The sequence below is a fragment of the Jiangella endophytica genome (assembly GCF_003427025.1).
Lineage (GTDB): Bacteria > Actinomycetota > Actinomycetes > Jiangellales > Jiangellaceae > Jiangella > Jiangella endophytica.
This window is the reverse complement of sequence record NZ_QVAI01000014.1, coordinates 113,570-171,240: the sequence shown is the minus strand read 5'-3', so window position 1 is coordinate 171,240 and position 57,671 is coordinate 113,570. Positions and strand designations below refer to the sequence as shown.

The following is a 57,671-nucleotide window of genomic DNA, read 5'->3' as shown; positions in this document are numbered from 1 at the left end:
GGACGACCCGGAGGTGCGCGCCGTCGTCGACCGCTACGCCCGCGCCTTCGAGGCCGCCGACGTCGATGGGCTGGTCGCGCTGCTCACCGAGGACGCCGTCCTCGAGATGCCGCCGGTCCCGCTGTGGTACCGCGGCCGCGCCGACTACGGCCGGTTCATGGCGCGGCTGTTCGTCCTGCGCGGCGCGGACTGGGGGACGGTGCCGCTGTGGGCGAACGGGCAGCCGGCGTTCGCGGCCTACAGCGCCGGCCGGTTGCACACGCTGCAGGTGTTCGAGGTCGACGGCGGCCGGGTCGCGCGCACCGTCGTGTTCCAGGACCCGCGCGTGTTCGAGCTGTTCGGCCTGGCGCCCGCTCTGCCGCGCTAGGGACGTCCGACCGATGTTCCGGCCGCCATCCCCCACTCGCCCGCGGGCCCGGCGCAGGCCGCGACCCGGAGGCCGGGAGGCCACCGCACAGCCCTGTGCGGGCACCGTCAGCACCCCGAGCGCCAGGCAGCGAGCGGCTCGCCGGGGCGGGAGCGAACCCGGCGAGCGGAACGACGAGGTCAGGGCGTGACGGGGACGATCTGCGCCGAGACGACCCGGCCGTCGGCCAGTTCCAGCAGGCCGATGGTGCCGTGCGGCTGGCGGCGCTTGTCGGTCGGCGAGCCGGGGTTGAAGACGCGGAAGCCGCCGGACTCCTCGTTCCACGGGATGTGGGAGTGACCGAACACCACGAGGTCGGCGTCGGGGAACCGGGCCCGCAGCCGCGGCAGCCGTCCCGATGCCGGCCCACTGTCGTGCAGCATCGCGATGCGTACGCCGGCGACGGTGAGCCGCAGTTCCTCCGGCGCACCCCACGCGGCGACGTCGGCGCCGTCGTTGTTGCCGAGCACGGCGTGCACCGGCGCGAACGCCGCCAGCTCGTCCAGCACCGACGGCACGCACACGTCGCCGGCGTGCAGGATGAGGTCGGCCTCGCCGAGCCGGGCCGCGACCGCCGGCGGGCAGGTCTTCCAGAACCGCGGCGCGTGCGTATCGGACAGCACGGCCACCCGCACGACGTCAGCCATCGACGGCTCGGGCGACGGTGATGATCAGGCGGCTGTCCGGTGCGAGCGGCCGCCGGTCCCACCAGCCGTACCGCTCCTCGACCTCGAACCCGGCGGCCGCCAGCAGCGCGTCCAGCGTGGCGGCGTCGGTGAACCGGAGAGTGGCGCGGTCGACCCGCAGCGGCGTGCCGTCACGCGTCCCGGTGGTCTCGGTCAGCGTGACCAGGCCGTTCGCCACCGCCTCGACGTCGTGCCAGACGCGCAGCTCGCGGCCGGCGGCGTCGACGACGTCCATGGCGTTCTCGGGCCGCCACGACTCCCACTCCCGCGCGCCGGGGTTGCGCGTCTCGAACGCGAACCGGCCACCGCTCACCAGTGCCCGGCGGATCGCCGCGAGCGACGCCGCCAGGTCGTGGTCACCGCGGAGCTCCTGGAAGGCGTTGCCGGTCATGACGGCCAGCTCGAACTCGCCCGTCGCGGTGAGGTCCTCGGCGCGGCCGCCGACCCACTCGACGTCGGTGCGCGCCCGGGCCCGGGCCAGCGCGGCGGGGTCGGGGTCGAGACCACACAACCGGCCGGTGTGCCCCTCGTCGCGGGCGCGGCGCAGCAGCCCGCCCGGTCCGCAGCCGACGTCGAGGACGGACGTGGCCGCCATGACGCGGTCGAGAGAGAAGGCGTCGCCGGGACCCCAGGGGTTCAGCACTTCGTACAGCGCCGCCACGTCCTCGTCGGTGTACATCCGGTCAGCCTAGGCACGCCGGGTCCATCGTCAATCGAATTTACCGGCGGACAAAAGTCGGGCCGATCGCCGAATTGCGGGCCGTGCCCTTTTGGGGCGTGACGGCGATCACCAGGGTGTCATGTCACCGACCACAGGAGCCCGCATGCGCCGACGCACGTTCCTCACTGGGGTCGCCGGACTGGGGGTGGGCGCGGCACTGGCGCCCGCCGCCCACGCGGACCCGCAGTCCAAGCCGAACGGGCCGTGGCTGCAGCCGGACCAGACCGTCCAGAAGGCGGCCCTGACCGCGAACAGCGACCTCGGGCCGAAGCTCACGTCGATCGCCGCCCGGTCGAAGGGCCGCATGGCCGTGGAGATCGCCGGCCACTCCGCCGGCTGCTGGCCGATCCACCTGGCCCGCTTCGGCGAGCCGGCAACGGGCAAGCTGCCGGTGCTCATCCAGACCCAGATCCACGGCGGCGAGCCGCTCGGCACCGAGGTCGTCCTCCACCTCATGCAGACGCTCGCGACCAGCTCGCACCCGGCCGTCCGGGACATCCTGGACCGCCTGACGATCTGGTTCATCCCGCGGCTCAACATGGACGGCGCCGACTTCCGCGACGCGACCGGCTTCCTCGTCCAGCGGCGGCAGAACACCCAGCTGTGGACGCCGCAGGACTGGGGCCTCGATCCCGCCGCCCCGCCGCCGTGGTACCTCCCGCGGTCGCTGCTGCAGCCGGGTCGCGTCTCCGGCTACGACATCAACCGCGACTTCCACCCCGACCTCACGTTCCGCTTGAAGCCCGGCGACGAGGCGCTGCTGCCGGGCGCGTCCGAGCTGCCCGGGTTCTTCGTCACGCCCGAGGCGCGGACGTCGGCGGCGGTGTTCCAGCGGCTGCGGCCGGCGGTCTTCATCGACCATCACCACCGTGGCAGCAACGTCGAGTCCGAGACCGAGAACAAGCTCACGACGCTGCAGGTGATCGGCCTGGTCACCGAGGGCACGCCGGAGTTCCCGCTCGACCCGGCCGTGCGCGACCTGAGCTTCCAGGTCAACGTGCTGGTCTGGGACGCGCTGCGCTCGATCGGCCAATCGCCGTTCGGCGGCATCACCCGTTACCCCGACGTCGAGCTGCCGGGCACCGCGCTCGGCTCGTACGCGCTCAATGGCGCCGGGATCATGCTCTACGAGACCCGTTCGGTCGCCCAGAAGTCGATGGGCATGCTCATCCGCCAGTCGCTCACCGGGATGGGCGTGACGCTCGAGGCGCTCGCCGCCGGCACGATCGGCGCCGTCGACCCGGCCCGGTACTTCGACATCCCGCCGGCCGGTCCCTCCATCGGCAACCCCCGCGACGACCTGTAGAGGAGGCATCCATGCGCAGAATCATCACCGGGCTCGCCGGTCTCGGCGTGCTCGCCACCGTCCTGACCGGGGCCGGGACGGCGGCGTCGGAACCGCCGCACCTGCCAGGCGGCCCCTGCCTGCAGGAGGACCAGAACGTCAGCCTGTCGAGCGTCGCCGGCTACGACGACGTCGTCCAGGCACTGGACAGGATCGAGCGGACCAGCCAGGGCCGCGTCAGCGTGCAGTCGGCCGGCACGTCCGGCGAGGGGCGCGAGCTGTACTACGCCACCGTCGGCACCGGCCCGACGACGTTCTGGCTGCAGGCCCGCATTCACGGCAACGAGCTGCACAGCACCGAGGCCGTCCTGCAGGTCCTGGACCACCTGGCCAGCGGCTCGCCGGACGCGCGGTTGATCCGCGAGAACCTCACCGTCGTCGTCATCCCCATGTACAACCCCGACGGCGCCGAGGCGAACATCCGGCAGAGCACGACGCCGACCCGCATCGACCTCAACCGCGACTGGGAGAACTTCGCCCAGCCCGAGACGGCCGCGTTCTGGCGGCTGTGGCGCGACGTCGCGCCCGAGCTGGCGCTGGACCTGCACCACATGGGCCAGGCGCCGGTCGTCGAGGGCACCAACGACCTCAACCAGTTCCAGATCGGCGCCCGCTCCATCGATCCGAGCCGCATGACGGCCGAGCAGTGGCTGACCAACCGTCAGATGGCGATGGCCGGCGTCGACGCGCTCGCGCGGTACGGGCTGGCGAACGTCGCGCACTACCCGCTGATCGACATCACCAACGCCGGGCTCAGCCGCATGCTCATGGGTGGCACGGCGCCGGCCGGTGAGCAGCCGGTGCTGCGGAGCCCGACGAAGGGCGCGATCTTCTACGAGGTCCGCTCCGTGGGGCAGAAGAGCAACGGGCAGCTGGAGAACCTCTTCCGCATCCCGACGCTGGCGGTGCTGCGGGCCGCGGCCGACGGGTCGCTGGCCACGCAGGACGTGTCCGGATACGCGGACCTGCCGTTCGCGAGCCAGGAGCAGTGCGGCCGCTTCTGACCCACCGGCCCCGGGGCCGGCCCGTACGTGCGCGGGCCGGCCCCGGTCCTGTTCAGCCGCCCAGCAGCGCGTCGCCCAGCGCCGGCCGGGCATAGAGCACGACCCGGTCGGTGCGGTGCGACGTCACCAGCCCGGCCGCGCGCAGGCGCCGAGATGCTGGGAGAGGCCGCCGGCGGTGAGCTCGGTGCGACGGGCCGGCTCGCCGGTCGACGCGGGGGTCCAGCGCGGCCAGCAGCAGGGGCCGCGACCGGCCAGCGCGTCCCGCGCCGCCTGCTCGCCTCGGCCGGGTCGGGCTGGTCGACAAGGTCTGTGCCGACATCGTCATGCTGGTCAGCTTCCGGCAGAAGGTCATCCGGACCATCTGCTCGGCCGGCAGAACGCGGCCATGCGGTTCCTGCTGGCCGGGTCGGTAGCGATCGGCGGTGAGGTCCACAGGCCGGGCGGCTGGGCGAAGTCGTCCACAGATCGCTCATCGCGGCTATCCGGGATCACCCGGCTCGAGGAGGGTTGGTCGCATGTCCGCCCGGTTGCGCTTCTTCCCGCCCGACGTGGCCGAGTTGCTCGAGCGGTGCTGCGGGATCGTTCCCCTCGCCGTGGCCGCGGGCCGGCGTCGACGAGAGCCGGTTGCGTCGATTGGTCGTCGCCGGGCTGCTGGTCCGGCTCGCGCCCGGCTGCTACGCGGCGGCGGCCGTTCTGGCGGCCGCGTCGCCCTGGCTGCTGCACCGACTCCGGGCGCGGGCGTTCGCGCTGTACAGCGGTCGTTCGACCTGCCTGACGGGTTGGTCGTCGGTGGCGACGTGGCAACTGCCGACGGTCGGGCCGGCGCCGGCGCGCGTCACGGCGATCCGGCCGAACGACGCCGGGCACAAGGTCCGGAACGGCGCATACGGCGACATCAGGATCGCGGCGATCCCGCCGGGCCAGGCGCGTCGGGTCCGGGGCATCGGCGTCATGAGTCCCGCCTGGGCCGTCGCCGACGCGGCCAGATCCGGGCCGATCCTGCCGGCGCTCGTGGCCGCCGATGCCGCGGCGTCGGCGGGCCAGGACCTGGAGGCCGCGGTTCGCGCCATGTCCGGCTGGCCCGGAGTGGCGCGGGCGCGGTGGGTGGCCGAGTACGCCGACCCGCGGGCGGAGTCTCCGCTGGAGACGCTGGGCCGGTTCACGTGTCTGCAGTTCGATCTGCCTTCGCCGGTTCCGAACGCGTGGGTGGGTGAGGGCGAGCCGGAGTACCGGGTGGACGCGTTGTGGCCGTGGCACGGTGTGGTGTTCGAGGCCGACGGTGCGGTGAAGTACGACGATCGGCCTGATGCGGCGCGGATCGTGGCGCGTCAGGGTGAGCGTGAGTGGCGGCTGCGGCGTCTGGGTCTCGAGGTGGTGCGGTTCGGGTGGGACCTGGCCTGGCGTGACCGCGACGAACTGGCGGCCCGGTTCGCCGCTGTGCTGCGGGACAACGCTCGGCGAGACCGGCCGGTGCGCTGGTGGAAGCATGTGCCCGGGGTGGGCGCGGTGGAGCCCGAGCCGGCGGACTGGCCACCGCTTGGGAGGGCGGGGGTCGTGTTGCCGGCGGGCTGGGATGGCTGATGCCCGCCGAACCGGCGGATACTCCCGATACCGGCGCGTCCGGGCCGGGATCGAGCGCCAAGCGCCGGTTTCGGGAGTACCCGCCGGATCCGCGGGCGGGTGGGCGATGTGCCGCGGGCGATGCCGCCATCGGGTTCACGACGGTGTCCGGCTGCGCGTCGCGGCCAGAGCGGACGCCGCCAGAAGCACGGCGAACGCGCCGTAGGCGACTGCGGTGCCGTCGTCGACGCTGGCCAGCGCACCTCCGCCGGCCCGGCCGAGCAGCCCGCCGACCGCCTCGGCCGTGATCACCGCCGTCGCCAGTTCGGCCGCCAGCGCCTCGCGTCGGCCCCGTATCGGTGAGCGAGGGTCAGACGACGGTGTCGGGCGTTCGTTCTGGTTCGGTGGTTGGGGCTGAGTCGCCGGCGCATCACGGTGAGTCGGCTCGGGTGGTGGTGGTTCGGCGGCCGGTGTCCGGTGTCGGTTCAGGACCGGTGTCTGGGGTTCGGCCGTCAGCGCGTCGCGTCGGGTCGGTTCCGCTGATGGGGCTTCGGACGGCTCGGATGCCGGCGCTGACGTGGCGGCCGGGCGGACGTCGCCGGCGGGCCTTTCCACCGTCGCTGGATTCGGCGGCCGAGCCCCAGCGAGCAGCAGCGTTGGCCGTGCCGAGGCGGCTGGCTGGGGTGGCGGCGTGGTCGAGCGGAGGTAGAGGCCCGGGTACGCCAGCCCGACCCCGGCGCCACCGAGGGCCCAGGCGACCAGCGCGACGGCGAACTCGCGCGGCCCGGCGGCGAGGACGGCCGCCGCTGCCGCCGTCAGCGCGAGCCCTGCCGCCGGGACCTGTCGCTCGGGCGCCACCCGGGCGACCACCAGGCTGGTCACGCCCCAGGCGAGCGGCGCGGCACCGAGCACCACCGCCGCCCGCGCGAGGCTCACGCCGTACTCGTCGGTCAGCAGGACGGTGATGAGGCTGTCGGCGCCGACGTACCCGGCGCCGAACAACGTCATGGCGGCCAGCGCCGCCGGTGCGCCGCGGCGCAGCCGCGCCGTCCCCGCGGGCAGCAGCACGACCGTCCCGGCGACGGCGGCGAGCGCACCCGCCACGGCGACGAACCAGACACCGTCCGACAGCACGACGGCGGCCGCTCCGGCGGGCACGAGCAGTCCGGCCGGCCGCAGGCGCTGCCCGTCCGCCGGCGCCGCCTCGCCGCGGACCGCGCTCACCACCAGCAGCCGCCCGGCCAGCACGACCGGCACCGGGGCGAGCAGCGCCCACCGCCAGCCGGCCACGTGCTCGAGCGCGAGCGTCGCGGCCGGGCCGACCATCGCGGGCAGGATCCACATGGCCGACGACGCGGCGATCACCTTCAGCCGCAGCCGCTCGTCCAGCCGCCGGATCGCCGCGCTGATGCCGAAGACGGCGAGCAGTCCGCCCGCCGCGCCGGCGGTGAACTGGCCGAGCGCGAACGGCCACGCCACCCGTGCCGTCGCCGCGACGACCAGCCCGCCGACGTAGAACACGGTCCCGAGCGCCAGCGTCCGCCCGGCGCCGAGCCGGCGCAGCACCGTCCCGGCCAGCGGCATCGCGACGAACAGTCCGAGGGTGCCGCCGGCGATCAGCAGCCCGAGCCGGTGACGGGCACCGAGGTCGGCCGCGACGATCGGCAGCAGTGTCGACGCGACGAAGGTGCTGACGGCGGCGGCGAACTCGAGCGCGACGATGCCCACGGCGAGCCGGAGGTCACCGGCCCGCCGCGGGTCGTCCGTCCGCGCATCCATGCAAGCATGCTAGCAACCTAGCGGTTGGCTCACCCGCCGAAGGCGGCCCGGTTCGCCGCGACCCACTGCGCGAACGTCCGCGCCGGGCGCCCGGTCACCTGCTCGACCGTCGGCAGCACGGTGGAGCCGGCCTCCGGCGGGTCGGTCCGCAAGTGCAGGAAGAACTCGACGTCCTCGTCGGAGAAGCCCTGCTCGCGCCACTGGCCGACGATCTGGTCACGGGTCAGCTCCTCGAACCGGATCGGCCGGCCGAGCACCTCGCTGAGCACGGCGACCTTCTCCGGCGCGGTCAGCGCCTCCGGCCCGGTGAGCCAGTACTCCTGCCGGGCGTGTCCCTCGCTGGTCAGCGCCGTGGCCGCGACGGAGGCGACGTCGGCGTCGTGCACCATCGCGCTCCTGAGGTCCGGGAACCCGTGGCGTACGACGCCCTCGGCGCGGATGCAGTCGGCCCACTCCAGCACGTTCGACATGAACTCGACCGGCGCGAGGTAGGTCCAGGCCAGCTCGCTCGCCTCGACGGCCCGCTCCAAGCCGGTCTTCCCCGGGTCGCCCCTGAGCAGCGTCACCCGGCGCACGCCCTTGCGCACGGCGGTCTCGACGAGCTGCTCGCCGCGGTCCAGCGGGGAGTGGCCGGCGCCGTCGAACCCGATGACGTGCGCCGCGTCCATCCCCCCGAACGCGACGTCCAGGCTGCGGGCGTCCTCGAGGTTCCCCGCGATGACGTCGGTCTCGGCCGGCAGGGCGGCGCGCTCGGGGTCGCGGGTCAGAGCGCGGACCCGGTGCCCGGCGCTGAGCAACTGCTCGACCAGCGGCCGGCCGACGTTGCCCGTTGCCCCGGTGACCAGGACGGATGCGGGTGCGTTGTTCGTGGCCCGGTGTGCTACCAACGTCGGCGCACCGTGCCCTTGGACCCGGCGACCAGGCTCGCCGGTGGGACGTCGTCGGCCACGACCGTGCCGGCCGCGACCACGGCGTCGCGGCCGATGCTGACGCCGGGCAGGATCGTCGCGCCGGCTCCGATCCACACGTTCTCCGCCACGTCGATCGGCGCACCGCTGAGGAACCGGCGCCGCTCGTCAGGGTCCACCGGGTGGCCCATAGTGATGAAGGTGGCCTTCGGGCCGACCATCACGCCCCCGCCCAGCCTGATGCCGGCGTAGTCGAGGAACGTGCAGCCCTGGTTGATGAAGACCCGCTCCGCCAGCTCCAGCCGAAGGCCGTGATCGGTGTAGAACGGCGGGTAGATCGTGACCCTCGCCGGGAGCGGACGGCCCAGGATCTGCTCGAACAGCGCCGCCCTGCCCGCCTCGTCGTCGAACGGGAGGACGTTGAGACGGGAGGTCAACTCCGTCGCCCGCACCACCCTCTCGCTCATCGCCCTGAACTCGGCGCCCAGAACCCGCTCGCCCCTGGCCTGGAGTTCTGGATCGTGGATCAGCATGAAGCGGTCGTTGGTCATTCGACGATTCTCACGCAGCGTCCACCGGCCGCGGTGGCACCTCAGACCGGGTCGAAGTACGCGTCGTGGGCGAAGGCGGCGAACGCCTGCTGGGCCGGCCCGCCGTCGGGGACGGTGACCCGCCAGTCGTCGCCGTCGGGGGCGTCGCCGTCGCGGTGGAAGTAGAGGAACGCCTTGAGGTGCGGGTAGGAGCTCTTCACCACCGACCGCGTCGTGGTGAGCCACGCGGCCTGCACGGGGTCCACCGCGGCTCGGTGCACGCCGGTCTCACCGACCATGAACGGCTTCCCGTGGTCGGCCGCGAAGGCGTGCGCCGCGTCGAACATCAGGTCGAACGCCCGGTAGTGGTACATCGGGTCGGTGTGCGGGCGGGCGTAGCCGTCGGCGGCGATCCAGTCGACGTGCGAGTCGCCGGGGTAGAAGCCGTCCGCCTTGAACGTCTCGCGGTACGCGCGCCACGTCGGGCACCACACGAACGCGACGTTCGGGGCGCCGGCGAACTTCCAGTGCACGTACCGCCAGACGTCGGTGAACAGGCCGGTGTCGGTGTAGCGCAGGTCGAACTCCCAGGTGAACCGCAGGAACAGCGGCGCACCGAGCGACGCCAGCAGCGTCGCCTGGCCCTCGATCTCGTCGTCGTGCACGCCGGTGAGGATCTCCGCCAGCCGCGACTGCGGCCCGGCGCCCCACGAGATCATCGGGATGCGGCCCGCCGCGATGTCGTTCTGCCAGCGCGTCGTGTGCGGCGGCGTCCCGTAGTGGTGGAAGCAGTGGTTGACGCCGAGCTGGTGGCCGATCTTCGTCTCCAGCGCCTCCGGCTGCGAGACCCCGGCGTCGTTCCCGGCGTAGACGTACGCGCCGAAGTGGGCACCGGCCGACGGGATCAGCTCGCTCCGGTCGCGGGGCGCGGCGGCCGCCGACGGGGCCAGGGCACCGCCCGCGGCCACCCCGGCCGCCACGCCGCCGGCCAGCTTCAGGAAGTCGCGTCGCTCCATCGTCGTCACCCCGCGATCTCGATCAGCGCGAACTCGATCTCCGGCACCGTCCGCCCGGTGTCGTGGTCGACGACCGCGGCGCCCCACTGGGTGAACTCCGGCGCGATGTTGCGGTAGCCGCGGTTGCCGCGCAGCACGATGCCGCTCGAGTCCCGCACGCTGACGGCGTACGGGTGCGGACCGAGGACGGTCGCGACCCGGAAGAACACCGAGTTGGCGAAGAGCACGTCGGAGCTGGACTCCACCTCGACCGCCTGCGAGCGCCAGCCGTAGAGATGGTCCTCCGTCTGCAGCCCGAGGAACCGCCAGCCGGACACCCCGCGCAGTACCACCTCGCGGGTCTCGTGGTGCTCGACGGAGACCTCGTAGACGCGGGCCGGCACGTCGGTCCGCTCGACCAGCAGCCCGTTGTCGGCCCACCCCGCCGCGGCCCACACGTTGGCGATCGTCCCGCCGCCCCCGCGCACCCACACGTTGTACTTGTGCCGGCCGCGGTAGGTGTAGCCCGGGTCGCCGGACGACACCTCCTCCGGATGCCACTTGATGAACTGCGTCGTCACGTCGGCCAGGTACGACCCGTCGCCGGACTGCCACAGCACGTTCGCGGCGCCCGGTGTCTGCTCGGCGGTGTCCAGGCCCAGCCCGACGACGATGTTCCGGCCCCCGCGCGGGGTCTGGACCAGCGCCCGCGGCGCGTCCGGGTCGCTGAAGTGCGGATGGGCGTCGACGGCGCGCAGCCAGGTCTGCCGGGGGTGCAGCCCGATGAGGTTCGACGTGCGCCGCAGCCGCAGCGTGTCGCTGAGCAGGTACTGCCCGATCGGGACGTAGACGGTGTCGTGCCGGTCGACGGCGGCCTGGAACACCGCGAGGTCGTCGTCGCCGGTACCGATGGTCCGCCCGAGCGACGCGGCGACGTCGGCCACGTTCACCCAGTCGCGCACAGCGGGCAGCGCCGGCACGTCCGTGCGCAGGATCCGTTTCGTCCACGCCGTTCCGGCGGTCCCGACGACGTCCGCGTGGACGCCGTCGCGGCGCGCCTCCCGGGCCGTCAGCGCCCGCTCGACCCGCAGCCCGTACGTCAGCTCCCTGATCCGCGACGGAGCGCTGCGGGCGCGCGTCCGCGAGCCGGTCTGCGCGAGCAGCAGCAGATCGCGGAACCCCGACGCGGTGCAGTTCAGCAGGGTGAGCTGGTTGCTGCCCCGGATCAGCGGATCGGCCGCCCCGGGGATGGTGGAGCTCTCGTTCAGCACCACGGCGACGTCGCCGACGTCCTGGAAGTGCGAGTCCTCGATGTAAAGGTGCTGCCACTGGTCGACGGCGGACTCGAACGCCCGCGGCGCGCCGGCGAACACCGACCGCACGACCACCAGCTTGGCGTCGTTGAACATCCGGACGTTCATACCGCGCTGGCCCTCGAACCGGCAGTCCAGCACCGTCGTCTGCCAGCCGGCCGACGCTGCGTAGGCGTGGAAGCCGATCTCGCCGCCGAACACCCGCACGCGCTGGATGAGGTTCGCGTTGTGGTCGATGCCGGTGTGGCCCTCGCCGAGGTGGATGTCGAGATCCTGCAGGATGCACAGCTGGGCGCCGGCGAACCGGACGGCGAACGTGTCCGGGTTGCCCGGCTCGACGACGAGGTCGAGGTTCACCAGGCCGGAGCCGAACGTGTCGTTGTTGGCGTACGTGACCGGGCCGCCGACGGGCCGGCGCCGGAACGAGAAGACGTCTCGTGGCGTGCCGGTCGCATAGCCGGGGGTCGCCGCGCCGAGCACGAACACGGGCCGCCGCGCGCCGTAGCCGACGACGCGGACCGAGTCCCACACGTTGATCGGCGCGGACAGCCGGTACGTCCCCTCGGGCACCAGGACGACGCCGCCGCCGTCGCCGTGCGGGAAGTCGCGGGCGCCGCCGAGGATGTCGCCGAGCTTGTTGGCGATGCCACGCCGCGACGCCTCGTCGACGGCGGCCTGCACAGCGGCGGTGTCGTCGCCGATGCCGTCGCCGTGCGCGGCGAACCCGGGGGAGCCGAGCACGACCGTGGTCGGGTCGGCCGGCAGCCCGGTCAGGGTGGACCCGAACACCGTCGGGTCCACCCCGGACGCGGACCAGGAGGCCGGACCCGCGGCCAGGCCGGTGGACGGACCGGCGGCCCGGGCGACGGAGACGGGCAGGAACGGTGCGGCCGCGAGGCCGGCACTGATGGCCAGCAGCGAGCGGCGGGAGAGCGATGGTGCGTCGGACGGGTGGTTCGGCGACATCGACGAACTCCTCTCGCAAGGAACGGACGGGGTCAGCCCTTCAGGCCGGTGTTGGCCAGGCCCTCGACGAACTGCCGCTGGGCCAGCAGGAACACCCCGAGCACCGGCAGCACCGTGAGCGTGGTGGCGGCCAGCTGGACGTTCCACATCGGCCCGCCGTACGCGTCGACGTACTGCGTGAGCGCCAGCGGCAGGGTGAAGTTCTCGCGGCTGGACAGGAAGACCAGCGGCTCCAGGAACAGGTTCCACGAGTGCAGGAAGGTGAAGATCGCGACCGCCGCGACGGCCGGTCGGGCCAGCGGGAACGCGATCCGGCGGAAGATGCCGGCCCGGCTGAGGCCGTCCATGCGGGCGGCCTCCTCCAGCTCGGTCGGCAGGGTCAGGAAGTACTGCCGCATGATGAACGTCGCCAGCACGCTGGGCGCACCGATGATCGGGATCACGATCAGCGGCCAGTGGGTGTCGATCAGCCCGGCCCAGTTGACCAGCCGGAACAGCGGCACGATGGTGACCTCCGCGGGCACCAGCAGCCCGATCAGCACGACGCCGAACAGCAGGTTCGCCCCGGGAAAGCGAATGCGGGCGAACGCGTAGCCGGCCATCGACGACACCGCGATGGTGCCCACGGTGACCAGTGCCGCGATGTACATGCTGTTCCAGTACTGCTGCGCGAACGGCTGCAGGTCGAACACCTGGCCGTAGGCCTCGGTGGTCGGCGCCGACGGCCACAGCGTCGGCGGGATCCGCAGGATCTCGCTCATCGGCTTGAAGCTGGCCGTCACCATCCACCAGGTGGGGAAGACGAACGGCACGGCCAGCACACCGAGAACGGCGAGCAGTAGCACCGCTGCCGGACGGACCCGGCGGCGCCGCGACGGCGACGGCTCCGGTGCTGCGGACCCCGGGCCGGCGGCCGCGGACACCGGGGCCTCGACGACGTCAGACCTCATGGAACACCCACCGCTTCCGTGTCTGCCACTGGACGAACGTCAGGATCGCCACGATCACGAACAGCACCACCGACACGGCGCTGGCGTAGCCGAACTCCTGGAACTGGAAGGCCTGCTGGTACAGGTAGTAGACGATCACCGTGGTCGACGTGCCCGGCCCGCCCTGCGTGAGCACGGCGATCTGCGCGAACACCTGCAGCGACCCGACCACGGTCAGGATCGACACCAGCAGGATGGTCCCGCTGATCAGCGGCACCGTCACCGACCAGAACGAGCGCCACGGTGACGCGCCGTCCATGGTCGCGGCCTCGCGGACCTCCTTCGGCACGCCCTGCAGGGCGGCCAGGAACAGCACCATGTTCAGACCGACGTTCTTGAACACCTGGACGACGATCACCGAGAGCATCGCCGTCGGGCCCTCGCGCAGCCAGTTGGGCCCGTCGACGCCCAGTTGCGACAGGAACCCGTTGATGCCGCCGTCGGCCTGCAGCAGGAACCCCCACACGATGGTCCACGCGACCAGCGACACGACGACCGGGGAGAAGAAGAACGCCCGGAACGTCGCCGTGCCCGGCAGCCGCTGGTTGAGCATGACGGCCAGTGCGAGCGCCAGGCTCACGTTCAGCAGCACCAGTCCGGCGGAGAAGATCCCGCTGGCCCGCATCGCGTCGTGGAAGCCCGGGTCGGACGCCAGCCGCTCGTAGTTGTCCGCGCCGGAGTAGGTGAAGCTGTTCGCCAGCACGTTCCAGTCGTGCAGGCTGTACCAGACGACGGCGACCAGCGGCCCGATCACGAACAGCAGGCTGCCGACGAGCTGGGGCAGGACGAACGCGAAGCCGGTGAGGACGTCCTCGCGCCGGTTCAGCCGCCGCTGGGGCGGGCTCATGGTCGCCGTCGCCATGACCGTTCTCAGCCGCCCAGCAGCGGGTCGGCGGCCGCGCAGACCGACTCGGCGACGGCGGTGACGTCGGCGTCCGCGGTCCACAGCGCGTCCAGCTCGGCCCGGACGGCCTGCTGCAGTTGCGCGAAGTTCGCGTGCGCCGGCTTGGTCACCGCGCCGGGGATCCCGTCGATGACGACGGCCTGCAGTTGCTCGGCCGTGAGCTTCGCATTGGCCCCCTGCAGGGTCTGCGCGGTGAGCAGCGACGTGCGCGGCGGCGGGAAGTACGCGGCCAGCCGCTCGGCGTTCTCCGGGCTGGTGAAGTAGGCCAGGAAGTCCGCGGCGACCTCGGCGTTCGGGCCGTCGGCGAACACCCCGATGCCGGCCTGCCCGATCACGTTGACGTGCCCCGCCGGGCCGTCCGGCAGCGGCACCAGATCCCAGCCGAAGCTCTCGTCCAGTGCCGACGCGCGGCTGATCTGCGTGACCGTCATCGCGGCGTCGCCGGCGAAGAAGTCGGCCGTCGTGCCCGGGCCGGGCATGGCGCCGGTGGTGAAGATCTGGTCGTGGATCCAGGTCAGCGCGTCGATCATCTCCGGCGACGTGAACTCGCAGGTGGAGCCGTCCGCCGACCACGGCTGCGCGCCGAAGCTCGACCAGATGGTGCCGAGGTTCTCCCAGAGGGCGAAGTCGAAGTCGCGGACGACCAGCCCGGCCTTGCCGCCGGCCTGCGCGGTCGCGGCCGCGATCTCGGCCGCGCGGTCCCACGTCCACTCGCCGGACGCGATCAGGTCGGCGGGCAGCGGCTGGCCGGCCGCCGTCAGCTGGTCGGTGTTGACGAAGACGCCGAACGGGCTGTTCGAGAACGGGTAGGCGTAGAGGCCGCCGTCGCTCTCCCACAGCCGCAGCGCGTCGGGCTCCAGGTCGTCGACGTCGTAGCCGTCGGTCTCCTCCAGCACCGGGCGCAGGTCCAGCAGTGCGCCGCTGGCGACGAACTCGGGCGCCGACGACTCGAAGATCCACGCGAGGTCCGGTGGGTTGCCGCCGGCGATCTGCGTGGTGATGCCGGTGGTGTAGTCCTCGAACGGCAGCGTCTCGAAGCCGATCTCGGAGACCGTGTCCGGGTGCTCGGCGACGTAGGCGTCGGCGATCTCCTGGAACAGCGCCAGTTGCGCCTCGTCGGCGGTCCACACGGTCATCCGCAGCGCGGCCGGGCCGTCCGACGTCGAGTCGCCGTCGTCGTCGCCGCCTCCGCAGGCGGTCAGGGTCAGGGCGGCGGCCGTGATGCCGGCGACGCCCACCAGTGTGCGGTGCTTCATCGTCCCTCCTTGGACGTGTGCAGCAGCGGGTCAGTAACCGGACACGCCGGCCGGCCAGCGCAGTTCGACGCCGTCCCGGGTCAGCAGTGCCTGGAAGTCCTCGAGCAGCGGCTGCTTGGCCTGGATCTCGTGCGGCTGCCGGTCGTCGTCGAGGCAGCTCGCGGCCAGGTGGCCGGCGGCCTCGCCGATGTTCCACTCGACCGGGTGCAGCCGGTAGCAGCCGTTGGTGATGTGGGTGGTGCCGATGTTCTTGCCCGCGGGGAGCAGGTTGCGCATCCGCTGGGGCAGCAGGGCGCCGAGCGGGATCTCGAACGGCTCGGCCGCGACGTCGAGGTAGTTGTCGCCGCCGGTGGAGGGGTGCAGGTCGATGCGGTACATGCCGATGCCGATGGTGTCCGCGTAGCGCCGGGCGCCGTGCGCGCCGCGGACCGCCTGGGACAGGTCGTGCTCGACGATCGTGGTGACGGCCCGTATGCGCCGGCCCTCGCGGACGTAGGGCGCCTGCGCCAGTCCGTCGGTGCTCCCGACGACGTCGGCGCGCAGCCGCAGCCCGGGCCAGCCGGTGCCGCCGTCGGGGCGCGGCGCCTCGGTCTGCATCCAATAGAGCATCGAGAGGCTGAGCTGCTTGGCGTCGTCCAGCCGGGCCCGCCGCGTCGCGTCGTCGACGTCGACCACCGGCGCCTCGAAGTAGTCGATGTTCGGCCAGTTCACCAGCGTGATGTCGCTGGCGTAGTGCCCGGGTGCGAAGAGGTCGCGGGCGGCGATGCGGCGGAACGTCCAGAGGTTGCCGTCGCCCTGCTCGCGGCTCTGGTCGGCGTCGACGGCGAGCGCGTCGTCGCCCGGGTTCGGGTCGAAGACGCGCGGCTTGGGCCGCAGGGTGCGCGGGTCCGGCGCGCCGAAGCTGAGCAGCGGCGACCCCCAGAACTCCGGTTCCACCGAACGCCAGTGGCCGTAGCGGGCCGGCCGGTCGATGGTGTGGTCGCCGTCGAGGTGGTCGAGTGCGAAGCAGTAGCTGATCGCCTGCTGGTTGTGCGGCTGTGCGGCGTCCGGCGCACTCGGCTCGCCGGTCTCCGCCCGCGACTCGAAGCCGGTGACGTACTCGGCACCGGTGAGCGGCAGCAAGTCGCCGGTCTCGGTGGCGTCGAGGACGTAGTCGGCCGCGATCGTCGTCGTGGCGCCCGTGCCGAGACGCTCGACGGTCACGGCTCGGACGGTGTCGCCGTCGACGTCCGCGCGGGTCGGGCGGGCCGGCTGCAGGACGGTGAGCCGGCCGGCCGCGCGCCACGGCGCCAGCAACTCGTCGATGACGGCGACCGCGACCCGCGGCTCGTGGCACAGCTTGCTGACCCAGCCGGCGCCCGGGTTCAGCGCCGGGTGCACGCGGGCCGCGTCGGTGAGCGGGTAGGCGCGGCGGTAGTGGTCGCGGATGCCGTCGCGCAGCGCCCGGTAGGTGCGGGTCGCGCCGAACTCCTCGATCCACGGGTGCTCGTCCGGCGGGACGGCCTGGGAGGTGAGCTGGCCGCCGAGCCAGGGGTACTCCTCGGTGAGCACGACGTGCCGCCCGCGGCGCAGCGCCGCCAGGGCCGCCGCGATGCCGCCGAGTCCGCCGCCGACCACCAGGATCTCGGTCCGAAGCTCGTTCACTCGTCTCCTTCCGGGTTCTGCGGACGCCCGCGCTCAGCGCGGCCGGGGAGCGGACACCGTCTGGCCGGGCTCGACCACGCAGGGCAGCAGCCGGTGCCGGTCGGTGGTGCCGGACGGGTCCTCGATCAGCTCGACCAGCAGCGACAACGCCTGCTCGCCCATCTCCTCGCGCGGGATCCGGAAGCCACTCCAGGCGACGCCGGCGTCGTCGGCGCCGGCCTCGACGGGGACGTCCGGCTGACCCAGGACCGCGATGGACAGGTCGCGCGGCACCGTCAGCCCGCGCGCCGCCGCGGCGGCGCGGATGCTGCCCGCGCGGTATGCCTCGGCCAGCACCAGCCCGGTCAGGTGATGCTCCACGGCGACGTCGACGATCTCGTCCGCGGTCAGCTCGGCCGGGTCGAACGACGTCGGCCGCAGCCCCGCCGCGCGCATCGCCGTGCGGTAGCCGGTGAGCCGGTCGATGATCGACTCGCGGTCGCTCAGCTCGCCGACGAACCCGATGCGCTCGTGCCCCTGCTCCAGGAAGAGCCCGACGACGTCGTTCGTCGCCTGGACGTAGTCGGCGCCGACGTAGGGCAGGTCCGCCGAGCCCGGCAGCTCGCGCCGGCCGACGAACACGAACGGGAACCCGTCGTCGAGCAGGTGCACCAGCTCCTGCTTGTCCTCGGCACGGCCGAGCAGCACGCAGCCGTCGGTGACGCCGAGGTGGGCACGGGCCTTGCCGGACAGCCGGCGCCGGCCGTTCTCGACCGGCGCGCTGGTGAACAGCAGCAGGTCGCTGCCCCAGCGCTCGGCCTCGCGCTCGATGCCGACGAGGAACGGGTGGTAGAAGTCGCCGTTGCCCTGCGGGAACACCGGCTCGTAGGTGAAGACGCCGATGATCTGGTTGCGGCCGCGGGCCAGCCGCTGCGCCAGCGGGTTGGCGGAGTAGCCGGTCTTGCTGATCGCGTCGAGCACCCGCTGCCGGGTCTCGGGGCCGACGCGGTCCGGCTCGGCGTTGAGCACCAGCGAGACGGTCGCCTGGCTGACGCCGGCCATCCGCGCGACGTCGGCCTGGGTCGCTCGCTTGGCCGCCATGGCTCGCTCCTCGGTGATAGTTATGCGCATAACTTGATGACCTGAATCCACCGGCTCGAGGCCGGTGGATTGGAGCGATCCTGGCGGGTCGCGCAGCACGTGTCAAGGGTGTGACGTGGACGTTTCGGGCGGAAGTGCGTGGCCGTGCTGGTCAGGCCGCGATTCAGTTATGCGAATTACTCACTGCGCCTCGCCCCGCGGCCGGGTCCGCGCGGCCGGCTGGCACAACGCCGTCGATCAGCTCAGCAGGCGCGCCGCCCGGATGCGGTGCAGGTGGATCACGACGTCGTAGAACTCACCCAGCGCGAGGCGATGGTCCGGCACCGGATAGTCGGCGCCGATGCTGCGGGTCGGGCGGGCCTGTCGCGACCAGTCGCGCAGTACGGCGGGCGCGTCGCGCAGGTCGACGACGTAGTCGCGGAACCGGGCCTGGTCCAGAACGTACTCATGGTGCTCCGGTGACGGCGGGCCGACGGTGAAGGTCTGCAGCGGCTGGTCGTCCGGCCCGGCGTTGAACGAGCCCCGGTGGAAGGTGAACCCCACACTGACGTAGCCGGTGCCGAGCGCCTGCCGCAGGAAGGTTCCCTGCATGTCGGGCTGGAGATCCGGATCGATGCTGGCGTACGCGACGTGGAAGTTGTGTGCCGAGAGCAGCACCTTGTGGCCGGTCCGCTCGTGCCACCAGACGGTGTTGCCCGCCATCGCGGTCTCCCGGTGACGCAGCGCGGCCCCGAGCTCGTCGACGTCGTCGAGGTCGAACGACCACAGGGTGGCGACCTGCTCGATGGTGCGGGCATGCCGCACGGCCCAGGCGTGGGAGTCGTCGGCGCCGGGGCCGAGGTCCGCCAGGAGCTCGACGGCCTGGCGGGCCCGGGCCGCGAACACGCGGCGTTCGGCGAGCGGCCGGCTCGGATACTCCCGCATCCAGGTGTCCATGTCCGTCTCGGGCCGGAGACCGCGATAGAGCTCGGCGAACCGGGGCAGCAGCGCCGGGCGCCGGGCGCGGACGTGCTCCTCGACCCGGGTGAACAACTCCGGGCCGGCGTAGTCGACGTCGTTGCCCATGTAGCGGACCTTGACCCGGTGGCTGCGGTTGTACGCCCGCATCCACTCGAAGAGGGCCAGGTACTCCTGGGTGTGCCACAGCCGGGTGCTGCTCTGGAACTCCTCTCGCATGATCTGCCTGATGTCGCCCTTGCCGGAGACCACGTAGTCGTCGATGCGCAGCCCCGCCGCCGCGTGCACCTCCTGGCTGAAGGTGCGGAACCCCCGTGTGCGCACCAGATACCGGAACACCCGGTGCTTCATGGTGAAGAACTCGCGGGAGTTGTGGGTCGCCTCGCCGAGCCCGACGACGACGGCGTCGCCGATCAGCCGGCCGAACGGCCGCAGGTCGTCGAGGTCGCCGTGTGGCTCGGTCGAGCGGAGCCGATGGCCGTGACGGTCGAGCGCCGCCACGACGGCGTCACCGGCCGACGCCGTCTGCGTGCCGCCGGCGAGGCCGGTGGCCAGCGCCGATCCCGCGACGGCCACCGCACCGAGGAACGTCCGCCGCTTCATCGTGGTCTTGTCGTGTCGCACCATGCATCGACGCTAGGCAGCGCGGCCCGGCCGGTGCACTGGCGCAGTCCCGAGGCCTCACGTTCGGGCCAGCCCCACCTCGGGCGCGCTCGGAACCCCTGTCAGCGCAGCCGCGGGTCATCGCCCGCGCGCGTGCTGACCTGCAGGCCGAGCGCGTCGGCGACCTGGCCCCAATCGACGTAGGAGAAGTTGGTGGCGTCGCGCTCCGGGTCGACGTCCGGGCCGGTCTCGGGCTCGTCGTGGGTGACCAGCAGGCCCTCGCGGTAGTCGCCGACGACACGGTTGGTGACCGCGAGTCCGTCCGAGCCGTTGACGTCGTCGACGCCGTCGCCCTCGACCCGGAAGGTGCCGAGCGGGCGGTTGCGGCCCGTCGTCGAGTAGACGGCGAACCGGTCGTCGCCCTGGCTGGAGACGATGACGTAGCCGGCCCGGCCGCGCCCGTAGTAGACGTCGACGCCCTCGGCGTCGGCGACCAGGTTCGGCCCGCCGAGCCCGGGCTGGTCCGGGTCGGCCGGGACGCACTCCTCGGTCTCCTCGTCGTACACGTCGTGGACGCCGAAGTCGGCGACGGTGTCGATCAGCCGCGGCTCGCCGGAGCCGAGCGGCAGCGGGATCCGCCACAGGCCGACGTCCTCCTGCGTCGCGTACAGCACGTCGGTGCGCTGGTCGACGGCGACGCCCTCGAGTTGCGGGCCGACGCCGGGCTCCTCGCACGGCACCCAGGTGCCGCCGCCGGGGAGCGGGAAACGGTCCGGCAGCGCCAGCCGCTCGACGTCGGTGTAGGCGACCGTGCCGTCGCGGCGCGGGGTGATCCGCGCCGTCGCGATCGTCGTCCTGCCCTCCTGGGTCACGACGGCGTAGGTGCCGGCCGGGCCGGGCTGCCACACGGCGACGCCGTACGCCGTCTGCTCCTCGTCGACCGTCTCGCGGTCCGGGCTGAAGAGGAACTCCTGCTCCGGCGCGGTGATCTCGCGCAGCGGTGTCGTGGCGCGCGAGCCGGCCGGGTCGACGGCGAAGAACCGCAGCTGGTCGTTGTACCGGTCCGACACCACGGCGACGTCGGCCGTGCGGTCGCCGACGCGGATCCCGTAGGCGATGTCGACGTTGTTGTACCTCCCGCCGACGCCGTCGGCGCGCGGTGCGGGCGTCGCCGGCAGCGACTGCAGCTCGCGCGAGTCGAGGTCGTAGACGCGCAGGCCGCCCTCCTTCGCCGTCACGACGACGATCGAGCGGCGGGAGTCGCCCGGGTGCACCCAGATCGCCGGGTCGTCGCCCGACGCGTTGCCGCCCGCCTCGTCGTCGTACAGCACCGGCGTCTCGTTGTCGGTGGTCACGACGGCGGGCGGCGGGGTCCTCGGCGCGCCGGCGGCCGGCAGCGCGAGCGTGAGGGCGAGCGGGACGGCGGCGGCGAGGGCGGCGGTTCGGCGCATGACCGGGAGCCTGCTCCCGCAACCTTGCCGCCCGCGTGGCCGGTGAGCGAACGATCGGCGAACACGCCCCTACGCTGGTGACGTGCTGATCGTGCTGCCTCCGTCGGAGACGCAGGCCCGGCTGGTCCGGGGCCGCGGCCGGTGCGGCGGCCGAGGTGGCCCGCAACGTCGAGGTGCGCTCCAGCAGCTACGCGCCGCTGTGGCGGCCCGGACCCGAGCTGGCCGCTCGGTGGGTCGTGCTGCGGGTGCCCGGCTCACCGCACGGCGCCAAGGCCACCCCGCGACTGCGCGCCCTGGGCGCTCGACGTCATTTGAGCAGGAACGAGCGCAGCGCGGCGGCGCGGCGCTCGTCGTCGGCCGCCTGGTCCGGGTACTCGGTGTGGCCGGCGGCGAGGACGAGCAGTTCCTTGTGGCCCGGGATCGCGTTGTGGACGGCGAACTGGCCGGGCGGCGGTACGGCGGAATCCCACAGCGCCGGCGCCACGAGCATCGGGATGCGCAGCCGCCGGGCCGCCGTCGCGGCGTCGAAGAAGCGCAGCACCTCACGCACCTGCGGATGCCGCTCGACGTGGAGCCGGACCGCCTCGCCGCTGCCGGTGCACGGCATCGTGAGGCGAAGGTCGTGGTTGCCGAAGCTGGGCACCGTCAGCGCGCCGCGGTCGAACCGGTCGTCCCAGGGCAGCGCCAGCGCGCCGATGCCGCCGCCGAAGCTGGCACCGGCGTAGCCGACCCGGTCCGGCGGCTCGGGCAGCAGCGCCAGCAGCGCCGACGCCGCGCACCAGACGTCGGCGGCACAGCCGCCGTGCACGTAGGTCGCGGCCGACTCGATGCCGTGCAGCACGTGCTCGGCGGAGACCGCCGGGACACCCGGGACCAGTCCGCGGGTCGGCAGCCCGCGCGACGCGGCGAGCAGGACCGCGGTGCCGGGCAGCTCGAAGCCGGGGTCGGGCTGATCGCGGCCGCCGTACCCGTGCCCGACGACGACGGCGCGCTCCACGTCGTCCGGCGGCAGCCACAGCCAGCCGCCCAGCCGCACCCCGTCCAGCGAGGTGAACTCCACGTCGTGCCAGCCCGGCGGGGAAGCCGGGCGGACGACCGGCGCGGTGTCGACCGCCAGCGCCCGCTCGTACAGCGACGTCCAGAACTCGGCGAACCCGGGCGGCTCGTCCGGCGCGTCCACCGTCAGCAGAGCGTCGAGGTCGTAGCCGTAGGTCGCGTCGAAGGCGTCCGGACCGAACCAGTCGTCATAGGGCAGCGGCACGATCCGTGACGTTAGCGAACGCCGCGGTCGCGGAACCAGGCGGCCAGGACGGCGGCGCTGCCGGGCAGGGCGAGGAGGACCAGGATGGTGCTGCCCAGCCACCACGGGACGTACTGGTTGTAGGGGTCACCGCCGGCGCCGGCGACGGCGCCCAGTGCGCTCATGCCCAGCACGAACAGCGTCGTGACGGTGGCGCGCACGCCGCGGTCCCGCTTCGCCGCCCAGAGCGAGAGCAGCCAGCCGGCCAGCCCGAGCACGCCGACGATCAGCAGTCCGATGACGATCGCGTTGCGGTCCATCGCGACCTCGCCGGCGTCCCACTCCGGGTAGGCGGCCTCGACGTGCCGTTCGACCGAGCCGAAGACCCACAGGTCGAGCAGGGGGAGCAGCAGGCACACGACCTGCAGGCCGACCCCGAACCGCAGCGCCCGCACCGTGCTCTGCCAGCGGCTCGTGCGCAGCCCGTTCTGCACCGCCATGACGATGCCTCCCATCTCTTACGGTGTATGACTCGCTGACGATGCTAGTCTTACGCCGTAAGTGAGGTCAAGGAGGGCAGCCGTGGGCCGGTCGCGAGTGCAGGGCAAGCACGCGGGTCTGACCCGAGACCAGGTGCTCCAGGCCGCCGTCCACCTGGCCGACCGTGACGGCGCCGCGGCGTTGTCGATGCGCAAACTGGCCCGCGAGCTCGACGTCGAGGCGATGACGCTCTACCACCACGTCCAGAACAAGCAGGGCCTCGAGGACGCCATCGTCGAGTACGTGCTGGCCGAGTCGCTCTCGCCACCACCGCCGCCGCCGGCCTCGTGGCAGCAGGTCGTCGCCGGTCACGCCGACGAGCTGCACCGCGGTCTCGCGAAACATCCGGGCGCCGTGCCGCTGTTCGCGTCGCGGACCGCCATCACGCCGCGGACGCTCGCCATCCTCGAGCACCTGCTCCGCGTCCTCCGCGACGCCGGGTTCGCCCCGCGGACGGCGCTGCACCTGGTCTACGCGGTCGCCGGTGCCGTCGTCGGCCAGCACCTCGCCTACGCCGGCGAGCAGAACCAGCAGCCCGCGGACGTCGCCGACCTCGCCGGCGACGACCTGCCGGTCCTCGCCGAAGCGCTCGCCGGCGGCCCGGTGACGATGGAGTCGCGGCTGGAGTTCACCCTGACGGCGCTGATCGCCGGCTTCGAGACGCTGCTGCCGGGCGGTTAGGGCGCGTCCAGACGGCCACGCCGTCGCGCGTGCCGAGCACCCCGCGCCCGCGCAGCCGGTACTGCACTCCACGGGTGGTTCGCGACAGCGTGCCGGCCGGCCGACCGGCGCGTCTTCGACAGTGGCGACCACGTCGCCACCTACGCTTTAAATCGTTCCAATCCGATCCGGGGGATCGCCATGACCGTCGCCCTGAACGACCTGCCGCCGAGAAAGCAGTGCCGCACTGCCCGGATCGGTTTCGTGGTGGGCGGCCTCGATCTGTACTGGCCGCAGCTTCCCGGTCTCCTCCGGCGGCCGCACCGCGAGGACGGCGACCCGGGCGAGTGGGTCGACGCCTGGTCCGCGACCGGTGTCGGGCACCACTGGTCGCTGTCGGTCGGGCACCGGGCGGGCGACTACCGCGCCGCGGCCGACCTGCTGGGTATCCCGTTCCGGTCCGTCTGAGGAGGGTCATTCGTGCACATCGAGAGGGTCGTCGCCGAGTACGACGCGCAGTCGCCGGGGATCGGCGTGGCCGCGCCCCGGCTGTCCTGGACCCGTTCCGGCGGGGCGGAGCAGACCGCCTACGAGGTGCGGCTGCGGACCGCGGCGGGCGACCTCCGCACCGCGCGGGTGGCCGGCGCGGGACAGGTCTTCGAGCCGTGGCCGTTCGCGGAGCTGCGCTCACGGGAGCGGGTCGAGGTCGAGGTGCGGGCCGAGGCCGGCGGTGAGTGGAGTGACTGGAGCGCGCCGTTGGTCGTCGAGGCCGGGCTGCTGCGGCCCGAGGACGTCACGGCACGGTTCATCAGTCCCCGCGACCTCGGCGGGCTCGACGACGGCGCCGTCGCGCTGGTCCGCGACCTCGACCTCACCGGGCCGGTGGCGTCGGCGCGCCTCTACGTCACCGCCCACGGCGTGTACGACGCGTGGATCGGCGGCCGCCGGGTCGGCGACCACCTGCTCGCCCCGGGCTGGACGGCCTACCACTCCCGGCTGCGCTACCAGACCTTCGACGTGACGGAGCACCTGCGGGACGGCGGGCGGACGCGGCTCGCCGTCGGCCTGGGCAACGGCTGGTACCGCGGGCGACTGACCTGGAACCTGCGCCGCGACCACTACGGCGACCGGCTGGCACTGCTCGCCCAGCTGGAGATCACCTACGCCGACGGCCGCAGCGAGACGGTGGTCACCGATGACCGGTGGCGGGCCGGCGGCACGGGGATCCTGGCCGACGACCTCTACGACGGGCAGCGCACCGACCTTCGGGTGCCGCTCGTCCCGGACGCCGCGGCCGACGGCGCCGTCGACGTCCTCGAGACCGACGCCGCCCGCCTGGTCGCGCCTCTGGGTCCACCGGTGCGTGCGGTGGCGACGGTACCGGCCCGCTCGGTCACCGCGTCTCCGTCCGGCGCCCAGCTCGTCGACTTCGGCCAGAACGTCGTCGGCTGGGTGCGCCTGCGGGTGTCCGGGCAGCCCGGCCAGGAGGTGACGATCCGGCATGCCGAGGTGCTCGAGGACGGTGAGCTCGGCGTCCGTCCGCTGCGCGAGGCCAAGGCCACCGACACCTACGTCCTGGCCGGCGGCCCGCAGGTGCTCGAGCCCCGCTACACCTTCCACGGCTTCCGCTACGCCGAGGTCACCGGCGCCGACGTCCAGGCGTCCGACGCCGAGGCCGTCGTCGTCAGTTCCGACCTGCGTCGCACCGGGTGGTTCGAGTGTTCCGAGCCCGATCTCGACCGGCTGCACGAGAACGTCGTGTGGGGCATGCGGGGCAACTTCCTCGACGTCCCGACCGACTGTCCGCAGCGCGACGAGCGGCTCGGGTGGACCGGCGACATCCAGGTGTTCGCCCCGACCGCCAGCTTCCTGTTCGACGTCGGCGGCTTCCTCGGCTCGTGGCTGGGTGACCTCGCGGCCGAGCAGCGTCCCGACGGCGGTGTGCCCTTCGTCGTGCCCGACGTCGTGTACGAGCACATCGGCGGCCCGCGACCGGGCGACGCTCCTCACTCGCCCCCGGCCGGCTGGGCCGACGCCGCCGTCCACGTGCCGTGGACGCTGTACGAGCGCTACGGCGACACCGGCGTGCTGGAGCGCCAGTACGACTCGATGCGCGCCTGGGTCGACAAGGCCCGCTCGCTGGCCGGCGACTCGCTGCTCTGGGACACCGGCTTCCAGTTCGGCGACTGGCTCGACCCCGACGCGCCGCCGGACGACGCGGCCGCGGCGAAGGCCGACCCGGCCGTGGTCGCCACGGCGTACCTCGCCCGTAGCTCTCACCTGCTGGCGCGGGCGGCCGCCGTCCTCGGCCGCGCGGACGACGCCGAGCACTACCGGCGCCTGTCGTCCGACGTCGTCCGCGCCTTCGACGAGGCCTATGTCGCCGCCGACGGCACCGTGCAGAGCGACTGCCAGACCGTCTATGCGCTGGCCATCGTGTGGGACCTGCTGGAGACCCCCGTCCAGCGGGCCGGCGCCGGCCGTCGGCTGGCCGAGCTCGTGCGGGCGGCGGACTTCCACGTCAGCACCGGTTTCCTCGGCACACCGCTGGTGCTGGACGCACTGTGCCGCGCCGGGCATCCGGACCTCGCCCACTCGATGGTGCTCACCCGCACCGCGCCGTCCTGGCTGTACGCCGTCGGCATGGGCGCGACGACGATCTGGGAACGCTGGGACTCCATGCTCCCGGACGGCTCGATCAACCCCGGCGAGATGACGTCGTTCAACCATTACGCCTACGGCGCGGTCGCCGACTGGCTGCATCGCTGTGTGGCCGGGCTCGCGCCGGCGGCGCCCGGCTACCGCGAGGTCTCCGTCCGACCGCTCGTCACCGGCCAGCTCCAGCGGGCGGCGGCCCGGCACCTCAGCCCTTACGGGCCCATCGCCGTCTCCTGGCGCCTCGACGGCGAGAGGTTCGAGGTGGAGCTCGACGTCCCCGCCGGTGTGACGGCACACCTGGACCTGCCGTTGGCCGCGCAGCCGGCTCACACGGTCGGCCCGGGCACGCACCGCTTCGCCGGCGCCTGGGTCCCGGCGGGGCCGGCGTGAGAGTGGACCCGGGCCGGCCGCCGGGTCAAGGTGAGGGGAGGCCGGCCGAGAGCGCTGGTGGCCACCCTGGGTGAGTACCGGCTCGGGCGATGAGCTCTCGGGCCTGTCTGGGCCGGGCTTCCGCTGGCTACTGGCACCCGCGCCATCGAGGCCTACGACATACTCGAACGGCCCGACGCCGACCAGCTGCGTCGCCGCATCGACGCTGGTCACGACCGGAACGTCACCGTGTCCGGCAACTGACCTCCGCAGGGGCGCGAAGACCCCGTGGCGTGGGCAGGCCCGCGGGCCGGGTGGCGCCGAGACGAGGGTGCCCGCCGCGCTGGACCGCGGTGCGTTGAGGGTCGCCGGAGGACGGGTCGCGTCCCGCGTCCCGTCACGGCCGGCAGCCGTAGTGCGACTTTTCGCAGATCTTGACGCGAACGTGACATACCAGTAACGTCTTGTTGCACCCCTTCTTTTAAGACTCGACTTAAGTCGAGTCTCGGCTGAGAGAGAAGTGCGAGCACCTGCCGCGCGCGGCCGTTCCGAATGGCCTGCGGCCGTGCCCCCGATCGACTCCGTGCGTCCAACCGATTCACCGGCGAAGAGGTGGTAGAGGCATGAGATCCAGGATTCTGTCCGTGATCGCGGCAGCGCTGGCGGTGGCCGCGTCGTTGTCAGGCGGTGTCGCCCCGGCCGGGGCCGCCGAGGGGACGTATTACGTGTCGCCCAACGGCAACGACAGCAACAGCGGCCTGTCGCCCAGCCAGGCCTGGCGGACCATCGGCAAGGTCAACGACTTCACCTTTCCCCAGGGGAGTCTCGTCTATTTCGAGGGCGGCCAGACGTTCACCGGGTGCCTGGTGTTCGACTCGGGCAACGTGCCGAACTCGTCGGCGTCGACGCCGTTCCGGGTGTACTCGTACGGCACCGGTCAGGCCACCATCCGGTCCGACTGCACAGGCGACTATTCGGCGGCCGTCACCGCGGACAACGTGAGCGGGTTCCGCCTGAACAACCTCAGGCTCGTCAACGGCGGCACGACCGCGGCGGGCGTCCTGCTCCAGAACCAGGAGTCGTCGACCCCGACGCAGTCGATCGTCATCCAGAACTCACAGATCACCGGATTCACGACGCCCGCCGGGAGTTCCAGCAGCCTCGGCGGAGCGATCCAGATCATCGGGTTCGCGGTGAACAGCAACAACGGGCCGATGAACGACATCCAGATTCTCGACAACCGGCTCTACGGCGCCTCCAAGACCGCGCCCGACGGGCCCGCCATCAACGGCTGGGGCTACGGACAGAACATCACCGACGTGCTGGTCGACGGGAACACCGTCTACAACCTCGGCATGCGCCCCAACACGGTGGGTGGCGCCATCACCGCGAACGGCTGGAACGGGGCCGTCATCCAGCACAACAAGGTGTATGACATCGGCGCCAACGTGACGTCCTGCGGCGGCACGAGCGGGATCCTCGCGTACACCTCGAGCCACGTCACCATCCGCTACAACGAGGTCTACAACGTCGAGCCCTACCCGAGCTACGTCAGCGGCTGCGACTGGGACGGCATCGATCTCGACGGCGGCGTCGACAACTCCGTCGTGGAGTACAACTACACCCACGACAACGCCGGCAACGGTCTGCTCGCCTACGTCGACAGCCCCGGCGGGAAGCCGTGGGGACCGAACACGTTCCGCTACAACGTCTCCGAGAACGACGACAACATCAAGGCGCAGGGCGGCCTGATGGGCGTCGTGCCGCGGGCTCCGACGGGCGCGTTGTCCATCTACGGCAACACCTTCTTCACCGATGTCGACCAGCGGTCGAAGAGCACGGCCAGTGCCTGCTTCTTCTTCGGCTACAGCGGCGGGGCATGGGCGAGCGGATCGCAGATCAGGAACAACATCTGCCATGTCGCCAACCGGGACCAGTACGGCCGGCCCGGGCAGTTCTACTACAACCCCAACGGTCAGACCGGGATGCCGATCTCGAACAACCTCTACTACACGAACGGGGCGCCGACATGGCGCTGGGGCGGCACGACGCACAGCTCGTTCGCGGCCTGGCAAGCGGCCGGGCTCGAGACCGCGCCGGTGTGGGGCGACCCGCTGTTCGCCTCGGCCGGCAACGGCGGCACGTGCACGTGGAACCCGGCGACCGGTGTCGGACCGCAACCGTGCCCGTCGGCGTATCGCCTGCAGCCCGGCTCGCCGGCGCTCGGCAAGGGCGCGAACATCGCCGGCAACGGCGGTCTCGACTACTTCCAGGACCCGATCCCGAACCCGCCGAACATCGGCGCCGACGCGGGCTAGACGAGAAAGGTGGGAAGAGCCATGAGATCCAGAGTCCTGTCCACGATCGCGGTGGCGCTGGTGGTGGCCGCGTCGTCACTCGCCGGAGTCGGTCCGGCCCAGGCGGCGGCACCGATCTACTACGTGTCGCCGAACGGCAACGACAGCAACAGCGGCCTGTCGCCCAGCGAGGCCTGGGCCACGCTCAGCAAGGTCAACGGCTTCACCTTTCCGCAGGGGAGCACCCTCTACTTCGAGGGCGGCAAGTCCTTCTCCGGCTGCCTGGTGTTCGATTCGGACAACGTGCCGAACTCGTCGGCGTCGACGCCGTTCCGGGTGTCCACGTACGGCACCGGGCGGGCGCAGATCCAGTCCTGGTGCGTCGGTGACTACTCGGCCGCCATCTCGGTGGACAACGTCCACGGATTCGTCCTGGACAACTTCCTCATCTCCAGAAGCAGCGCGACGGCCCTGGGCATTCTGCTCCAGAACCAGGAGTCGACGTCGCCGACGCAGTCCATCACGATTCAGAACTCGCAGATCACCGGCTTCACCAGGCCGGCCGGAAGCGCCACGACCCTGGGCGGCGCCATCGGGATCATCGGCTATGCGGTCAACGGCAACAACGGGCCGATGAACGACATCAAGATCCTGAACAACCGGTTCTACGGCGTCTCCAAGACGGCGGCCGACGGACCTGGCATCGACGGCTGGGGCTACGGGCAGAACATCACCAACGTGCTGGTCGAGGGCAACGTCGTCGAGAACCTCGGCATGCGCCCGGCGACGGTGGGCGGAGCCATCACCGCGAACGGCTGGAACGGAGCCGTCATCCAGCACAACAAGGTCCGCGACATCGGCGCCAACGTGACGTCGTGCGGCGGCACGAGCGGCATCCTGGCCTACACGTCGAGCAACGTCACGGTACGCCACAACGAGGTGTACCGGGTCGAGCCCTATCCGAGCCATACGGCCGGCTGCGACTGGGACGGCATCGACCTCGACGGCGGCGTGAAGAACTCCGTCGTGGAGTACAACTACACGCACGACAATGCCGGCAGTGGCCTGCTCGCGTACACCGACAACGTCAACGGCGTGACGTGGGGACCGAACACGTTCCGCTACAACATCTCCGAGAACGACGACAACATCAAGGCGCAGGGCGGCCTGATGGACATCGTGCCCAGGGCGCCGGCGAACGCGCTGTCCATCTACGGCAACACGTTCTTCACCAACGTCGCCCAGACCGGTGACTCCACCGCGAGCGCGTGCTTCAACATCGGCTACGCCTCGGGAACGTGGGGCAGCGGATCGCAGATCAGGAACAACATCTGCCACATGGCCAACCGGGACCAGTACGGCCGGTCGGGACAGTTCTTCTACAACCCGAACGGTCAGACGGGCATGACGCTGTCGAACAACCTGTACTACGCGACCAACACGCCGTCCTGGCGTTGGGGCGGCACGACGTACAGCGGTCTCGCCGCGTGGCAGGCGTCCGGCCGCGAGACCGGGGCGGTCGGCGGCAACCCGCTGTTCTCCTCTCCCGGCAACGGCGGCACCTGCACGTGGACGCCGTCGGCCGGCGACGGTCCGCAACCCTGCCCGCAGGCGTACACGCTGCAGGCGGGCTCCCCGGCGCTGGACGCGGGCGTCAACATCACCGGCAACGGAGGCGTCGACTACTTCCAGAACGCCATCCCGAACCCGCCGAACATCGGCGCCGACGCGAACTGAGGCCCGCCTGACCGTGCGACCGCGAGCATCCAGGATCGGTGGCGTGATCACACCACCGATCCTGGATGCTGCACGCTCTAGGTGACCTCGAGCCCCACGAGCGCGGTCTCGTCGCTCGTGGCCGTGACCCGGAGGCGGTGGGTGCCAGCGGTGACCGGCGCCGGTGTGCGGTACCGGCCGGTGCGGCCGGACGTCGCCAACGCCACGCCGTCGAGGGCGAGGTCCGGGATCGCGTCGCCGCGCAGCTCCACCTCGACATCGAGCACCGCGGGACCGCCCAGCGAGACCTCGTACTCCACCCAGTCGCCGGCGTCCAGCACGACCTCGAACTGGTCGGCGTACCGGCGGTTCGGGTCGTGTGTCCAGACCGGATCGCCGTCGCCGCAGAAGCGGATGGTCACGGCGTCGTCGGAGCGGAACCCGGGGAACGGCCGGGCGTCGTCGGGACGCGACGACCCCGCGGTGCCGAACGCGAAACCCGTCGCCGGGAGGTGCAGCGGAGCGCGACGGAGCATCGCGCCGACCACCTCGGGCCGGTACGTGCAGCGCTCCAGCCGCATGCGGTCGAGCAGGTCGTCGAGGATCTTCCACGCGTCGTCGGCCTCGGGCTGCGGTGCCCGTCCGGCGGCCCACGCGGTGAGGGCCGGCCACCCGGGCGGTGGGTCGATCGAGCAGGGCGACGTCGCGGTGTCGATCTTCTTCCACGGCCAGAAGTTCCAGCCGATCTCGTGATCCTCGAGCAGCTGGAACATCGTCTGGAACCAGTCCAGCCCGTTCTCGCCGCCCTCACCCATGTAGATCGGCAGGCCGAGCCGGGTGCGTGCGTCGAGGTACTGCTGGATGCTCGGCCGATCCGGCGGCGACCAGTACTTGTGGAACTGCAGCATCGAGTTGGGGTCCCAGACCTCGGTGAAGATGCTCCAGTTGGTCGCCCAGTGGCTGCCCTCGTAGATGATGAGGTGGTTCGGGTCCACGGCACGGATGGCCGTGGTGAGGTCGCGGTAGAGCCGCGCGAGGTCGTCGGCGTAGTGGTGCTGGTAGTCGTTCGGGATCGGCTCGTTGAGCAGGTCGTAGCCGGCGACGACGGTCTCGTCGCGGTAGCGGCGCGCGAGCATCGTCCACAGCTCGATCGTGCGCTCGCGGTGGCCCGCGTCCTCGAACAGCTCGGGGCGGCCGTTGGGGGCGTCGTCGATGTTCGTGCCGGTCTGCCCGCCGGGGGCGCCGTGCAGGTCGAGGACGACCCACAGGCGGTGGGCGCGGCACCAGTCGATCAGCCGGTCGACCAGCGCGAGGCCGTCGTCCAGCGGCGCGCCGTCGTCGGACATGACGACCCGGGCGTTGATCGCCAGCCGGACGTGGTCGAACCCCTCGGCGGCCAAGCGGGCGATGTCGGCCTCGGCGACGAACACGTCGCGGAACCGGCGCCAGAACTCGGTGGCCCGCGACGGACCCACCAGGGTGCTGACCATGGACTCGATGGCACGCGGTGACTGCGGGCCGTCGGTCAGCACCCACATGTACCCCTCGGGCAGCAGCCAGTTGCCCAGGCCCATGCCGCGCCACTGCAGCCGCCGCCCCGCGCCGTCGGCCAGCCGGTCGCCGTCGGCGTGCACGAACCCGTCGAAGGTGGCCGGCCCGGTGCGCGGGCCGGCCGTGCCTGTGGTCATGCCGGTCTCGGCAGCGCGGCGTGGTCGGTGATCAGGTCCCGATACCAGAGAGCGCTGGCCTTGGGGATGCGGGCCTGGGTGTCGTAGGCGACGTAGATGAGACCGAAGCGCATGCGGTAGCCCTCGGCCCACTCGAAGTTGTCCAGCAGCGACCAGGCGAAGTAGCCGCGCAGGTCGACGCCGTCCTTGATGGCGTCGCCGGCGGCGGCGAGGTAGCGCCGCAGGTAGTCGACCCGTTCCTGGTCGAGCACGTTGCCGTCCGGGTCGACGTAGTCGTCGAACGACGCGCCGCTCTCGGTGACGTAGAGCGGGAGGTCGGGGAACTCGCCCGCGACCCGGACCAGGACGTTGCGCAACGACTCCGGCTTGACCGACCAGCCGAGCGATGTCAGCGCGGGTTCGGCGGGGATGTCCCGGGCACGCAGCGGCGGGGTGCCGTCGTCGTCGTGGGCGACGACCACCTGCTGGTAATGGTTGACGCCGAGGAAGTCGATGGGCTCGGCCATGACGGCGTCGTCGCCGGGGCGGATCAGCTCGGCCAGGCCGTCCTCGCGGTAGAGATCGAGCACGTCGGCCGGGTAGCCGCCGCCGCGGAGCGGGCCGAGGAAGGTCTGGTTGTGGTAGGCGTCCCACCGCCGGGCCGCGGCTGCGTCGGCGGGCGACGACGACGCCGGAACGAAGTCGACGATCAGCTGCGCCGTGCCGACGCTCGCGTCCGCGCGGGCGGCCCGGATGGCCCGCACGGCCAGACCGTGGGCGACGTTCAGGTGGTGGGCGGCGGCGACGGCGGCTCGCCAGTCGCGGCGACCCGGCGCGTGCTTGCCCTCGCCGTAGCCGAGGAACGCCTGGCACCACGACTCGTTGGTGGTGATCCAGTCGGTGGCGAGGTCGCCGAGGGCCTCGGCCGTTCGCGCCGCGTACTCGGCGAACCGGTCGACGGTCTCGCGGGCCGGCCAGCCGCCGGCGTCCTCGAGCTCCTGCGGCAGGTCCCAGTGGTAGAGCGTGACGAACGGCCGGATGCCCAGCGCGCGAAGCCGCTCCAGCTGGGCACGGTAGTGGGCCACGGCCAGCGGGTTCAGCGGCCCGCGGCCGGTCGGCTGCAGCCGCGCCCACGACACCGAGAACCGGTAGGCGTTGAGGTTGAGGCTCTTCGCCACGTCGAAGTCGTCGTGCCACCGGTGGTAGTGGTCGCAGGCGATGTCTCCGGTGTCGCCGTTGAGGGTGGCGTCGGGCGAGTGGGAGAACGTGTCCCAGATCGACGGCTTGCGACCGTCGTAGCCGGCCGCGCCCTCGATCTGGTAGGCGGCGGTGGCGGCGCCCCAGCAGAAATCCGCGGGGAACACGTCGAGGCGGGGAGAGTCGTCCGGAGCGGGGTCGGAGTCCGAGGGGTGCGGGACGGGCGGCAGGGACGGAACGGTCACGTGGGCACCTTCGGCAGGGGAGTGAGTCCTTCGATGAGCTGCTCGAGCGAGAGGAGTGCGGCCCCGAGCGCGACGGCGTCGCCGCCCATCGCGGCCGGCTCGAGAGTGAACTGCTCGCCCGGACGGGCCAGCGAGTGACGGCGGATCGCCTCGCTGAGCTGTGGTCCCCGGGCGGCGTGGAGCGGCAGGCCGGCCCAGCCGCCGAGGATGATCTTCTCGGGGTTGGTGAGGTTCACCAGGTTGGCCAGGCCGATACCGAGCCGGCCGACCGCGTCGTCGACGATCGCCGCAGCCGACGAGGTGCCGGCGTCGGCGGCCTCGAGCAGCCGGGCGAACGCCTCCTCGTCGCTGAGGTCGTCGAGGCCGGCACCGGACGCGTCGGCCGTCGCGCGCCAGCGGGCCACGACGCTCCCGCCGCCGACGTACGCCTCGACGCACCCGCGTCCGCCGCAGGCGCACTCGGGTCCGTCGACGGAGATCTTGGTGTGGCCGAACTCGCCGGCGCTGCTGGCCCGGCCACGCAGCAACTGGCCGTCGCTGATGATGCCGGCGCCGATGCCGCGGCCGACCAGCGCGACGACGCAGTCGTCGACTCCGCGCGCCGCGCCGAACCACTGCTCGGCCATGGTGAGCGTCTTCGCGCCGTTGTCGGCCTGGACCGGCAGGTCCGAGATGGTGACGAGGTCGTCGACGGCGGTCGGCGCCCAGCCGAGGCTCTGGGCATAGATGGTGGCGCGCTCGCCGGACCGCTCGACCAGGCCGGGCACGCCGAGGCCCATGCCCATCACCCGGTCGCGGACGTCCGAGCGCCGGCCCAGGATCGTCTCGACGGCGTCGGTCAGCGACCGGCCGACGTCGGCGGGCGACGCCACGGTGGCGGGGAGCTCGACGAAGACCCGGTCGACGGTCGACAGCGACAGGTCGAACAGCTCGACCATGACGCCGTTCTCTCCGACGTCGGCGCCGATCAGGTAGGCGCCCTCGGCGCGGGTCGACAGCCGGGCGATGGGCCGGCCGCCGTTCGACGGCACCGAGCCGACCTCCTGGACCAGGCCGTCGGACATGAGTTCGGTGACGACGTTGGTGATCGTCGCCGTGGACAGCCCGCAGGTCGTCGCGATCTCGGCCCGAGTGGTCTCGCCGGCCAGAACGATGGTCCGCAGAACCAGGGCCCGGTTGCGCCTGCGCAGGTCTCTGACTGTCGACCCGAGCGCCATTTTTTCCTCCCCCGATCGCTGATTCAGCTCATAATCTAAGCCATGAACTAACGGTGGGCAAGAACGTGTCAGGTCCTCCGCCGCCCGAAGACGCGCACGGAGTCCACCTCCATGCGAGCCGGGAACGCAGCGTCGTCCACGCCCTGCTCACCGCCCCAGAATCCACCCACGGCGACGTTCAGGATCAGGTGGAAATCGTGATCGAACGGCCACCGCGCGGCGTCGGCGGCCGCCTCTCGCTCGAAGCTGAAGTAGCTCACGCCGTCGACCGCACAGGAGATCGTGTCGCGATCCCAGTCCAGGGAGTACGTGTGGAAGGCGTCCCGCGCATCCGGCACCGAGGTGACCGCGGTGCGCTGGGTCTTCGCGAGGTGGTTGTAGGCCTCGGTGTGGATGCTCGCGTGGATCACGCCGGGGTCGTGGCCGACGTGCTCCATGATGTCGATCTCGCCGTCGTGCGGCCAGCGCCGGTCCGGGTTCGACGACAGCATCCAGATGGCCGGCCAGGTGCCGCGTCCCCGCGGCAGCCTGGCCACCACCTCGATCCGGCCGTAGCGCCAGTCACCCTTGCCGCGCGAGACGAGCCGGGCGGAGGTGAACGAGCGGTCGTGCCAGTCCTCGCGACGGGCTTCGATGACCAGCCGGCCCTGCTCGACGCGCGCGTTCTCCAGCCGGCCGTCGGTGTAGAACTGGAGCTCGTCGTTGCCCCAGCCGTCGCCGCCGACGTCGTAGCTCCAGCGGGACGGATCCGGCCGGCCGGGCTGGTCGAACTCGTCGGCCCACAGCAGGTCCCAGGTGGTCATCGAAGCCCTCTCGCGTCGTCGTGTTCGGTGCTGCTCAGTCGCAGGCGACGGATCCGGTGAACTGGCAGTCGTCGCCGGGTGCCGTGTAGGCGACGCGGTCGACCTGGAAGGTCACCGTCTCGCCGGGGTCGGCGAACCGTCCCATCCGCGGGCTGGTCTCGCTGCCCCAGATGTTGAGGAACAGGTTCGTCTCCCGGTCGGGGATCTCGGCCGGATCGGTGGTCGAGTGGACGAGCCGGCCGTCGACGTAGAAGTCGAGCCTGGTGGGCGACCAGTCCACGGCGTAGTCGACGTACTCCTGAGACGCCGGCAGGGTGCGCGTCGCCGTCGTCAGCAGCTGCTTGTCGATCCAGGTGTTGACCTCGACCTTGCGGGGGTACTTGCCCAGCAGCTTGGCGACGTCGATCGCTTCCTCCGGCGACGAGGCGCCGGCGCCGACCCAGGTGAAGAACGACGACATCAGCCCCGACCCGGAGACGCCCTTCAAACGCGCCTCGTACACGCCGTAGCCCAGCTTGTCCCGGTGCTGGACCTCGGCGCACGCGTACTGGCGGTCGCCGGTGATCTTCTTCGCGAACGACAGGTTGAGGGCGCCACCGGTGGCGACGACCTGCGCCCGATCCCAGGTGCAGTTCATGACGGTGCCGTTGTTCCAGCCGTGCGAGACGGCCCATCGCGACGTGTCGAGCGTGTCGAAGTCGTCCACGAACGAGTCCGTGACCGGCGGAACGGCGACGTCGCAGGCGACCGACTTCGCGAACTGGCAGTCGTCGCCGGCGCGGGTGAACGCGACGTACTCGTACTCGGCGGTGACAGGCTCGCCCGGGTAGACGAACTCGCCCATCCAGCCGGTCAGGGTGTCCGAACCCCAGATCATCGTGAAGACCTGCTGGCGGTTGGACGGGATGTCCGCGGGATCCGTGACGTCCTCGACGAGCTCGCCGTTGATGTAGAAGCGCAGCCGGTCCGGCTCCCAGATCCAGGCGAAGTCGGCCCACTGCGTGCTGCTGTCGTAGCCGATGTCCTTCACCCATGGCCCGCGGTTGCTGCCGTTGACCCAGGAGTTGAGGTCGACGTGGGTCGGGCTCTTGCCGAGCACCTCGAAGTCGATCTCGTCGTGCGGGTAGCCGTTGTACGGGCCGATGTAGCTGAACAGCGACGAGTTGGTGCCGCTGGCCCGGCCCGCCTGCATCCGGGTCTCGTAGGTGCCGTACCCGTAGCGTTCACTGGACTGGATCGCGCCGCACGAGTAGTCGCGGTCGCCGTACGGGGTGTCGTCGAGCGACAGCGTCAGGACGCCACCGGCGGCGGCGACGTTGGCGGCGTTGAACTGGCAGTTCTGGTGCGCGCCGTTGTTGTAGCCGTTGGGGGTGTACCAGAACACGTTGTCGACGCCGGTGTCGAACTCGTCCAGGAAGGAGCCCGGGCCGACGTCGGGCGGAGGCGTGCCGCCGCTGGTCAGCGAGACGTCGTCCAGGCACAGGGTCCACGGCTGGGCGTGGCCGCCGGCGTTGAACCGGACGTATCCGGCGGTGCCGGTGGCGTTGGCCGTGAAGGCGAACGAGTACGTCTGGGCCGTGTCGGTGAGCTGGATCCGGGGAGCGAAGTCGGCGGACCCGGCGGTCGTGGAGCGGACCACGGGCTGGGTGTAGAGCGTCCGGCTGGCTTGCGCGGTGAACGTCAGCGTGTACGTCTGGCCGGCGGTCAGCGCGAGGCCGCCCTGGTTGACGGTCAGGTCGCCGGGCCACGCCGTGCCGCCGGGGATCGCCGCGCACAGCCGGCCGTCGGTGACCTCCAGCCCGACTCCGCCGGTGGCCGTCCACGGTGCGACGCCCGCGGCGAAGTCGCCGTTGACGATGAGGTTGTCCTGAGCGGCGGCCGGCGCCGGTTGTGCGGATGACGGTGGGGTCACGAGGGCGGCGGTGGCCAGGACGGCGAGCGTGGTCGCGGCCAGGCCGAGTCGTAGTCGCATGGCTGGAGTCCCTTTCCGTTCGTCATCGATCGGATGTGACCTGCCGGAGAGGGGTGCGACCGCCTCTCCCGGGTGACAGGTGGTCACCGCGCGGACTTCGACTATGCCTTGAACGAAGAGATGTAACAAGGGGGAAACGACGCCCCGACTCCTGACCGAACTCTTGACACCGTCAAAACGTCGAGGCTTCAATTATGGCTTGAAGGAAGCCTCGAGCCGGAAACACCCCACCTGGCCCGCTCGGCAGGTTCGTCCGATCGAGGCGCACTCCGCAGACGTTTCAGCCGACCCGGCAGCATTCCTACGGCTCATCGAGGAGCAAGGAGTACCCATGACCATCCGGATCCCCCGGGCATCAGGCGCACGCCCCATCCTGACGCGACGGTCCTTCCTGCGAGCTTCGGCGGGCGTCGGCATCGTCGGTGCCGGCCTGGTGAGCCTGTCGGCCTGTTCGTCCGACCAGGACGACCCCAGCGGCGAACCCGAGCCGCTGCCGACGGAACTCGCCGACGCCACGCTCCTGGTGAGCGACGCCGGTCCGTACAAGGCGGTTCCCGACGAGGCCGCACAGGCCGACGACCCCTCGAACAAGATCTACGCGGACACCCTGCAGGCCTGGCTCGACGAGAACCCGGCCGTGAAGCTCGAAGCCGCCAACGTCGACGTCTGGAACAAGGACGCGATGGTCACCGCGATCGCGGGCGGCACCGCGCCGGCCATCTACTACGCCAACGTCATCGGCAGCTGGAACAACGAGGGCATCAAGCAGGCCTTCGCCCAGCAGCTGGCGGCCGACACCACCGACCTGGTGGCGTCCTTCGACGTCGTCGGCCGCATGACCGACACCGCGCGCATGGTCTGGGAGCGCAACTGGGGGGTCGACGGCCGGTACTACGGAGCGCCGCTGACGTTCAGCATCGGCGAGGTCGTGCACTACCGGCGCGACCTCGTCGACCAGCTCGGCCTGCCGCAGCCGGAACTCGGCTGGACGTGGGCGGACCTGCGGGCGCTGGCCCTGGCGTTGAACGCCGACGGACGCAAGGGCATCATGCTGCGCACCTCGCCGATGAACTACGCGTTCAAGACGGCCGAGGGCGCTGAGGTGCTCGGCCGGCTGCCCAACCCGGACGGACCGTGGTGGTGGCGCTACGACTACGGCCTCCAGGCCGAGGCGCATGCTGAGGCGGTCGCGAACATCCGCGGCATGATCTTCGAGGACGAGTCGGCGCTGGCCGACATCGGCACCGGTGACGACCCGTGGGCGCCGCGGCACGCGTTCAACCGCGGCGAGATCGCCATGCACATCAACTCGATCGACATGCTCCTCCAGGGCCCGGACGCCGAGGACGGGCCGGTCGCGCTGGCCGACCGCGCCGGGCTGCCGCTCGACGACGTCACCGGCATCGTGGCGCTCCCGGCGGGACTGAACGGCAACGCCGGCCCGAGCTCCTGCGAGAACATCCTCCAGGCCGTCTCGTTCGATCCCGAGCTCGGGAAGGACGAGCTGACCGCGGCGTTCAGCCTGCACATGTACATGAACACCGACGGTCAGGTGTCGCGCGGCAAGGCCCAGTTCGACGCGGCGCAGGACCTGCGCTCGGTCTGGCAGGGCGCCCGCGCATACCCCGTGTTCACCGAGGTCATCGAGGGGCTGCCGGGATCGCTCGCGGAGGGCTGGGGCGAGAAGATCGCCGCCTCGGTGGGCGAGATCGCCGAGCTGGCCCAGCGCCCCGACCCGCTCTGGTTCATCCCGGTCGAGACCAACCCCGGCCCCGGCGACGAGGCGCTGAACGACGCCATGACGAAGTGGTGGTACGAGCCCTCCGAGCCCGATGTCGCCGGCGACCTGGACAATCTCAGCAGCGTGCGCAACGACCAGGCGGCCAGCTTCTCCTCCAGTGTGCCGTGGGACGACTTCGCCGCCGGGGCGAGCGAGTACTACGACGCGCTCGCCACGCACTGGGAGGAGAACGCCCCCGAGTTCCACCGGGACACGTTCGAACCGTGGCTGGAGGAGCACGTCCGGCCCGCTCTCGGCTGAGGTGACCACTGAATGACCACCGACATCGTCGTCGACGACGACGCCGCCGCGGCCGAGGCGGACACCCGGCAACCGACGACGTCGAGCCGTTCACGCCGACGCCGCCGGCTCTGGATCTTCCTCGGGCCCGCCCTGCTCCTCAATCTGGTGTGGGGCTGGTATCCGCTGGCGACGTCGTTCGTCCTGAGTTTCACCGACGCACGCCTGCGGGGCGACGTCACGTTCACCGGCTTCGAGAGCTACGAGCGGATGATCAACGATCCGCTGGTGGCCGACGCTTTCCGGGTCTCGATCATCTTCGCGGTGCTGTCGATCGTGCTGACGTTCGTCGTGCCGATCTTCGTCGCGATCCTGCTGATGGAGATGCCGCGCCGGACCATGCGCTGGATGATGCTGCTCTGGTTCCTGCCACTGAGCTCGGTGGGCACCGCGATCCTGTGGCGCTACGTCTACAACACCGACTACGGGTTGCTGCAGTCGATCGCGACGGGTCTCGGGTTCGATCGCCAGCCGTTCCTCAACAGCAGCGACCAAGTGCTGTTCTGGCTGGTCATCCCGGGCCTGGTGCTGTACGGGCCGGGGCTCATCTACCTGGCCACGCTGCAGAGCGTGCCGACGTCGTACTACGAGGCGGCCGAGATCGAGGGCGCGGGCTTCTGGCGCAAGATCTGGACGATCTCGCTGCCACGCATGCGGCCGGTGATCCTGATGATGCTGATGTTCGCGGTCATCGGGAACCTGCAGCAGTTCGAGTGGCCGAAGCTCATGACCAACGGCGGTCCGGGCGGAGCCAGCCGCACGGCGGTGATGTATGTCTACGACATCCTGAACCAGCTGCGGTACGCCGACGCGACCGCGCTGTCGATCCTGCTGTTCGTGCTCATCATGCTCATCGTCGGCATCATGCGGTTCGCGATCCGCGAGGATCCGGATGCTCCGCCGCGGCGGAGTCTGCGCGAGTTCGTGACGCGAAAGGGTGATCTGTGATGCCGGCCCTGCTGCCCAAGGTGGGGATGCGACAGCCGAAACTCCGGTACAGCCGCGCCGCCATCGCCGGATTCCTCGGCATCGGTGTGCTGCTGCACCTGCTGCCCTTCTACTACATCATCAGCACGTCGCTGAAGCCCGGCGCCGAGGTGGTCCGCAACCCGCCGACGTTCATCCCGTCCGCGATCACGTTCGACGCCTGGAAGCTCGTCCTGCGCATCGGCGACGAGTCCCAGATCGTCCAGCTGGTGAAGGAGCCGTTCTGGGTCTACTTCGCCAACTCGGCGTTCATCACGGTGATCGCGGTGGGCATCGGCCTGCCGGTGACGGCGCTGGCGGCCTACGCCAACAGCAAGCTGCAGAGCGGGCGCGGCGCGCGGGTGTCGTTCCTGTTCTTCATCGGGACGATGATGGTGCCGTTCGTCGTGACGCTGGTGCCGATGTACCTGCTGACGCTGAACTTCCCGTTCACGATGCCGGACGCGCCGATGATCCCCGGAACCGACACCGAGTTCCCCACCCTGCGGCTGTGGGACACACCGTGGGCGGTGATCCTGCCGGCGATCTTCGTGCCGTTCAACTTCCTGCTGTTCAAGGGGTTCTTCGACACGATCCCGAACTCGGTGATCAACGCGGCCCGCGTCGACGGCGGATCGGAGTTGAACATCTTCCGCCGCATCGTGATGCCGATGGCGGTGCCGGTGTTCGCGGTCACGGCCTACATGAGCTTCGGGTCGGTGTGGGACAACTTCCTGTGGCAACTGGTCACGCTGCAGAGCCCGGAGAAGGTGACGATGTCGGTCGCGACCTATCAGCTGATCGAGCGGCTGTCGACGGCCGGCTCGACCGGCGGCGGAGCGGCCGCACAGGCCGAGGGCATGGGTGACCTGCTCAACTCCGGGCTGACCTGGAACGGGATGATGGTGCTCGCCATCCTGCAGTCGATCCCGATCTTCATCGCCTTCCTGGTGTGCCGCGAGTACCTGCTGCGCGGCATCAAGATCCGCGGACTGAAGTAGGCGATGACATGCGCATTCGGATAGCTGACGTCACCAAGCAGTACGTGCGTGAGGGCAGCCTGCGGACCGCCGCGGACGAGCCGCCGGCGCTGGACCACATCAGCCTCGACATCGCCGACGGCGAGACGGTCAGCGTCGTCGGGCCGTCCGGCTGCGGCAAGAGCACGCTCCTGCGGCTGGTCGCCGGTCTGGAGACGGCCGACTCCGGCACCGTCTACTACGACGAGCACGACGTCGCCGACGTGCCGCCGCAGTCCCGCGGCATCGGCATGGTGTTCCAGGACTACGCCCTCTACCCGACCATGAAGGGCGCCGGGAACCTCAAGTACTACTTCGACGTCCACCGCCGCACCGAGGAGGAGTCGCGGGCGCGGGCGAAGGAGATCGCCGACATCATGGGCGTCGGGTTCGAGTTGCTGCTCGGCCAGCAGACGACGACCCTCTCCGGCGGCGAGCAGCAGCGGGTCGCGATCGCCCGCTGCGTCGTCCGCGACCCCACGCTGTTCCTGATGGACGAGCCCATCGTCAACCTCGACGCGAAACTGCGCGAGAGCACCCGCATGGAGATGGCGAAGCTGCTCAAGCGGTACGGCGTCACGACCATGTTCGTGACGCACGACCAGCAGGAAGCCGTCTTCATGGGCGACCGGATCGCGCTGCTGCGGGCCGGCCGGGTCGTCCAGGTCGGCTCGTTCGACGAGCTGTACTACTCGCCGGCGAACCTGTTCGTCGCCTCGTTCTTCGGCAGCCGGCCGTTGACGGTGCTGCCCGCGACCGTCGCCGATCGCGCCGTCCACGCCGGCGAGGTCAGCTGGCCGCTGCCGGCCGGCCTCGCCGACCGGCTGGCGCCGGGGCCGGTCCGGGTCGGGGTGCGGCCGGAGGCCTGGCGCGTGGCCGGGGCCGAGCCGGGACAGGGCGCGCCGATGGCCGTCGACCGGATCGAGTCCGTGCCGGCCGAACGCCTGACCCTGGCGCATGGCACGGTGGCGGGCGCTCGTGCGACCGTGGTCGTCCCGGCCGGCACGACCGCCGAGGGGCTGCGGCTCGTGCCCGACTGGGACGCCGCCGCGTTCTTCGGCGCCGACGACGAGGTCGCCCTGCACACGCCGGGCCCGCCCGATTTCTTCTGACAGCGTTCCTGGATCGCGTGAGGAGCACGATGTGACCATCACCGCCACCCGGCTGACCAAGCGGTTCGGCGACAAGACCGCCGTCGACGGTGTCGAGTTCGAGGTCGGCGAGGGCGAGTTCTTCGTCCTGGTCGGCCCGTCGGGCTGCGGCAAGACGACCACGCTGCGGATGATCGCCGGCCTGGAGTCGATCGACGACGGCGAGCTGCGGATGAACTCCGTGGTCGTCAACGAGACCCGGCCGCGCGACCGCGACATCGCGATGGTGTTCCAGGACTACGCGATCTTCCCGCACCTGTCCGTGCGCGAGAACATCGCCTACGGGCTGCGGTCGCGGCGCGTGGCCACGTCGGTGATCAAGCAGAAGGTCCCCGAGGCGGCCGCGACGTTCCGCATCGACCACCTGCTGCGCCGCAAGCCGCGGCAGCTGTCCGGCGGCGAGCGGCAGCGGGTGGCGTTGGCCCGGGCGCTGGTGCGCGACGCGCAGGCCTACCTGTATGACGAGCCGCTGTCCAACCTCGACGCTCAGCTGCGCCACCAGGCCCGCGAGGACATCCTCGCCCTGCACCAGCGGCAGCGGAAGCCGACGGTCTACGTCACGCACGACCAGTCCGAGGCGATGTCGATGGCCGACCGGATGGCCGTGATGCGGGGTGGGCGGATCGAGCAGGTCGGCACGCCTCGGGAGTTGTACGAGAACCCGGTCAGCGCGTTCGTGGCGTTCTTCATCGGCACCCCGAGCATCAACCTGTTCGAGGCCACGCTGCGCGCCGACGCCGACGACGTGTGGCTCGAGGCGCCCGCGTTCTCGCTGCGGTTGCCGCCGACGACGGCCTCGGCCGTGGCCGGGCGGGTCGGCGGGCCGGTCACCGTCGGCATCAGGCCCGAGGACCTGCACCCGCCGCGGCAGGCGCCGTTCGACGTGGGCGAGCACAACAAGTTCACCGCGCGGGTCGAGCTGATCGAGCCGACGACGGCGGGCTCGACCGTGTACCTCACCGTCCCGGGCCCGGAGGGCGATCTCGACATCGCCGCCGGCTTCACCGCACGACTGCCCGACCGGTTCGCCGGCGAGCAGGTCCCGCTGGCCGTCGACCTCGGCAAGGTGCACCTGTTCGATCCGGTGACGGAGCGTTCGCTGCTCCTGGGCGCGGGGGCGGCGTAGGCCATGCCGTTCTTCGACGACGGCGGCATCGTCCGCGAGAACCATCGCGGACCGGTCATCGGCGCCCTGGCGGTCTTCGGCGAGCAGGTCGAGCGGATGGTCGGGCTGAGCCTGGCCTGGGCCGCCACGCTGCTGCCGGCGGCGCTCGCGTTCGCGTTGCCTGGTCTGCCGGCCGGAGTCCGGGCCGTCATGCTCATCGTGTCGAGCGTGGCCGTGGTGCCCGCGACCGGTGCGCTGTACACGCTGGCCGCGGCCGCGCTGGACGGCGACGAGGTGGGCGTCCGGGCGGCGGTGCACGCGGTGCGGTCGACCTGGCTGCCGAGCCTGCGGGTGCTGGGACCGCTGTTCGGCGCCGTTCTCGCGCTCGCACTGACCGCCGTCCTCGCGACCGGTCTGCATCCCGTCGCGGCGGTGGTGGCGCAGGTCGCGGCGCTGCTCGCGTTCACGGTCTCGATGGTCTGGGGTCCGCTGCTGGTCCGCGTGCCGGAGGCGACCACCACCGGCGTGCTGCGGGGTTCGCTGGTGCTGGTCTGGCGGTCCCCGGGGCTGATCGCGCGGGCCGGCTTCGCCACCCTGGTGTTCGCCGCCATCGGGGCGCTGACGATCGCCGGAACGGCGCTGGCGGTGCCGGCCGTCCTGGCATTGCTCCACACGAACCTGGTCGATCACGCGGGAGGCGTAGATGGGTGAGCTCGAGGTCCGAGGCGTGTCGAAGCGGCTGGGTGATCACCAGGCGGTCGACGACGTCAGCTTCATCGTGGCCAGCGGCGAGTTCTTCGTTCTGCTCGGCACGTCGGGCAGCGGCAAGTCGACCCTCCTGCGGCTGATCTGCGGTCTGGAGACGCCCGACGCCGGGCAGATCCTGCTCGACGGCCGGGAGATCCACACGCTGCCGCCGCGGCAGCGCAATCTCGGCATGGTGTTCCAGGACTACGGCCTGTACCCGGGCATGGACGTCCGGGGCAACATCGCCTACGGCCTGGAGGCTCGCGGTGGCGTGCCGAAGGACGAGATCCAGCGGCGGGTCGTCGAGGCGGCCGGCAAGCTCGGCCTCGGCGAGATGCTGAGCCGGTCGACCCAGGATCTGTCCGGCGGCGAGCAGCAGCGCGTGGCCCTGGCCCGGGCGATGGTCAAGGACGCCGACGCCTTCCTGTTCGACGAACCGCTGTCCAACCTCGACCCGAAGCTGCGCCACCACGCCCGGCGCGACATCGTCGCCATCCACCGCGAGAAGAAGCGGCCCAGTGTGTACGTCACCCACGACCAGAGCGAGGCCTTCGCGATGGCCGACCGGGTCGCGGTGATGTCGCAGGGCCGGGTGCAGCAGGTCAGTACGCCCGACGACCTGCTGTCCGCGCCGGCCAACACGTTCGTGGCGCGGTTCGTGGGCAGTCCGCCGATGAACCTGGTGCCGGCGGCGCTCGACGCCGGGGTGGCTCGGGCGGACGGCGTCGAGGTGCCGGTCGGCTCGGTGCCAGGTCCGGCCGCGTCCGGCCGGGTGCTGGTCGGGTTCCGGCCCGAGTCGGTACGACCGGCGCGCAACGGAACTGCGGCGCTGACCGGGTCGGTGATCGACGTCGAGGAGGGCCTGGTCGACCTGACGGTCCGGTTCGCGACGGCCGACGGGGTCGAGGTCACCGCCGTCGTCGAGGACGACCTGCGGCTCGCGGCCGGCGACCCGGTGGCGTTCGACATCGACGGCCCGGTCCATCTCTTCGACGCCGACACCGAGCAGGCGATTCCGCGTGCGTGACGTCCGGGACGGCCCGGCCGCCGCCGTCGCGTCGCTCGCGGCGGGGGTGGAGACGCTGGGGGCGCTGCTGGCGCGCACCTACGGCCCGGTCGCCGCTCCGGTGCTCCTCGACAGCGGCCGGGCGCTGCCCGAGTTCGTCGAGGACGCCGGTGTGCTCGCCCGCCGGATCACCGGTCTGTCCGACCGGCGCCGGCACGCCGGCGTGATGGCGCTGCGTGAGTCCTGCCTGGCCACCCGCCGGCGCAACGGCGACGGCGCGGCGACCCTGGCGGTGCTGGCACGGTCGATGGTGGCCCGGGCGACCCGGCTGGTCGTGGCCGGGGCCGATCCGGTGGCCGTCCGCCGCGGCATCGACCGCGGGGTGGCGGCGGCCTGCGCCGCGCTCACCGCGGCGGCCGTGCCGGTCGGCGGCGCCGGCGATCTGCGCCGGCTCGCGGCGGGCGCGAGCCATGACGTCGAACTGGCCGACGTGCTCGGTGAACTGTTCGACCTGCTCGGCGAGCGGGCCGCGCTGATCGTCGAGGAACGCGACACACCCGGCGTCGACCGCGGCTACGTCGACGGCGCACGGTGGCGGGCCAAGCCGGCGTTCCGCGAGGTGTTGCCGGACGGCTCGACGGACGTCGCGCTCCAGGACCCCGTGATCGTGGTGGCCGATGCGACGCTCACGGCCGCCGCGGACGTCGTCCCGGCCCTGGAGCACGCGCTCGCGTCGCGGCGGCCGCTGCTGCTGGTCGTGCGCGGGATCGAGGGCGGGGCGAAGGCGGCCGTGCTCGCCAACCGCGCGCGGCTGGCGATCGTGCCGATGCGGCTGGCCTCGATCGAGCGTCAGGTGCCCGACGATGTCGCCGACCTCGCGCTCCTGACCGGGGCCACGCTGCTCGGCGACGCGGTGGGTCACCCGCCCCGGGCGCTTCGTCCCGAGCACTGCGGCGCGGCCCGCCACGTCGTGCTCACCCGGCGGCACGTGACCGTCAGCGGTGGTGCGGGCACCGCGGCGGACACGGCCGAGCGGGCCGGGCACCTGCTCGGCCGGGCGGTGTCGATGGAGCGCGGTTCGGACGAGTGGCGGGCGACCCGGATGCGAATCGCCCGGCTGACGGGCGCCCAGGGCGTCATCGTCGTCGGCGGCTACACCGAGACCGAGCGGCAGCTGCGCGCGGACCTCGCCGGGAAGGCGCAGCGGGTGCTCGAACTGGCGGCCTCCGGGGGTGCCGTGCCGGGCGGAGGCGTGGCACTGCACGAGTGCGCCGACGCCGTCCGCGCCGCCCGCTCCGGCTGCGGCGACGCCGACGAGACGTGGGGTGTCGACCTCGTGGCCGCGGCGCTGAGCGCGCCGCTGCGCCAGCTGATCGAGAACTACCGCAGCCGCCACGACGGGCCCCATCCCGCCGTGGCGCTCGAGCGGATCGCCGAACTCGGCGGCGGGTGGGGCTTCGACGCCCGGCAGGGCGACTACGCGCCGATGGCCAAGGCCGGCGTCCTCGACGCGGCCGGGGTCCTGATCGGCGCGCTGCAGGCGGCGGGCAGCCTCGCCGCGACCGTCGTCGGCAGCGCCGTCGTCGTGCCCGCACGGAAGCGCGCGGTGGCATGACGGCCGGCGTCACGACGCCCGGTACCCGATGGCGACGCGTGGGCGACGTCGAGGTTCCGGCCGCCGTCCTGGCGGTCCTGCCCGAGCCGGCCGCCGGGGTCGTCGTGGGCGGCGCCGGCGGCGTCGCGTGGAGCACGCCCGACGGCTCGTGGGGCGCGGGAGACCCGGGCATCGGTGCGGTCGCCGCCCTGGCCCGGGCTGGGGGCGCACTGCTCGCGGGCGGCGCCGGCGGCATCGCCCGGTCCGCCGACGACGGCCGGACCTGGCGGCGGGCCGTCCTGCACGGCGTCGCCGCGCCGGTCACCGCGCTGGCGTCCACCGGTCGCGACCTGCTCGCCGGCACCCTGGGCACCGGGGTGCTGCGCAGCGCCGATGCCGGCCGGACGTGGGCGCCGGCCGCTTTCGGCCTGGCCAGCCACGACGTATCGGCGCTGGCGGTCGTCGACGACCAGACGCTGATCGCGGGGACCGACGACGGCGTCCACCTCTCGCCCAACGCCGGCCGGGCCTGGCGCCAGGTGGCCGGCACCGCCGGCGTCCGGGTGACCGCTCTCGCCGTCTCCGGCAGCGTCACCTGGGCGCTCGCCGAAGCGGGCGAGGTGCTGGCGTCGGCCGACGGCGGCCGGTCGTGGACCCGTCGCGGCTCGCTCCCGCCCGACGCGCAGCCGTCGTCGCTCGTGTCGGCCGGTGACGTCGTCCTGGTCGCGACGGCCACCGGCGTTCTCCGGTCGGCCGACGGCGGGGAGACCTGGGCCGGTGTACACGCTGAACCCGCGCTCTGCCTGGGCCGCGGCGCGGGGGGAGAGCTGCTCGCCGGCACCGGCACGGGCCTCGTCGCGAGCGACGACGGCGGCCTGACCTGGTCGCCCCTCGGCTCGGCGCCTCCGGTGCACGACGTCGCCGGGCTGGTCGTGGCCGGCGACGAGGTGCTCGCCTACGGGCCGATGTCCGGCGTGGTGCGCTGCCTCGCCGGCGAGCCGGCCGGTGGCGCGCCGTACCCGGTGGCCGTCGTGGCCGCCGGGCCGGACGGCGTCGTGCTCGCCGCCGGCCCCGACGGCCTCGCCCGGTCGGCCGACGAGGGACGCTCGTGGACGACCGTCCTTCCCGGTGAGCCCGGCTTCGTCACCGTCCTCGCCCCAGCCGGGCCCGGATCCTGGTGGGCGGCGAGCGCCGACGGCGCCCGCGTCCTGCGTTCCGCCGACGACGGACGCACCTGGGACGCCGATCCCTCGCCGTGGGGAACGGCGGCGGTGCTGGCGCTCGCCACCCGCGCCGACACCGTCCTGGCCGCCACCTACGACGCCTCCGGGGCCGCCGTCGACCTGTGGCGTCGCCTGGCCGGCGGCGCGTGGTCGCATTCGGGTCGCGTTCCCGCGCCGCGTCCGTCGGTGCAGCTGTCGCTCGACCCGCCGGCAGCCGTGTTCGACGGCCGGTGGGTCTACGGCGACGAGGGCCGGTGGCGTCCCGGCGACGGCCCCGGCGGGCGGTTGCGCCGGCTCACCGGCGCCGGTGATCGCCTCGTGGCGCTCACCGACGTCGTGCTGGCCGAGTCGGCCGACCGCGGCCGCACCTGGACCCTCGTCGACGGTGTCGAGGCCGCGGGCGTCGTGGACGTCGTCGCCTCGCGCACGGCGGTCACCCTGCTCACCCGATCGGGAGAACTGTGGACGACGCCTGGCTGATCGACCACGCCCGCGAAACCGGTGACCGCTTCTACGACCCCGCCGAGCACCTGCTGCGTCTTCCCCCGCACGGCGACCGCACGCACACGGCGATCACCGAGGGGTGGGTCCATCCCTTCACGCAGAGCACCGCCTACGCGCTGGCCGTCCTGGAGTCCGGGGCGGACGGCCCGGCTGCCGAGATCCTGCGGCGCATCGCCCGCGCTCAGGACGCCGATCCCGCGTCCCCGACCTACGGGATCTGGAGCTACGTGGCCGAGGAGCCGCTGCCGCTCATGCGCCGCCCGGATCCCAACTGGGCCGACTTCATCGGGCAGGAGCTCCTGCAGGTGGCGTTCCGGCACGGTGACGCGCTGCCGGCCGGAGTGCTCGACGACGTGCACCTGGCGATCCGCCGCGCGGCGACGGCGGTCCGGCGTCGCGACGTCGACATGGCGTACACGAACATCGCGGCGAAGGGCACCTTCGTGACGCTCGCCGCGGGTGAGCTGCTCGCCGATGACGAGCTGCTGTCGTACGGGCGCGACCGGATCGAGCGACTGGCCGCCGAGTTCGACCGGCGCGGCATCCACGAGTACAACAGTCCGACGTACTGGCTGGTCACGTGCGCGGCGGTCACGGCGATCCAGCGGTACGTGGCCGACGCGCGGGCCCGGGACCTGGCCGGCGTCCTGCACGACCGGCTGTGGACCCACCTGGTCACCCGGTGGCACGCCGTCACGGGCCAGTTCGGTGGCCCGATGTCACGCGCGTACGCAGGCGACCTGGCCGACAACCTGCCGTTGCACGCCTACGTCGCGCAGGCCACCGGCTACCGGGCGCCGTTCGACGCGCTGCCGGGCATCGAGACCCGGCAGCTCTACCACCGCATCGGACTCGCGTCGTTCGCGGTGCTCCGCCCGGAGCCGCCGCCGGCCGTGCTCGCGGCCCTCACGGGGCCGGGCCCGGTCGGCGAGCGCCGCGAGCTGTTCGAGACCGGCACGCCCGACGTCATCGGGACCACCTGGCTCGGCCCGCGGGCCACGCTCGGCTCGGTCAGCCAGGCCGACAGCTGGGTGCAGCGGCGCAATCTGCTGTGTCTCTGGCGCGGCCGCGGCGGGCCGTTGTGGCGCGATCCTGTGTCGTACGCACGGCTGCGGGTGACGAAGGACGATCACGATCTCGTCGCAGGCGTGTTCTCGTCGGTGCAGTCGGGCCGCCACGTCTTGTGGCACGTCGGCCTGGCCGGTCCGGGCGGCGACCGTCACGTGGTCGGCGACGAGCTCAGCGGTCCCACGCGGCTGCGGTCGCTGCGGATGTCGATCGAGTTCGGCCAGCTCGCCCATCCGCTCGTCAGCATCGGTGGCCGGGAGGCCGGACCCGGCGACGAGTTCGCACTGGACGACGAGGTCGCGGTCCGCGACGGCGCCGTCACCGTCGTCCTGCGGTTCGCGGGAGCCGAGTTCGGCGGCCGGGCCGCCGGCGACGGCCCGCCGCGGGGACGGCTCCGGGTGGACGACGCCGGGCGGCTCTTCGCCGGCCTCGAGCTGCTCGACGCGCCGGAACCGGTGGAGGTCGACCTCGCTCGGGTCGGCCCGGCGTGGGCGGCCGGCACGTTCACCGTGATCGAGGACGTCGACGTACACGGGGACGAGAGCTCACCGCCCGCCCGGGTCGAACGACCCTCGGACGGTGAGGTGCGGCTGACGTGGACGCCCGGAGCGCGGCTCGACCTGCACGCCCGGGCGACCGTCGGCACGGCCGCGGAGCATGCCGCCGGCTATCGAGGCCTCGTCGACGGCGCGGCTCTCACGTCGAGAGCGGCGGCGTCCTGACCCTGTGCACCGCGACGACACCTCGGCAGACGCGATGACGTCACCACACCCCGCCCCGGTACGCCTCATCGGCGAAGGCGCCGCCGTGCACCGTCGGCGGCGGATCGTCGGGCGAGAACCTGTCGGCGTACGCCTCGGCGTCGTCGCGCGGTACGTAGGCGATGGACGCGGCCGCCTCGCGGTTGTCCCACCAGCCCCGGGTGTTGGCGGAGACGCCGTAGACGATGGTGAAGCCGACGTCCGGAGCCAGCACGGAACGCCGGACGAGCTCCACGCCGTCGCGGTGACTCAGCCACGCGCTGAGCTGACGCACGTCCTCGGGCTCGGGCCGGAAGCAGCCGATGCGCAGACAGACCACCTCGAGGCCCCATTTGTCGTGGTAGAGACGCGCCAGGCCCTCGCCGAACACCTTGCTGACGCCGTAGTAGCTGTCCGGCCGCACGGGGTGCTCCGTGCCGACCCGCTCGCTCGCGGGATAGAAGCCCACGACGTGGTGCGAGCCGGCGTAGACGACGCGCCGCACGCCGGCCCGACGCGCCGCCTCGAAGACGGCGTACGTGCCTTCGATGTTGCTGGTCAGTATGTCGTCCCAGGAGGCCTCGTCGGCGATGCCCGCGAGATGGACCACCACGTCGACACCCCGCATGGCGTCGGCGAGCCCGTCGAGATCGTGGAGTTCACCGTTGATCACCTCCTCGCGCTCGAAGACCTCGGTCACCGTCTCGCGGAGGTACAGCACGACCCGGCCGAACTCGCCGGACAGACCCTCCCGGAGCACCGTCCCCATGCGGCCGGCCCCGCCGGTGTAAAGGACGCTCTGCGTCACATGTCGTCCCCTCGCAAGTGAGAAAGAGTGCCTGTCATCGTGGCCGAGCGACGTGGTCGCGTCCAGGCCGAAGCAGTGATGCCCTTCATCAGGAATCCCGATGACGAAGCGGCCGAGGCGGAGCGGAGGACGCGTCGATGGAACTGCACTGGGTGACGACGTTCCTGGCCATCGTCGACCATCAGGGCTTCGGACGAGCCGCGGAACTGCTGCACTGCTCGCAGCCGACGGTCAGTAACCACGTCGCTGCTCTCGAGCGCACGCTCGGCGCGCCGCTCCTGCATCGCGATCGCCGGCCGGTCGAGCTCACGCAGGCGGGCGTCGCGTTCCTGCCGCACGCGCGGGCCCTGATCCGGGAGATGGAAGCGGCGAGGGAGAGCGTGTCCGACGTCCTCGGCCTTCGACGGGGCATCGTGACGCTCGGGGCGTACCCCAGTGCCATGGCGGCGTACGTTCCGGGTCTGCTCGAGAGCTTCGGGGCCCGCTACCCGGGCATCGCGGTGCGTCTGGTCGAGGCGCGTGCGAGCGACCTCGCCCGGGTCGCGCTGTCGGGACGGATCGAACTCATGCTGCGCCCCGCGACGCCCGCGCCGGAGGCGACGTTCAGCGGGCTGCCGCTCTGGCGGGAACGCTACAAGGCCGTCCTTCACCCGAGTCATCCGCTGGCCGAGCACGCCGGTCCGCTGCCGCTGGAGTCGTTGGCCGACCTCGAGCTGATCATGACCGGGCACGGCGAACTGGCGAGTCCGGACCATGCGGTCTGGCGCCGGCTGGGGCGCTATCCGCGTCTCGCCTACGAGGTGACGCAGCCCCAGTCGCTCATCGAGCTCGTTCGGCACGCGCATGGCGTCGGCGTCACGAACGCTCTCTCGCTCGGTGTGGCGGCGACGGAGGGCCTGGTGATCCGCGACATCGACGCGGATGCCGCGCGGCGCGACGTCTGGGTGTGGTGGCTCGACGGCCGGGCCCACTCCCCGGCGGCGCAGGCGCTGGTGTCGTGCATGCGGGCGAGCGACCGCCCGGTCGGTGCGGCGAGGCTGGAGTCACCGGCGCGTGATCAGAAGTCCTGATGTTCGCGATCAGGATCATGGCCTGGACGTGCCCGTGTCGTGCCCACAGGCTTGCTGCATGACGACGATGACCGAGTCGGTCGTGGACCCCGAGGCGCTGAATCTGAGGGAGGGACGGTTCGGCACCTGCTTCAACGGCCAGACGTTCCAGGTCGATGCGCTGACCAGCCTCGGCGACCGGCAGTACGCCACCTACGTCGACCACGAAGGACGCGTCTGCGTGGCGCGGCGGCGGTGGCCCGACGGCGCCTGGCAGCACATCGCGTTCGACGACCACGTCATCGACCACGATGACGTCCACAACGTTCCCGTCATCGGCGTCTGCCCGGCCGACGGGACCGTCCATCTGGCGTTCGACCACCACGTCAGCCCGCTGCACTACCGGGTCTCCCGGCCCGGCGTGGCCACGTCGCCGGACGGCGTCGAGTGGTCGGAGGCGCTCTTCGGCGCCATCACGTCCGAGCTGGTCGACGGGGCGCCGTTGGAGCGGCTGACGTACCCGAACTTCGTGACGATGCCCGACGGCGCTCTGCAGCTGTACTACCGCCTCGGCTCCAGCGGCGACGGCGACACCCACGTGGCCGAGTACCGTCCCGGCCAGGGCGGCTGGACGATGCTGGGTGCGTTCGTCAGTGGTCGCGGGCGGTTCGCCGGCAGCGACTCACGCAACGCCTACCACAACGGCTTCGACTACGACGCCGCCGGCCGACTGCACACCACCTGGGTGTGGCGGGAGAGCCCGGATCTGCGCACCAACCACGACCTGCAGTACGCATACAGCGACGACCGCGGCCGCACGTGGCGCAACAACGACGGTGCGCCGATCGGCGTCACCGATCAGGATCCGCTGTGGCTGGGATCGCCGGGGGTCACGGTCCGGCCCATCGCGTACGGCTGGGGAATGATGAACCAGCTGACGCAGACGGTCGACACCCGCGGGCGTCTGCACGTCGTGCTGTGGCAGCAGCCGCCCGACGCGTCGGCGCCGTCGGCCGACATGAGCACCTGGCGCTACGTGCACCACTGGCGCGACGAACACGGCGGGTGGCACCAGCGGCAGCTGCCGTGCTTCGGCCGCAAGCCCTCGGTGGTGGCCGACGGCGACGACAACCTGGTGCTCGTCTTCACCAAGCCGGCCGACCCCGACTATCACGGCACGGAGTCCGGCGGCCCGTTGCACGTCGTCACCGCGTCGTCGGCCGACCACTGGGGCAGCTGGCGCGAGGTCTACCGCTCCAGTGAGTCTTATGTCGGGGAGCCGCGCATCGACAGGCACCGGTGGCAGGACTCCGCCGTGCTGTCGGTCTACGCCCAGCAGGCCCCCGTGTCGCCCGGCACCCCCAGCCCGCTACGAGTCGTCGACCTCGACCTCGGCGCTCCTACCTGAACGATGCCGAGCCCGGCCCGCTCCCGGCGGCCTAGCGCTCATGTCGAATGCGAAACTCATGGCCGGACGCGGGCGTGGCGGCGCGTGGCCCGGGCGGAATGCGCGCGCCAAGTACGTCATGGCGACTCCCGCAGCCGTCGTCGACCAGACGATCACCGGTCTGGCCGCCAGCTGCTCGACGTCCATCGCCAGCGTGGCGCGCTTCTGCCGCCATGTCGGGTTCGCGGGCAACCGGCAGTCCTGATGCCGGGTTCGATGCAGATGGGAATCGGGCTGACCACCAGGTTCTTGATGTCTGGCTGGTCATCGAGCATCGAACGCGCCTCACTGCGCCACGTTGCCGGCCACGAGCTGCGGCCGCACCCAATGACAGTGCAGCCAGTCATATGACTGGCTCACCAATCGAATGATCGGTATCTTGGGGAATGTGTTCTTCAATGAGCCGTTCGGTGGGGTCGTCCCCGGTGCTCGCGGTGCGGTGCTGGCGTCGCTCCTGCGCACCGGCATGCCCCTGACTGGGCGGCAGATCCATCGACTGGTCAGTGACGATTACAGTCTCTGGACGGTTCAGGAAGCGTTGAAGGTGCTGACTAAGCTTGGCCTGGTCGAGACACAGACGATTGGTCGCGCTGGTGTGCACACGGTCAACGAGGACCATGTGGCGGTGGCCCCGCTGCGAGCGCTCCTCGATCCGATCGCGGCCCTGCGGGACGTTGTCACGACGGTCATAGGTCCAGAGGTCTCGGCGGTGATCCTGTTCGGGTCGATCGGGCGCGGCGAGGCGACGCCCGACAGCGATGTCGATCTGGCTGTGATCGCCCCCCGGGGTTGGGACAAGCGCGTCGAGCTCGAGGACAGCGTCCGTGCGCGGCTGGGCAACGATTGCGATGTGCTCGTGTTCACAGCGGCCGAGTTCGACCGGCTTGCCGCTGCCGGTGAGCCGGTGGTCGGCGACATTCTCCGTGACGGCTTCGCCCTGGTCGGCGCGATGCCGCGGGTCAAGCGTGGAGAGGTCTGATGGCGACGGCGGAGCAGCGCAACCCGCCAAGAGCTTCCTCAAGAAGTCGGTGGAGTACCTCGAGTCTGCCGAGGCCAACCTGGTCGCCGAGCGCTACACGCCGGCGGCGGGCGATGCGATCCACGCCGGCATCAGCGCGAAGGACTCCATCGTCACAGCACTGACCGGGGCGACGGGTAAGAGCAAGGATCACGCGGCGGCCGCCAAGGAGTTGCGGCAAGCGTTGGCGAAGCGGCCAGACGCAGCCACGGCCGAGCGAGCGCTACGCGAGTTGATCGCGTCCAAGGGTGACGTCGAGTACGGGACGAACGTGGTGACCGCAACCAAAGCCGAACCCGCTTGTTCGTCGAGCTCGGACACTGGTCGAGCTCGCGATCGCGATCGTGCGTCTGGGCGGCTGATGAATCTGTCCGAGGCTGTCTTGCTGCTCATTCGGACACGTTCCGATCTCCACCGCTGGAGCGCCGCCGACGCGCACGGCCGGCAGATGCATGAGGCGGTCGACATCCTGGAGGGTGCAGCGGCGACCGCGGAGCCGGTCGAGGTGTATGCGGTCGCCCACAAGGCGCTTGCCTCGGCGATCAAGGTCATCGCGCGGGCCGACGACTCCAGCGGGATCATCGGCGACGCCTGCCGCCGACTGCTCGGCCTGCACCCCAAAGCTGCGGCCGACCCGGCGTGCGATGAACGTGCGATGAAGTCCGGCGAATCAGGGTCAGCGGCGGCCTCTCACGGGCAACCAACACCGGACGTTTGTGCTGGTCAGATGGTGCCCCCGGCAGGATTCGAACCTGCGACCCTCCGCTTAGGAGGCGGATGCTCTATCCCCTGAGCTACGAGGGCGGGCTGCGCCAGTCTATCCGGCGCGCACGGGCAGTGACGGCGGGTCGGCGTCTACGCTCGACAGGGTGAGCAACCTGGATGCGCGCCCGGCGGAGACGCGGTGTCATGCGGCCGATCACAGCGGCCCGGCCAGTCGGCTGCTGGAGCCGCGAGACGTGCCGTTGGGCGGGATCCGCGCCATGCGGGTCAGCCGCACGCTGCCGCACCGCGAGTTGCCGACCGTCGGCGCGTGGTGCTTCCTCGACCAGTTCGGGCCGCAGCACACGGACATGGTCGTGCTGCCGCATCCGCACACGGGGCTGCAGACGGTCACCTGGCCGGTGCGGGGCGAGATCCACCACCGCGACAGCGTCGGCAGCGACGTCGTGGTGCGGCCGGGGCAGTTGAACCTGATGACCAGTGGGCCGGGCATCGCACACTCGGAGATCTCGCTCGGCGAGGCGCCGTTGCTGCACGGGCTGCAGCTGTGGGTCGCGCTCCCGGAGACTGCTGCCGTGACGCCGGCGTTCGAGCAGCACGCCGACCTCCCCGTCTACGAAGGTGACGGCGTGCGGGCGACGGTGGTCGTCGGGGAGCTGGCGGGCACGACGTCCCCGGCGACGACGTACAGCCCGCTGCTCGGCGCCCAGCTCGACGTCGAGGGCGGCGCGACGCTGCCGTTGCGGCCCGACTTCGAGCACGCCGTCCTGGTCCTCACCGGGCGGGCGACGATCGCCGGGACGCCGCTCGAGCCGGGGCCGCTGCTGTACCTCGGCACCGGACGGACCGAGCTCACCCTCCAGGCGCACGACGACGACACGACGCTGTTCCTGCTCGGCGGCGAACCGTTCCCGGACGACCTCGTCATGTGGTGGAACTTCGTCGGCCGCAGCCACGAGGACATCGTCGCCGCACGGGAGGAGTGGGAGCGGGCGGACCAGCACCGTTTCGGCACCGTCGCCGGGCACGGCACCGACCGCATCCCCGCCCCACCACTCCCGCCGCTGCGCCTCACCCCGCGTCGCCGGCGGCCGCACACGAGCTGAGCGGGGCCGTACTCTCCGGGCCCTTCTGCGCGATGACGCCTGCGAAGCGCACCGGAGCGGAGGATCGCCAGCCCACCGAGCTGCCTCAGCCCGGTGAGCAGCTGCCCTGACGATCAGTCGGACGCCGGGGGCGCGTCTGGTGATCCCACCATCACCCGACGCGCCGCCACCCGCCCGGACGTCTCTTCAATAGGCCGTCATCCCGAGCGCTTCTTGCACGTCCGCCAGCGTCGACTCCGCGATCGACGACGCCCGCGCGGCGCCCTGGGACAGCAGCGACCGCACGAGCCCGGCGTCGGCCGCGTACGCCGCCCGCCGCTCGCGCACCGGCCGCAGCTCCTCGTTCACGACGTCGGTGACCAGTGCCTTCAGCAGCGCCGACCCGCCACCGCCGACCTGCGCCGCGACCTCCTCCGGCGCGATGCCGAGGCAGAGCGCCGCGATCTCCACCAACGACGCGACGCCCGGCCGCTCGACCGGGTCGTAGGTGATGTCGCGGCGGGCATCGGTCACCGACCGCCGGATCAGCCGCGCCGTCTCGTCCGCCGTCGCCTTCAGCGCGATCGCGTTGCCGCGGCTCTTGCTCATCTTCCGACCGTCGACGCCGAGCAGCCGCGGCGCGGGGGACAGCAGCGCCTG

Annotated in this window: 48 protein-coding genes and 1 tRNA gene (2 of these 49 running past the window's edge); 24 read left to right on the top strand and 25 right to left on the bottom strand. The window is 71.9% G+C overall.

The window, feature by feature from the left end; genetic code table 11:
* Positions 1–367, top strand: the 3' end of a protein-coding gene (locus DZA62_RS25175) for a sigma-70 family RNA polymerase sigma factor (protein WP_116951688.1). 575 nt of this gene lie to the left of the window's left edge; the window shows 367 of its 942 coding nt (coding positions 576–942); the start codon falls outside the window, past its left edge; its stop codon occupies positions 365–367.
* 179 nt (positions 368–546) lie between these two features.
* Here DZA62_RS25175 and DZA62_RS25170 read toward each other — a convergent pair whose 3' ends face one another.
* Both DZA62_RS25170 and DZA62_RS25165 read right to left on the bottom strand, forming a co-directional pair.
* Complete coding sequence (locus DZA62_RS25170; RefSeq protein WP_116951751.1) at positions 547–1,041, bottom strand: metallophosphoesterase family protein; 495 nt, start codon at positions 1,039–1,041, stop codon at positions 547–549.
* A gap of 4 nt (positions 1,042–1,045) precedes the next feature.
* Positions 1,046–1,771, bottom strand: coding sequence for a class I SAM-dependent methyltransferase (locus tag DZA62_RS25165; RefSeq protein ID WP_116951687.1), 726 nt, complete (start codon positions 1,769–1,771; stop codon positions 1,046–1,048).
* A 145-nt stretch (positions 1,772–1,916) separates the two neighbouring features.
* On the opposite strand from DZA62_RS25165, the gene DZA62_RS25160 reads away from it, so the two are divergent.
* Together DZA62_RS25160 and DZA62_RS25155 are read left to right on the top strand one after the other, a co-directional pair.
* Positions 1,917–3,119 carry a M14 family zinc carboxypeptidase gene (locus tag DZA62_RS25160; RefSeq protein WP_157987896.1) on the top strand — a complete coding sequence of 401 codons (1,203 nt, stop codon included), beginning with the start codon at positions 1,917–1,919 and terminating at the stop codon, positions 3,117–3,119.
* A gap of 11 nt (positions 3,120–3,130) precedes the next feature.
* Complete coding sequence (locus DZA62_RS25155; protein ID WP_116951685.1) at positions 3,131–4,162, top strand: M14 family zinc carboxypeptidase; 1,032 nt, start codon at positions 3,131–3,133, stop codon at positions 4,160–4,162.
* Positions 4,163–4,214: 52 nt separating this feature from the next.
* On the opposite strand, the gene DZA62_RS25150 is transcribed toward DZA62_RS25155, so the two are convergent.
* A complete protein-coding gene (locus tag DZA62_RS25150; protein ID WP_157987895.1) occupies positions 4,215–4,487 on the bottom strand; it encodes a hypothetical protein in 273 nt (90 codons plus the stop codon).
* A 299-nt stretch (positions 4,488–4,786) separates the two neighbouring features.
* Here DZA62_RS25150 and DZA62_RS25145 point away from each other — a divergent pair, with 299 nt between their 5' ends.
* The gene (locus tag DZA62_RS25145; protein ID WP_157987894.1) at positions 4,787–5,743 is read left to right on the top strand and encodes a hypothetical protein; all 957 of its coding nucleotides are present in this window, start codon (positions 4,787–4,789) and stop codon (positions 5,741–5,743) included.
* Positions 5,744–5,878: 135 nt separating this feature from the next.
* On the opposite strand, the gene DZA62_RS25140 is transcribed toward DZA62_RS25145, so the two are convergent.
* The 14 genes from DZA62_RS25140 to DZA62_RS25075 form a co-directional block, all read right to left on the bottom strand.
* Positions 5,879–7,501 carry an MFS transporter gene (locus DZA62_RS25140; RefSeq protein ID WP_198664159.1) on the bottom strand — a complete coding sequence of 541 codons (1,623 nt, stop codon included), beginning with the start codon at positions 7,499–7,501 and terminating at the stop codon, positions 5,879–5,881.
* 29 nt (positions 7,502–7,530) lie between these two features.
* Positions 7,531–8,388: an NAD(P)H-binding protein gene (locus DZA62_RS25135; RefSeq protein ID WP_116951682.1), complete on the bottom strand. Its 858-nt coding sequence runs from the start codon at positions 8,386–8,388 to the stop codon at positions 7,531–7,533.
* The gene (locus tag DZA62_RS37325; protein ID WP_198664158.1) at positions 8,382–8,960 is read right to left on the bottom strand and encodes a DapH/DapD/GlmU-related protein; all 579 of its coding nucleotides are present in this window, start codon (positions 8,958–8,960) and stop codon (positions 8,382–8,384) included. The genes DZA62_RS25135 and DZA62_RS37325 overlap by 7 nt, the downstream gene beginning before the upstream one ends.
* A gap of 41 nt (positions 8,961–9,001) precedes the next feature.
* The gene (locus tag DZA62_RS25125; RefSeq protein WP_157987893.1) at positions 9,002–9,955 is read right to left on the bottom strand and encodes a twin-arginine translocation signal domain-containing protein; all 954 of its coding nucleotides are present in this window, start codon (positions 9,953–9,955) and stop codon (positions 9,002–9,004) included.
* Positions 9,956–9,960: 5 nt separating this feature from the next.
* Positions 9,961–12,213 carry a glycosyl hydrolase family 28-related protein gene (locus DZA62_RS25120; RefSeq protein WP_116951679.1) on the bottom strand — a complete coding sequence of 751 codons (2,253 nt, stop codon included), beginning with the start codon at positions 12,211–12,213 and terminating at the stop codon, positions 9,961–9,963.
* 32 nt (positions 12,214–12,245) lie between these two features.
* Positions 12,246–12,998: a carbohydrate ABC transporter permease gene (locus tag DZA62_RS25115; RefSeq protein WP_408619590.1), complete on the bottom strand. Its 753-nt coding sequence runs from the start codon at positions 12,996–12,998 to the stop codon at positions 12,246–12,248.
* A 154-nt stretch (positions 12,999–13,152) separates the two neighbouring features.
* On the bottom strand, positions 13,153–14,064 hold the full coding sequence (locus DZA62_RS25110) for a carbohydrate ABC transporter permease (protein WP_116951677.1): 912 nt from the start codon (positions 14,062–14,064) through the stop codon (positions 13,153–13,155).
* Between the two features lie 8 nt (positions 14,065–14,072).
* The gene (locus DZA62_RS25105; protein ID WP_116951676.1) at positions 14,073–15,362 is read right to left on the bottom strand and encodes an ABC transporter substrate-binding protein; all 1,290 of its coding nucleotides are present in this window, start codon (positions 15,360–15,362) and stop codon (positions 14,073–14,075) included.
* 30 nt (positions 15,363–15,392) lie between these two features.
* Positions 15,393–17,006, bottom strand: a complete 1,614-nt coding sequence (locus tag DZA62_RS25100) for an FAD-dependent oxidoreductase (protein ID WP_116951675.1) — start codon at positions 17,004–17,006, stop codon at positions 15,393–15,395.
* A gap of 33 nt (positions 17,007–17,039) precedes the next feature.
* Entirely contained in the window at positions 17,040–18,086 is a 1,047-nt protein-coding gene (locus DZA62_RS25095) for a LacI family DNA-binding transcriptional regulator (protein WP_198664157.1), read from the bottom strand.
* Positions 18,087–18,323: 237 nt separating this feature from the next.
* On the bottom strand, positions 18,324–19,670 hold the full coding sequence (locus tag DZA62_RS25090; protein WP_116951674.1) for an erythromycin esterase family protein: 1,347 nt from the start codon (positions 19,668–19,670) through the stop codon (positions 18,324–18,326).
* Positions 19,671–19,768: 98 nt separating this feature from the next.
* Positions 19,769–21,097, bottom strand: a complete 1,329-nt coding sequence (locus DZA62_RS25085) for a phytase (protein ID WP_116951673.1) — start codon at positions 21,095–21,097, stop codon at positions 19,769–19,771.
* A gap of 307 nt (positions 21,098–21,404) precedes the next feature.
* Complete coding sequence (locus DZA62_RS25080; protein WP_198664156.1) at positions 21,405–22,358, bottom strand: acetylxylan esterase; 954 nt, start codon at positions 22,356–22,358, stop codon at positions 21,405–21,407.
* 11 nt (positions 22,359–22,369) lie between these two features.
* Positions 22,370–22,852 carry a hypothetical protein gene (locus DZA62_RS25075; protein WP_198664155.1) on the bottom strand — a complete coding sequence of 161 codons (483 nt, stop codon included), beginning with the start codon at positions 22,850–22,852 and terminating at the stop codon, positions 22,370–22,372.
* A 67-nt stretch (positions 22,853–22,919) separates the two neighbouring features.
* Here DZA62_RS25075 and DZA62_RS25070 point away from each other — a divergent pair, with 67 nt between their 5' ends.
* From DZA62_RS25070 to DZA62_RS25050, 5 genes are all read left to right on the top strand, one after another.
* Positions 22,920–23,558: a TetR/AcrR family transcriptional regulator C-terminal domain-containing protein gene (locus DZA62_RS25070; protein ID WP_116951672.1), complete on the top strand. Its 639-nt coding sequence runs from the start codon at positions 22,920–22,922 to the stop codon at positions 23,556–23,558.
* 180 nt (positions 23,559–23,738) lie between these two features.
* On the top strand, positions 23,739–24,005 hold the full coding sequence (locus DZA62_RS25065) for a hypothetical protein (RefSeq protein WP_116951671.1): 267 nt from the start codon (positions 23,739–23,741) through the stop codon (positions 24,003–24,005).
* 12 nt (positions 24,006–24,017) lie between these two features.
* Positions 24,018–26,585: an alpha-L-rhamnosidase gene (locus DZA62_RS25060; protein ID WP_116951670.1), complete on the top strand. Its 2,568-nt coding sequence runs from the start codon at positions 24,018–24,020 to the stop codon at positions 26,583–26,585.
* A gap of 602 nt (positions 26,586–27,187) precedes the next feature.
* Entirely contained in the window at positions 27,188–28,882 is a 1,695-nt protein-coding gene (locus tag DZA62_RS25055; protein WP_116951669.1) for a right-handed parallel beta-helix repeat-containing protein, read from the top strand.
* Positions 28,883–28,903: 21 nt separating this feature from the next.
* Complete coding sequence (locus DZA62_RS25050) at positions 28,904–30,598, top strand: right-handed parallel beta-helix repeat-containing protein (protein ID WP_116951668.1); 1,695 nt, start codon at positions 28,904–28,906, stop codon at positions 30,596–30,598.
* A gap of 77 nt (positions 30,599–30,675) precedes the next feature.
* On the opposite strand, the gene DZA62_RS25045 is transcribed toward DZA62_RS25050, so the two are convergent.
* The 5 genes from DZA62_RS25045 to DZA62_RS25025 all read right to left on the bottom strand — a co-directional run bounded on the left by DZA62_RS25045 (position 30,676) and on the right by DZA62_RS25025 (position 37,678).
* Positions 30,676–32,265, bottom strand: coding sequence for a glycoside hydrolase family 5 protein (locus DZA62_RS25045; RefSeq protein WP_116951667.1), 1,590 nt, complete (start codon positions 32,263–32,265; stop codon positions 30,676–30,678).
* Positions 32,262–33,686: a GH1 family beta-glucosidase gene (locus tag DZA62_RS25040; protein ID WP_232827599.1), complete on the bottom strand. Its 1,425-nt coding sequence runs from the start codon at positions 33,684–33,686 to the stop codon at positions 32,262–32,264. The genes DZA62_RS25045 and DZA62_RS25040 overlap by 4 nt, the downstream gene beginning before the upstream one ends.
* Positions 33,683–34,903: an ROK family transcriptional regulator gene (locus DZA62_RS25035; protein WP_116951666.1), complete on the bottom strand. Its 1,221-nt coding sequence runs from the start codon at positions 34,901–34,903 to the stop codon at positions 33,683–33,685. Before DZA62_RS25035 ends, DZA62_RS25040 begins: the two co-directional genes overlap by 4 nt.
* A 68-nt stretch (positions 34,904–34,971) precedes the next feature.
* The gene (locus DZA62_RS25030; protein ID WP_116951665.1) at positions 34,972–35,706 is read right to left on the bottom strand and encodes a glycoside hydrolase family 16 protein; all 735 of its coding nucleotides are present in this window, start codon (positions 35,704–35,706) and stop codon (positions 34,972–34,974) included.
* A 34-nt stretch (positions 35,707–35,740) separates the two neighbouring features.
* The gene (locus tag DZA62_RS25025) at positions 35,741–37,678 is read right to left on the bottom strand and encodes a family 16 glycosylhydrolase (protein WP_116951664.1); all 1,938 of its coding nucleotides are present in this window, start codon (positions 37,676–37,678) and stop codon (positions 35,741–35,743) included.
* Between the two features lie 331 nt (positions 37,679–38,009).
* Here DZA62_RS25025 and DZA62_RS25020 point away from each other — a divergent pair, with 331 nt between their 5' ends.
* The 10 genes from DZA62_RS25020 to DZA62_RS24975 are packed head-to-tail and all read left to right on the top strand — an operon-like array spanning position 38,010 to position 50,863.
* Entirely contained in the window at positions 38,010–39,719 is a 1,710-nt protein-coding gene (locus DZA62_RS25020) for an extracellular solute-binding protein (RefSeq protein WP_116951663.1), read from the top strand.
* 12 nt (positions 39,720–39,731) lie between these two features.
* Positions 39,732–40,706: a carbohydrate ABC transporter permease gene (locus DZA62_RS25015; protein WP_116951662.1), complete on the top strand. Its 975-nt coding sequence runs from the start codon at positions 39,732–39,734 to the stop codon at positions 40,704–40,706.
* A complete protein-coding gene (locus DZA62_RS25010) occupies positions 40,706–41,725 on the top strand; it encodes a carbohydrate ABC transporter permease (protein ID WP_116951661.1) in 1,020 nt (339 codons plus the stop codon). The genes DZA62_RS25015 and DZA62_RS25010 overlap by 1 nt, the downstream gene beginning before the upstream one ends.
* An 8-nt stretch (positions 41,726–41,733) precedes the next feature.
* Complete coding sequence (locus DZA62_RS25005; protein WP_116951660.1) at positions 41,734–42,855, top strand: ABC transporter ATP-binding protein; 1,122 nt, start codon at positions 41,734–41,736, stop codon at positions 42,853–42,855.
* A 31-nt stretch (positions 42,856–42,886) separates the two neighbouring features.
* Positions 42,887–44,020, top strand: a complete 1,134-nt coding sequence (locus DZA62_RS25000; protein WP_198664154.1) for an ABC transporter ATP-binding protein — start codon at positions 42,887–42,889, stop codon at positions 44,018–44,020.
* Between the two features lie 3 nt (positions 44,021–44,023).
* A complete protein-coding gene (locus DZA62_RS24995; RefSeq protein ID WP_116951658.1) occupies positions 44,024–44,710 on the top strand; it encodes a hypothetical protein in 687 nt (228 codons plus the stop codon).
* Complete coding sequence (locus DZA62_RS24990) at positions 44,703–45,773, top strand: ABC transporter ATP-binding protein (protein ID WP_116951657.1); 1,071 nt, start codon at positions 44,703–44,705, stop codon at positions 45,771–45,773. The genes DZA62_RS24995 and DZA62_RS24990 overlap by 8 nt, the downstream gene beginning before the upstream one ends.
* Positions 45,766–47,367: a TCP-1/cpn60 chaperonin family protein gene (locus tag DZA62_RS24985; protein ID WP_116951656.1), complete on the top strand. Its 1,602-nt coding sequence runs from the start codon at positions 45,766–45,768 to the stop codon at positions 47,365–47,367. The genes DZA62_RS24990 and DZA62_RS24985 overlap by 8 nt, the downstream gene beginning before the upstream one ends.
* Positions 47,368–47,405: 38 nt before the next feature.
* Entirely contained in the window at positions 47,406–49,049 is a 1,644-nt protein-coding gene (locus tag DZA62_RS24980) for a WD40/YVTN/BNR-like repeat-containing protein (protein WP_116951655.1), read from the top strand.
* Positions 49,031–50,863, top strand: coding sequence for a hypothetical protein (locus DZA62_RS24975; protein ID WP_116951654.1), 1,833 nt, complete (start codon positions 49,031–49,033; stop codon positions 50,861–50,863). The genes DZA62_RS24980 and DZA62_RS24975 overlap by 19 nt, the downstream gene beginning before the upstream one ends.
* Before the next feature lie 40 nt (positions 50,864–50,903).
* On the opposite strand, the gene DZA62_RS24970 is transcribed toward DZA62_RS24975, so the two are convergent.
* Positions 50,904–51,689, bottom strand: coding sequence for an NAD-dependent epimerase/dehydratase family protein (locus DZA62_RS24970; RefSeq protein WP_198664153.1), 786 nt, complete (start codon positions 51,687–51,689; stop codon positions 50,904–50,906).
* A gap of 137 nt (positions 51,690–51,826) precedes the next feature.
* On the opposite strand from DZA62_RS24970, the gene DZA62_RS24965 reads away from it, so the two are divergent.
* The 4 genes from DZA62_RS24965 (at position 51,827) to DZA62_RS24950 (ending at position 55,164) form a co-directional block, all read left to right on the top strand.
* On the top strand, positions 51,827–52,759 hold the full coding sequence (locus tag DZA62_RS24965) for a LysR family transcriptional regulator (protein ID WP_116951653.1): 933 nt from the start codon (positions 51,827–51,829) through the stop codon (positions 52,757–52,759).
* Between the two features lie 58 nt (positions 52,760–52,817).
* Positions 52,818–54,146 (top strand): BNR repeat-containing protein, encoded by a 1,329-nt coding sequence (locus DZA62_RS24960; RefSeq protein WP_157987891.1) that lies wholly within the window; start codon positions 52,818–52,820, stop codon positions 54,144–54,146.
* Positions 54,147–54,264: 118 nt separating this feature from the next.
* Positions 54,265–54,390 carry a hypothetical protein gene (locus tag DZA62_RS37320; protein WP_269813929.1) on the top strand — a complete coding sequence of 42 codons (126 nt, stop codon included), beginning with the start codon at positions 54,265–54,267 and terminating at the stop codon, positions 54,388–54,390.
* Between the two features lie 183 nt (positions 54,391–54,573).
* Positions 54,574–55,164, top strand: a complete 591-nt coding sequence (locus DZA62_RS24950; protein ID WP_116951745.1) for a nucleotidyltransferase domain-containing protein — start codon at positions 54,574–54,576, stop codon at positions 55,162–55,164.
* A 767-nt stretch (positions 55,165–55,931) separates the two neighbouring features.
* Here the strand turns inward: DZA62_RS24950 and DZA62_RS24935 are convergent.
* Positions 55,932–56,007 (bottom strand) — tRNA-Arg (locus DZA62_RS24935).
* Between the two features lie 65 nt (positions 56,008–56,072).
* Between DZA62_RS24935 and DZA62_RS24930 the strand changes: the two genes are divergently transcribed.
* Positions 56,073–57,032 (top strand): pirin family protein, encoded by a 960-nt coding sequence (locus DZA62_RS24930; RefSeq protein ID WP_116951650.1) that lies wholly within the window; start codon positions 56,073–56,075, stop codon positions 57,030–57,032.
* 186 nt (positions 57,033–57,218) lie between these two features.
* Here DZA62_RS24930 and trpS read toward each other — a convergent pair whose 3' ends face one another.
* On the bottom strand, positions 57,219–57,671 hold the 3' end of the coding sequence (gene trpS, locus DZA62_RS24925) for a tryptophan--tRNA ligase (RefSeq protein WP_116951649.1). 603 nt of this gene lie beyond the right edge of the window; only the last 453 of its 1,056 coding nucleotides appear in the window; the start codon falls outside the window, past its right edge; the stop codon is at positions 57,219–57,221.

Coding starts and splice junctions, on each gene's coding strand:
- DZA62_RS25125 (WP_157987893.1), bottom strand. CDS start 9,955: ATGGAGCGACGCGACTTCCTGAAGCTGGCCGGCGGCGTGGCGGCCGGG.
- DZA62_RS25165 (WP_116951687.1), bottom strand. CDS start 1,771: ATGTACACCGACGAGGACGTGGCGGCGCTGTACGAAGTGCTGAACCCC.
- DZA62_RS25105 (WP_116951676.1), bottom strand. CDS start 15,362: ATGAAGCACCGCACACTGGTGGGCGTCGCCGGCATCACGGCCGCCGCC.
- DZA62_RS24960 (WP_157987891.1), top strand. CDS start 52,818: ATGACGACGATGACCGAGTCGGTCGTGGACCCCGAGGCGCTGAATCTG.
- DZA62_RS25035 (WP_116951666.1), bottom strand. CDS start 34,903: ATGGCGCTCGGGTCGACAGTCAGAGACCTGCGCAGGCGCAACCGGGCC.
- DZA62_RS25020 (WP_116951663.1), top strand. CDS start 38,010: ATGACCATCCGGATCCCCCGGGCATCAGGCGCACGCCCCATCCTGACG.
- DZA62_RS25110 (WP_116951677.1), bottom strand. CDS start 14,064: ATGGCGACGGCGACCATGAGCCCGCCCCAGCGGCGGCTGAACCGGCGC.
- DZA62_RS25160 (WP_157987896.1), top strand. CDS start 1,917: ATGCGCCGACGCACGTTCCTCACTGGGGTCGCCGGACTGGGGGTGGGC.
- DZA62_RS25140 (WP_198664159.1), bottom strand. CDS start 7,501: ATGGATGCGCGGACGGACGACCCGCGGCGGGCCGGTGACCTCCGGCTC.
- DZA62_RS25150 (WP_157987895.1), bottom strand. CDS start 4,487: ATGACGATGTCGGCACAGACCTTGTCGACCAGCCCGACCCGGCCGAGG.
- DZA62_RS25095 (WP_198664157.1), bottom strand. CDS start 18,086: ATGGCGGCCAAGCGAGCGACCCAGGCCGACGTCGCGCGGATGGCCGGC.
- DZA62_RS24965 (WP_116951653.1), top strand. CDS start 51,827: ATGGAACTGCACTGGGTGACGACGTTCCTGGCCATCGTCGACCATCAG.
- DZA62_RS37325 (WP_198664158.1), bottom strand. CDS start 8,960: ATGACCAACGACCGCTTCATGCTGATCCACGATCCAGAACTCCAGGCC.
- DZA62_RS25030 (WP_116951665.1), bottom strand. CDS start 35,706: ATGACCACCTGGGACCTGCTGTGGGCCGACGAGTTCGACCAGCCCGGC.
- DZA62_RS25050 (WP_116951668.1), top strand. CDS start 28,904: ATGAGATCCAGAGTCCTGTCCACGATCGCGGTGGCGCTGGTGGTGGCC.
- DZA62_RS25025 (WP_116951664.1), bottom strand. CDS start 37,678: ATGCGACTACGACTCGGCCTGGCCGCGACCACGCTCGCCGTCCTGGCC.
- DZA62_RS37320 (WP_269813929.1), top strand. CDS start 54,265: ATGGCGACTCCCGCAGCCGTCGTCGACCAGACGATCACCGGTCTGGCC.
- DZA62_RS25120 (WP_116951679.1), bottom strand. CDS start 12,213: ATGTCGCCGAACCACCCGTCCGACGCACCATCGCTCTCCCGCCGCTCG.
- DZA62_RS24995 (WP_116951658.1), top strand. CDS start 44,024: ATGCCGTTCTTCGACGACGGCGGCATCGTCCGCGAGAACCATCGCGGA.
- DZA62_RS25055 (WP_116951669.1), top strand. CDS start 27,188: ATGAGATCCAGGATTCTGTCCGTGATCGCGGCAGCGCTGGCGGTGGCC.
- DZA62_RS25065 (WP_116951671.1), top strand. CDS start 23,739: ATGACCGTCGCCCTGAACGACCTGCCGCCGAGAAAGCAGTGCCGCACT.
- DZA62_RS25005 (WP_116951660.1), top strand. CDS start 41,734: ATGCGCATTCGGATAGCTGACGTCACCAAGCAGTACGTGCGTGAGGGC.
- DZA62_RS25015 (WP_116951662.1), top strand. CDS start 39,732: ATGACCACCGACATCGTCGTCGACGACGACGCCGCCGCGGCCGAGGCG.
- DZA62_RS24990 (WP_116951657.1), top strand. CDS start 44,703: ATGGGTGAGCTCGAGGTCCGAGGCGTGTCGAAGCGGCTGGGTGATCAC.
- DZA62_RS25010 (WP_116951661.1), top strand. CDS start 40,706: ATGCCGGCCCTGCTGCCCAAGGTGGGGATGCGACAGCCGAAACTCCGG.
- DZA62_RS25090 (WP_116951674.1), bottom strand. CDS start 19,670: ATGGTGCGACACGACAAGACCACGATGAAGCGGCGGACGTTCCTCGGT.
- DZA62_RS25075 (WP_198664155.1), bottom strand. CDS start 22,852: ATGGGAGGCATCGTCATGGCGGTGCAGAACGGGCTGCGCACGAGCCGC.
- DZA62_RS25155 (WP_116951685.1), top strand. CDS start 3,131: ATGCGCAGAATCATCACCGGGCTCGCCGGTCTCGGCGTGCTCGCCACC.
- DZA62_RS25045 (WP_116951667.1), bottom strand. CDS start 32,265: ATGACCACAGGCACGGCCGGCCCGCGCACCGGGCCGGCCACCTTCGAC.
- DZA62_RS25115 (WP_408619590.1), bottom strand. CDS start 12,998: ATGGTGACGGCCAGCTTCAAGCCGATGAGCGAGATCCTGCGGATCCCG.
- DZA62_RS25085 (WP_116951673.1), bottom strand. CDS start 21,097: ATGCGCCGAACCGCCGCCCTCGCCGCCGCCGTCCCGCTCGCCCTCACG.